The sequence below is a fragment of the Ideonella lacteola genome (assembly GCF_038066555.1).
Taxonomy (GTDB): Bacteria; Pseudomonadota; Gammaproteobacteria; order Burkholderiales; family Burkholderiaceae_C; genus Ideonella; species Ideonella lacteola.
In genome coordinates this window covers 1-57146 of the sequence record NZ_JBBUTG010000019.1, presented here as the reverse complement: position 1 = coordinate 57146, position 57146 = coordinate 1, and the positions used below count along the sequence as shown (strand labels likewise).

Annotated in this window: 52 protein-coding genes and 2 tRNA genes (1 of these 54 running past the window's edge); 32 read left to right on the top strand and 22 right to left on the bottom strand. The window is 67.3% G+C overall.

The features are described 5' to 3' along the window. The 3 genes in view from folD to AACH06_RS22975 are tightly spaced (at most 46 nt apart) and all read left to right on the top strand, a layout consistent with a single transcriptional unit that may run on beyond the window. On the top strand, positions 1-446 hold the 3' portion of the coding sequence (gene folD / locus AACH06_RS22985) for a bifunctional methylenetetrahydrofolate dehydrogenase/methenyltetrahydrofolate cyclohydrolase FolD (protein WP_341428120.1). Its footprint begins 409 nt before the window's first position; the window shows 446 of its 855 coding nt (coding positions 410-855); the start codon falls outside the window, past its left edge; it ends in the stop codon at positions 444-446. Between the two features lie 31 nt (positions 447-477). Next, complete coding sequence (locus AACH06_RS22980) at positions 478-2520, top strand: M3 family metallopeptidase (protein WP_341428119.1); 2043 nt, start codon at positions 478-480, stop codon at positions 2518-2520. A 46-nt stretch (positions 2521-2566) separates the two neighbouring features. Continuing rightward, positions 2567-3211 (top strand): glutaredoxin domain-containing protein, encoded by a 645-nt coding sequence (locus tag AACH06_RS22975; protein ID WP_341428118.1) that lies wholly within the window; start codon positions 2567-2569, stop codon positions 3209-3211. 115 nt (positions 3212-3326) lie between these two features. Here AACH06_RS22975 and AACH06_RS22970 read toward each other — a convergent pair whose 3' ends face one another. The 3 genes from AACH06_RS22970 to AACH06_RS22960 all read right to left on the bottom strand — a co-directional run bounded on the left by AACH06_RS22970 (position 3327) and on the right by AACH06_RS22960 (position 7531). Further along, complete coding sequence (locus tag AACH06_RS22970) at positions 3327-4520, bottom strand: MFS transporter (RefSeq protein WP_341428117.1); 1194 nt, start codon at positions 4518-4520, stop codon at positions 3327-3329. Then, positions 4517-5878 carry a DNA recombination protein RmuC gene (locus AACH06_RS22965; protein WP_341428116.1) on the bottom strand — a complete coding sequence of 454 codons (1362 nt, stop codon included), beginning with the start codon at positions 5876-5878 and terminating at the stop codon, positions 4517-4519. The genes AACH06_RS22970 and AACH06_RS22965 overlap by 4 nt, the downstream gene beginning before the upstream one ends. Before the next feature lie 72 nt (positions 5879-5950). Next, positions 5951-7531 (bottom strand): GDSL-type esterase/lipase family protein, encoded by a 1581-nt coding sequence (locus AACH06_RS22960; protein ID WP_341428115.1) that lies wholly within the window; start codon positions 7529-7531, stop codon positions 5951-5953. A gap of 201 nt (positions 7532-7732) precedes the next feature. On the opposite strand from AACH06_RS22960, the gene AACH06_RS22955 reads away from it, so the two are divergent. Continuing rightward, positions 7733-8647: a helix-turn-helix domain-containing protein gene (locus AACH06_RS22955; protein ID WP_341428114.1), complete on the top strand. Its 915-nt coding sequence runs from the start codon at positions 7733-7735 to the stop codon at positions 8645-8647. Here AACH06_RS22955 and AACH06_RS22950 read toward each other — a convergent pair. From AACH06_RS22950 to AACH06_RS22935, 4 genes are read right to left on the bottom strand one after another with little or no spacing between them, the layout of a single operon-like run. Further along, on the bottom strand, positions 8599-9603 hold the full coding sequence (locus AACH06_RS22950) for a 2-hydroxyacid dehydrogenase (RefSeq protein WP_341428113.1): 1005 nt from the start codon (positions 9601-9603) through the stop codon (positions 8599-8601). The two genes, AACH06_RS22955 and AACH06_RS22950, sit on opposite strands and share 49 nt — an antisense overlap. Positions 9604-9616: 13 nt before the next feature. Beyond that, entirely contained in the window at positions 9617-10318 is a 702-nt protein-coding gene (locus AACH06_RS22945) for a nitroreductase (protein WP_341428112.1), read from the bottom strand. Positions 10319-10339: 21 nt separating this feature from the next. Further along, a complete protein-coding gene (locus AACH06_RS22940) occupies positions 10340-10798 on the bottom strand; it encodes an acyl-CoA thioesterase (protein WP_341428111.1) in 459 nt (152 codons plus the stop codon). Continuing rightward, positions 10795-11799 (bottom strand): histone deacetylase family protein, encoded by a 1005-nt coding sequence (locus tag AACH06_RS22935; RefSeq protein ID WP_341428162.1) that lies wholly within the window; start codon positions 11797-11799, stop codon positions 10795-10797. Before AACH06_RS22935 ends, AACH06_RS22940 begins: the two co-directional genes overlap by 4 nt. A gap of 245 nt (positions 11800-12044) precedes the next feature. Here AACH06_RS22935 and AACH06_RS22930 point away from each other — a divergent pair, with 245 nt between their 5' ends. Then, positions 12045-12605 carry a phasin family protein gene (locus AACH06_RS22930; protein WP_341428110.1) on the top strand — a complete coding sequence of 187 codons (561 nt, stop codon included), beginning with the start codon at positions 12045-12047 and terminating at the stop codon, positions 12603-12605. A 286-nt stretch (positions 12606-12891) separates the two neighbouring features. Here AACH06_RS22930 and AACH06_RS22925 read toward each other — a convergent pair whose 3' ends face one another. After that, complete coding sequence (locus AACH06_RS22925) at positions 12892-13800, bottom strand: patatin-like phospholipase family protein (RefSeq protein ID WP_423222074.1); 909 nt, start codon at positions 13798-13800, stop codon at positions 12892-12894. 162 nt (positions 13801-13962) lie between these two features. On the opposite strand from AACH06_RS22925, the gene AACH06_RS22920 reads away from it, so the two are divergent. From AACH06_RS22920 to AACH06_RS22885, 8 genes are all read left to right on the top strand, one after another. Next, positions 13963-15711 (top strand): nitrite/sulfite reductase, encoded by a 1749-nt coding sequence (locus AACH06_RS22920; protein WP_341428108.1) that lies wholly within the window; start codon positions 13963-13965, stop codon positions 15709-15711. Then, the gene (locus AACH06_RS22915; protein ID WP_341428107.1) at positions 15711-16217 is read left to right on the top strand and encodes a DUF934 domain-containing protein; all 507 of its coding nucleotides are present in this window, start codon (positions 15711-15713) and stop codon (positions 16215-16217) included. The genes AACH06_RS22920 and AACH06_RS22915 overlap by 1 nt, the downstream gene beginning before the upstream one ends. Further along, positions 16214-17020, top strand: coding sequence for a phosphoadenylyl-sulfate reductase (locus AACH06_RS22910; protein WP_341428106.1), 807 nt, complete (start codon positions 16214-16216; stop codon positions 17018-17020). The genes AACH06_RS22915 and AACH06_RS22910 overlap by 4 nt, the downstream gene beginning before the upstream one ends. A gap of 4 nt (positions 17021-17024) precedes the next feature. Further along, complete coding sequence (cobA, locus tag AACH06_RS22905) at positions 17025-17807, top strand: uroporphyrinogen-III C-methyltransferase (protein WP_341428105.1); 783 nt, start codon at positions 17025-17027, stop codon at positions 17805-17807. Between the two features lie 125 nt (positions 17808-17932). Further along, positions 17933-18256 (top strand): ferredoxin FdxA, encoded by a 324-nt coding sequence (gene fdxA, locus AACH06_RS22900; RefSeq protein WP_341428104.1) that lies wholly within the window; start codon positions 17933-17935, stop codon positions 18254-18256. Positions 18257-18639: 383 nt separating this feature from the next. After that, entirely contained in the window at positions 18640-20751 is a 2112-nt protein-coding gene (locus AACH06_RS22895; RefSeq protein ID WP_341428103.1) for a TonB-dependent siderophore receptor, read from the top strand. A gap of 37 nt (positions 20752-20788) precedes the next feature. Beyond that, positions 20789-20864 (top strand) — tRNA-Asn (locus tag AACH06_RS22890). 261 nt (positions 20865-21125) lie between these two features. Continuing rightward, a tRNA-Asn gene (locus AACH06_RS22885) sits at positions 21126-21201 on the top strand. A 102-nt stretch (positions 21202-21303) separates the two neighbouring features. Here the strand turns inward: AACH06_RS22885 and AACH06_RS22880 are convergent. From AACH06_RS22880 to AACH06_RS22860, 5 genes are all read right to left on the bottom strand, one after another. After that, complete coding sequence (locus AACH06_RS22880) at positions 21304-22608, bottom strand: sphingomyelin phosphodiesterase (protein WP_341428102.1); 1305 nt, start codon at positions 22606-22608, stop codon at positions 21304-21306. Positions 22609-22668: 60 nt separating this feature from the next. Further along, positions 22669-23649 (bottom strand): lipase secretion chaperone, encoded by a 981-nt coding sequence (locus AACH06_RS22875; RefSeq protein ID WP_341428101.1) that lies wholly within the window; start codon positions 23647-23649, stop codon positions 22669-22671. Between the two features lie 159 nt (positions 23650-23808). Next, positions 23809-24273, bottom strand: coding sequence for a hypothetical protein (locus AACH06_RS22870; RefSeq protein WP_341428100.1), 465 nt, complete (start codon positions 24271-24273; stop codon positions 23809-23811). 60 nt (positions 24274-24333) lie between these two features. Continuing rightward, on the bottom strand, positions 24334-24537 hold the full coding sequence (locus AACH06_RS22865; RefSeq protein ID WP_341428099.1) for a hypothetical protein: 204 nt from the start codon (positions 24535-24537) through the stop codon (positions 24334-24336). A gap of 145 nt (positions 24538-24682) precedes the next feature. Beyond that, a complete protein-coding gene (locus AACH06_RS22860) occupies positions 24683-25195 on the bottom strand; it encodes a hypothetical protein (protein ID WP_341428098.1) in 513 nt (170 codons plus the stop codon). A 233-nt stretch (positions 25196-25428) separates the two neighbouring features. Here AACH06_RS22860 and AACH06_RS22855 point away from each other — a divergent pair, with 233 nt between their 5' ends. The 8 genes from AACH06_RS22855 (at position 25429) to AACH06_RS22820 (ending at position 32559) form a co-directional block, all read left to right on the top strand. Then, the gene (locus AACH06_RS22855; protein ID WP_341428097.1) at positions 25429-25794 is read left to right on the top strand and encodes a PilZ domain-containing protein; all 366 of its coding nucleotides are present in this window, start codon (positions 25429-25431) and stop codon (positions 25792-25794) included. A 230-nt stretch (positions 25795-26024) separates the two neighbouring features. Further along, a complete protein-coding gene (locus tag AACH06_RS22850) occupies positions 26025-27080 on the top strand; it encodes a cytochrome-c peroxidase (protein WP_341428096.1) in 1056 nt (351 codons plus the stop codon). Beyond that, a complete protein-coding gene (locus AACH06_RS22845) occupies positions 27077-27457 on the top strand; it encodes a c-type cytochrome (protein WP_341428095.1) in 381 nt (126 codons plus the stop codon). The genes AACH06_RS22850 and AACH06_RS22845 overlap by 4 nt, the downstream gene beginning before the upstream one ends. A gap of 44 nt (positions 27458-27501) precedes the next feature. Then, entirely contained in the window at positions 27502-27834 is a 333-nt protein-coding gene (locus tag AACH06_RS22840) for a cupredoxin domain-containing protein (RefSeq protein WP_341428094.1), read from the top strand. Positions 27835-27900: 66 nt separating this feature from the next. Continuing rightward, positions 27901-28473 carry an SCO family protein gene (locus AACH06_RS22835; RefSeq protein WP_341428093.1) on the top strand — a complete coding sequence of 191 codons (573 nt, stop codon included), beginning with the start codon at positions 27901-27903 and terminating at the stop codon, positions 28471-28473. A gap of 10 nt (positions 28474-28483) precedes the next feature. Next, positions 28484-30091 (top strand): methyl-accepting chemotaxis protein, encoded by a 1608-nt coding sequence (locus AACH06_RS22830; protein WP_341428092.1) that lies wholly within the window; start codon positions 28484-28486, stop codon positions 30089-30091. A 133-nt stretch (positions 30092-30224) separates the two neighbouring features. Further along, a complete protein-coding gene (locus tag AACH06_RS22825) occupies positions 30225-30986 on the top strand; it encodes a helix-turn-helix transcriptional regulator (RefSeq protein ID WP_341428091.1) in 762 nt (253 codons plus the stop codon). 88 nt (positions 30987-31074) lie between these two features. After that, on the top strand, positions 31075-32559 hold the full coding sequence (locus AACH06_RS22820) for a S41 family peptidase (protein WP_341428090.1): 1485 nt from the start codon (positions 31075-31077) through the stop codon (positions 32557-32559). Positions 32560-32618: 59 nt separating this feature from the next. Here AACH06_RS22820 and AACH06_RS22815 read toward each other — a convergent pair whose 3' ends face one another. The 4 genes from AACH06_RS22815 to AACH06_RS22800 form a co-directional block, all read right to left on the bottom strand. Beyond that, a complete protein-coding gene (locus AACH06_RS22815) occupies positions 32619-33884 on the bottom strand; it encodes a hypothetical protein (RefSeq protein ID WP_341428089.1) in 1266 nt (421 codons plus the stop codon). A 442-nt stretch (positions 33885-34326) separates the two neighbouring features. Beyond that, the gene (locus AACH06_RS22810; RefSeq protein WP_341428088.1) at positions 34327-35745 is read right to left on the bottom strand and encodes an efflux transporter outer membrane subunit; all 1419 of its coding nucleotides are present in this window, start codon (positions 35743-35745) and stop codon (positions 34327-34329) included. A 1-nt stretch (position 35746) separates the two neighbouring features. After that, positions 35747-38887, bottom strand: a complete 3141-nt coding sequence (locus tag AACH06_RS22805; RefSeq protein WP_341428087.1) for an efflux RND transporter permease subunit — start codon at positions 38885-38887, stop codon at positions 35747-35749. A gap of 9 nt (positions 38888-38896) precedes the next feature. After that, positions 38897-40066: an efflux RND transporter periplasmic adaptor subunit gene (locus tag AACH06_RS22800; protein ID WP_341428086.1), complete on the bottom strand. Its 1170-nt coding sequence runs from the start codon at positions 40064-40066 to the stop codon at positions 38897-38899. A 99-nt stretch (positions 40067-40165) separates the two neighbouring features. Between AACH06_RS22800 and AACH06_RS22795 the strand changes: the two genes are divergently transcribed. From AACH06_RS22795 to AACH06_RS22785, 3 genes are all read left to right on the top strand, one after another. Further along, positions 40166-40855 (top strand): TetR/AcrR family transcriptional regulator, encoded by a 690-nt coding sequence (locus AACH06_RS22795; protein WP_341428085.1) that lies wholly within the window; start codon positions 40166-40168, stop codon positions 40853-40855. Between the two features lie 122 nt (positions 40856-40977). Next, complete coding sequence (locus AACH06_RS22790) at positions 40978-42546, top strand: FG-GAP-like repeat-containing protein (RefSeq protein WP_341428084.1); 1569 nt, start codon at positions 40978-40980, stop codon at positions 42544-42546. Between the two features lie 199 nt (positions 42547-42745). Beyond that, positions 42746-43864 (top strand): ABC transporter substrate-binding protein, encoded by a 1119-nt coding sequence (locus tag AACH06_RS22785; protein WP_341428083.1) that lies wholly within the window; start codon positions 42746-42748, stop codon positions 43862-43864. Between the two features lie 146 nt (positions 43865-44010). Here AACH06_RS22785 and AACH06_RS22780 read toward each other — a convergent pair whose 3' ends face one another. Together AACH06_RS22780 and pssA are read right to left on the bottom strand one after the other, a co-directional pair. After that, on the bottom strand, positions 44011-44262 hold the full coding sequence (locus AACH06_RS22780; protein ID WP_341428082.1) for a DUF1161 domain-containing protein: 252 nt from the start codon (positions 44260-44262) through the stop codon (positions 44011-44013). 342 nt (positions 44263-44604) lie between these two features. Continuing rightward, on the bottom strand, positions 44605-45222 hold the full coding sequence (gene pssA, locus AACH06_RS22775) for a CDP-diacylglycerol--serine O-phosphatidyltransferase (RefSeq protein WP_341428081.1): 618 nt from the start codon (positions 45220-45222) through the stop codon (positions 44605-44607). A 156-nt stretch (positions 45223-45378) separates the two neighbouring features. On the opposite strand from pssA, the gene AACH06_RS22770 reads away from it, so the two are divergent. Beyond that, positions 45379-45981, top strand: coding sequence for a DUF938 domain-containing protein (locus AACH06_RS22770; RefSeq protein ID WP_341428080.1), 603 nt, complete (start codon positions 45379-45381; stop codon positions 45979-45981). Positions 45982-45986: 5 nt separating this feature from the next. Further along, a complete protein-coding gene (locus AACH06_RS22765) occupies positions 45987-46922 on the top strand; it encodes a pseudouridine-5'-phosphate glycosidase (protein ID WP_341428079.1) in 936 nt (311 codons plus the stop codon). Here AACH06_RS22765 and gloA2 read toward each other — a convergent pair. Next, complete coding sequence (gloA2, locus tag AACH06_RS22760; RefSeq protein ID WP_423222073.1) at positions 46892-47293, bottom strand: SMU1112c/YaeR family gloxylase I-like metalloprotein; 402 nt, start codon at positions 47291-47293, stop codon at positions 46892-46894. The two genes, AACH06_RS22765 and gloA2, sit on opposite strands and share 31 nt — an antisense overlap. Before the next feature lie 170 nt (positions 47294-47463). Here gloA2 and AACH06_RS22755 point away from each other — a divergent pair, with 170 nt between their 5' ends. The 4 genes from AACH06_RS22755 to AACH06_RS22740 all read left to right on the top strand — a co-directional run bounded on the left by AACH06_RS22755 (position 47464) and on the right by AACH06_RS22740 (position 52346). Next, positions 47464-47865, top strand: coding sequence for a hypothetical protein (locus AACH06_RS22755; RefSeq protein WP_341428078.1), 402 nt, complete (start codon positions 47464-47466; stop codon positions 47863-47865). A 469-nt stretch (positions 47866-48334) separates the two neighbouring features. Further along, positions 48335-48889 carry a pyridoxamine 5'-phosphate oxidase family protein gene (locus AACH06_RS22750; RefSeq protein WP_341428077.1) on the top strand — a complete coding sequence of 185 codons (555 nt, stop codon included), beginning with the start codon at positions 48335-48337 and terminating at the stop codon, positions 48887-48889. 77 nt (positions 48890-48966) lie between these two features. Next, on the top strand, positions 48967-51366 hold the full coding sequence (locus AACH06_RS22745) for an ATP-dependent DNA helicase (RefSeq protein WP_341428076.1): 2400 nt from the start codon (positions 48967-48969) through the stop codon (positions 51364-51366). Next, on the top strand, positions 51363-52346 hold the full coding sequence (locus AACH06_RS22740) for an amino acid ABC transporter substrate-binding protein (RefSeq protein WP_341428075.1): 984 nt from the start codon (positions 51363-51365) through the stop codon (positions 52344-52346). The genes AACH06_RS22745 and AACH06_RS22740 overlap by 4 nt, the downstream gene beginning before the upstream one ends. Before the next feature lie 28 nt (positions 52347-52374). On the opposite strand, the gene AACH06_RS22735 is transcribed toward AACH06_RS22740, so the two are convergent. Further along, on the bottom strand, positions 52375-53709 hold the full coding sequence (locus tag AACH06_RS22735) for a sigma-54-dependent transcriptional regulator (RefSeq protein ID WP_341428074.1): 1335 nt from the start codon (positions 53707-53709) through the stop codon (positions 52375-52377). Continuing rightward, entirely contained in the window at positions 53702-55555 is a 1854-nt protein-coding gene (locus tag AACH06_RS22730) for a sensor histidine kinase (protein WP_341428073.1), read from the bottom strand. The genes AACH06_RS22735 and AACH06_RS22730 overlap by 8 nt, the downstream gene beginning before the upstream one ends. A gap of 351 nt (positions 55556-55906) precedes the next feature. On the opposite strand from AACH06_RS22730, the gene AACH06_RS22725 reads away from it, so the two are divergent. Then, positions 55907-56836, top strand: a complete 930-nt coding sequence (locus tag AACH06_RS22725) for a branched-chain amino acid ABC transporter permease (protein WP_341428072.1) — start codon at positions 55907-55909, stop codon at positions 56834-56836. An 80-nt stretch (positions 56837-56916) separates the two neighbouring features. Continuing rightward, a partial coding sequence (locus AACH06_RS22720) for an ABC transporter permease subunit (RefSeq protein WP_423222072.1) occupies positions 56917-57146 on the top strand: 230 nt, incomplete at its 3' end.

Genomic DNA, 57146 nt, shown 5'->3' with positions numbered 1-57146 from the left:
TCAAGCCCTGCACCCCCTATGGGTGCATGAAGATGCTCGAATCCATCGGCGTGAACCCTCGTGGCAAGCACGCGGTGGTGATTGGCCGTTCAAACATCGTCGGCAAGCCCATGGCGATGCTGCTGCTCGCCGCCAATGCCACCGTGACCGTGTGCCACAGCGCCACGCCCGATCTCGCGCACCACACCCGCCAGGCCGACATCGTGGTGGCCGCTGTCGGCAAGCGCAACGTGCTGACGGCCGACATGGTCAAGCCGGGCGCCGTGGTCATCGACGTCGGCATGAACCGCAACGACGAAGGCAAGCTCTGCGGCGACGTCGACTTCGCCGGTGTCAGCGACGTGGCGGGCTGGATCACCCCTGTGCCCGGTGGGGTCGGGCCGATGACCATCACCATGCTGCTGGTCAATACCATCGAGGCTGCGGAACGCCGCGCCGGAATCTGACTCCGAACCGGGATACGCCGAGGAAGACGCCATGCACGCCAACCCCCTGCTGAATTTTGACGGCCCGATCGCCTTCGACGCGATCCGTCCCGAACATGTGACGCCGGCCATCGACGAGTTGCTCGCCGACGCCAATGCCGCGCTCGACAAGGTCGTCGGCCCGGACGTGCCGGCAGATTTCGACGCCATGTCGGCCGTGCTGGCCGTCGCCACCGAGCGGTTGGCCCGGGCGTGGGGCGCCGTGGGGCATCTGAGCCATGTGGCGGACACGCCCGAGTTGCGTGCCGCCCACGCCGAGAACCTCGCGCGCATCACCGAGTTCTACACCCGCCAGGGAAGCGATGAGCGCCTGTATGCCAAGTACAAGGCCGTGGCTGCCAGCCCGGCCGCCGCAGCGCTCAGTGCGCCACGCCGGCAGGCCCTCGGCCACTGGCTGCGCGATTTCAAGCTTGGCGGGGCCGACCTGAAAGGCGACGACAAGGCGCGCTTCGCCGCGATCCAGGACCGGATGGCCGAGCTGTCCCAGGCCTACTCGAACCACGTGCTCGACGCCACCGACGCGTTCGCCTACTACGCGACCGCCGAAGAGCTGGCCGGCGTGCCGGCCGACGTCGTCGAGGGCATGCGCGCCGCCGCCGAGAAGGATGGACAGGCGGGCCACAAGATCACGCTGCATTTCCCGAGCTACTTCCCGGTGCTGCAGTACGGCAGCCATCGCCCCTTGCGCGAGAAGCTCTACACCGCCTACGTGACGCGCGCGTCAGAGCTGGGCCCGGCGGAGCTGGACAACTCGCCGGTGATGGCCGAGTTGCTCACCTTGCGACAGGAAGAGGCCCGATTGCTGGGCTACGCCAACTACGCCGAGGTGTCGCTGGCCAGCAAGATGGCGCGCACGCCGGCTGAGGTGATGGCCTTCCTGCGCGACCTCGCTGCCAAGGCACGCGCGAGCGCCGAGCACGACCTGAAGGAACTGCGCGAGTTCGCGGCACGCGAGCTGCAACTGGCCGAGCTTCAGTCCTGGGACATCGCCTACGCCAGCGAGAAGCTCAAGGAAGCCCGCTATGCGTTCAGCGACCAGGAGGTCAAGGCCTACTTCCCGCTGCCGAAGGTGCTGCAAGGGCTGTTCGGGATCATCGAGACGCTGTTCGAAGTGGCCATCCGCCCGGCCGAGGCGCCGGTATGGAATGACACGGTGCGCTTCTACCGCATCGAGCGCGCAGGGCAACTGGTGGGCGAGTTCTACCTCGACCCGCACGCTCGCCCCGGCAAGCGCCCCGGCGCCTGGATGGATGACGCCCGCGAACGCTGGCTGCGCCCGGACGACGGCCGGCTGCAGACCCCGGTGGCGCACCTGGTGTGCAACTTCGCGGCGCCCGTGGGCCAGATCAATGGTCAGGACCGGCCAGCCCTGCTGACGCACGACGACGTGATCACCCTGTTCCACGAGTTCGGTCATGGCCTGCATCACTTGCTCACGCGGGTGGACGACCTCGGTGTGTCCGGCATTTCCGGTGTGGAGTGGGACGCGGTCGAACTGCCCAGCCAGTTCATGGAGAACTTCTGCTGGGAATGGGAGGTGGCGCGGCACCTGACGGCGCACGTCGAGACCGGCGAGCCGATGCCGCGCGCGTTGTTCGACAAGATGCTGGCCGCCAAGAACTTCCAGAGCGGCCTGCAGACCTTGCGGCAGGTCGAGTTCGGCCTGTTCGACATGCGGCTGCACACCGAGGCCGATGCGCCGCAGCGGGTGCTGGCCATCGCGGGCGAGGTGCGCGACGAGGTGGCGGTGATCAAGCCGCCGGCCTTCTCCCGCACCGCGCACACCTTCTCGCACATCTTCGCGGGGGGGTATTCCGCTGGCTACTACTCGTACAAGTGGGCCGAGGTGTTGTCGGCCGATGCGTTCAGCGCGTTCGAGGAAGAAGGCGTGCTGCGCCCCGAGACGGGCCGCCGCTACCGCACGGAAATTCTCGAAGTCGGGGGCAGCCGCCCGGCACTGGAGAGTTTCAAGGCGTTCCGCGGCCGGGAGCCGACCATTGACGCTTTGTTGCGTCATCAAGGCATCGCGGCCTGAGTTCTCCGCTAGATTCCTGCCCACTGTTCAAAAGGGTTCCAAAGCCATGATCACCCACCGCACCTCGCTCGCCCGTACCTTGGGGCTGGTCGCCGCCACGGTGACCCTGGCCTCGCTCGCCCTGCCCGCCTTCGCGGTCTACAAGATCGTGGGCCCCGATGGCAAGGTGACCTACTCCGACACGCCGCCACCGTCTGGCGCCGGCAAGGTGCAGGCCGTCAGCGTCGCCGCGGGCGGTGCGGGCGCGCCGAACCTCAGCGGCCTGCCCGCCGACCTTCGCCAGGCGGCCACCAAGTTTCCGGTCACGCTCTACACCTCGGCCAGCTGCCGCCCGTGCGACAACGCGCGCCAACTGCTGCAGCAACGCGGCATCCCCTTCGCCGAACGGACGGTCGGCAACACCTCGGTGGACACCAACGCGCTGCAAAGTCTGACCGGCTCGACCACCTTGCCCGTGCTGAGCATCGGTCAGCAGCAGCTCAAAGGCGTGACGCCCAGCGAGTGGAACAGCTACCTGGACGCCGCAGGCTACCCCGCCCAGTCCAAGCTGCCGGCGAGCTACCGTGCGCCGGCAGCGACCCCGCTGGTGCCCCCGGCGCCCACAGCCGCTCCGGCAGATGCCGCCGCCCCCAACGCCGCCGGCACTGCACCGCCGGCCGCCGAGGCCAGCGGCCCCAACATCCGCTTCTGACCGCCCCCTCACTGGGGGCAGCCAGCACCCTGCCCGCCCCGCAGGGGTTCAAGGTGCCGGGCGGAGCCGATTCGACCTGACTGCAAACCCCCGCGCCCGATGGCGCCTGCGCCCGTCAGTCCTGTGGCCGCGTGATGCGCGCCGCGGGAATCTGTGCCGCCAGCACCAGCGACCCCATCAACCACAGCGGGGCCGCGGGCATCGTTGCCGCGGCCAGCGCACCGAACCCGGTCGGCATGACGATGGTGGCAGCATTCGTGGCGAGCATCCGCAATCCCAGCGCCTGGCCGTGGCGGTCGGCTGGCGTCACCTGGTGCAGCATCGCCAGGATCATCGGCTGCACCGAGCCCAGCGCCAGGCCGAGCAGCGCCGAGCCCAACATCATCCCGGCCACGCCCGGCAGCCAGTAGTAGACGACGCACACGGCCGTGGCGAGCGTCATCGCCGCCCGCAGAGCTCGCTTCTCGTCCAGGTGATCTGCCCAGCGAGAGATGGCCAGGCGCACCACGGTGGCAGCCGCCGCGAACGAACCGAGAATCAGGCCGATGGCCGACGCGGTGAGGTCGCGCGCATGGCCCAGCACCGGCACCGCAAAGCTGTGCGCATCCCAGCATGACGACAGTGCCAGGTTCACCAAAAGCAGACGCCGCATCGGCGCCACCCGCAACAGGCTCAGCGCGCCGCGCGGCCGGCCCTGGCTGTCTTCTTCGGCAGCACGATGGCGATGGGGCAGCGATCGCGGCACGCGCTGCCCCAGCCACCAGGCTACCAGCGGCAGCAAGGCAGCAAAGACGAACCCGGACCGGTAGCCCACATGGTCGATCAACAGCCCCACCACCACCGGCGCCAGCGCATTTGAAAGCGCCGGCCCCAGCGCGATCCAGCTGAAGACCCGCTTCAGGTCGCTGGCATCGCGCGCCATCAGCCCGGCCTCCCGCTGGATGCCCACCGCGGCCACCGAGATGGCCCCACCGGTGGCGAGCGCGGCCAGCGCCAACGCCACCGGATGCTGGGTGATGGCGGCCACCAAGGCGCCCGAGAAGCCCATGGCCGCGCCAATGTTCAGCGGGCGATGCAGGCCGTGCCGATCAGCCAGCCGCCCAGCCCAGAGCGACAGCCCGATCGGTGCCACCGCGAACAGCGACAGCAGCACGCCCACGGTCCATTCCGGATAGCCGCGCTTGAGCACCAGCAGGCTGGCGGTCACTCGCGTGGCCGCCATCGCGGCGTGGACGCACACCAGCGCGCCAATCACCGCCGGCAGCGCAGCGCGCAGGTCTGAAGCCGGGCGCCCGGCCGGGGCGCTCAAGCGTCGCCCTCGGCGCCTTCGTCGAACAAATCGGGGCTGCTGCGCCCACCCAGCAGCGCCTTCGCGTGGGCTTCAGGCAGCGTTTCCACACTCTTGAGCTTGCGGGCCATCTGCCGCGTGCGAACCTCGGCATCGTCGATCGTACGGCTGGCCTCGTCGAGCTTCTTCTTGGTCTTGGCCAGCACATCGCCAAACTTCTGGAACTCGCTCTTCACCGCCCCCAGCACCTCCCACACCTCGGCGCTGCGGCGCTCCAGCGCCAAGGTGCGAAAGCCCATCTGCAGGCTGTTCAGGGTGGCCAGCAGCGTGGTGGGGCCGGCCAGGGTGATGCGGTGCTCGCGCTGCAGGCTCTCCACCAGGCCCGGGCGGCGCAGCGCCTCGGCGTACAAGCCTTCGGTCGGCACGAAGAGAATGCCGAAGTCGGTGGTGTGGGGCGCGGCGATGTACTTCTCGCGGATCGTCTTGGCTTCGAGCCGCAGACGACTCTCGATCGCCTTGGCCGCTGATTCGGCCGCCACCGGATCGACCCGGTCCTGTGCATCAAGCAGCCGCTCGTAATCCTCGCGCGGGAACTTCGCGTCAATCGGCAGCCACAGCGGCGCGCCGTCGTCGCGCCGGCCCGGCAATCGAATGGCGAATTCCACCCTGGCACCGCTACCGGGCACCGTCTCGACGTTGGCCCCGTACTGCTCAGGCGTGAACACCTGCTCCAGCAAGCCGCCCAACTGGTACTCACCGATGAGACCGCGGGTCTTCACGTTGGTCAGCACGCGGTTGAGCGAGCCCACGTCGCGCGCCATGTTGCGCATGTCGCCCAGGCCCTGGTGAACAGCCTCCAGCCGTTCGGCCACCTGTTTGAAACTCTCGCCCAAGCGCTGCTCAAGCGTGGCGTGCAGCTTCTCGTCGACCGTGGCGCGCATCTGCTCGAGCTTGCGCTCGTTGCCCTCTTGCAACTGCGCCAGTTGCGTTTGCACCGTGCCCCGCACCTCCGCCAGCCGGTTGGCGTTGGCCTCGCCCAGCATGCGCAGCTGATCGGCGATCAGTTGCTGCGTCGCCCCCAACTGGGCTCGGAAGGAATCGATCTGCTCGTTCTGCGTGCGCGCCACGTCACCCGACTGGTTCAGCAGCATCTGCTGAAAGGTCGCCAGATCTGAGCGGGCCGCCTGGGCGTGGCGCAGCAACTCGTCTCGCAGGCCCCGCTCCACCCGATCGCTGTCGGCGCGCGCCGCTTCCCGCAGCGTGTTGACCAGCGCCTGGGCCTCTTGTTCGCCATCGCCGCGCTGCCGCAGGCTCAGGCCGATGAAAATCAAAACCAGCAAATTCAGCGCGGCCAGCGCCAGCAGGATCCAGTCGGTCATGCGCCGATTGTCTCAGCCCATGATCAGCGCAGTGCTTCGCTGCGACGCTGCCGCACCCAGACCGACCCAGCTTCAACGCCAGTCGAGGTTCACATCATCCACTTCGACATCCAGCTGGCGGCCGCTGGCTTGCACTACCACGTTCACGCTCCACGCGCCGGGTGGCGCCTTGGCACGCACCTGAACGGCTTGCCAGTCCTGGCGCAAGGTCACGACGCCGGGCGAACGCGAGATGATCTTTTGGCCCTGGTCCTTGAAGACCAGTTGCACATGTGCGCGGCGTCCTGGCGTCCCGCGCACTTGGGCGTTCAAAGTGAAGTGGGCCCCGTCGACATTCGGCATCGCCTGCCACAGCCGTGCCATGCCAGGCCGGCTCGCCGTGCCACCTGTGCGCAAGTGAGCGTGCCGATCTGCCGGCATGGCGCCGTCGACCATGCGCACCTCCGCCTCGCCCCGCGTGAGCACACGCCAGCCCGAGGCGTCGAACCGTCGCAAGGGGTTCGACGGCCGGATGTCGAACCCACCGTTGAACAGCACCCCCGGCCCGCGCAGGCTGGACAGCGGGCTCTCAGGCGGCGTGGGCCAGCGCAGGCGCTGGGCGATGTGGGCCGCCAGAAGGTTGGCGAAACCAGCATGCTCTTCCTCCACCGCATGGGTCTGGCCCCAGAGCCAGGGCCAGGCGAGCGAGGACACATTCGTGTCGCCCTCCGCGGCCAGGCGTCGGACCATGTCCTGCAGATAGTTGGCGGGCTCGTCGAATGACCAGCCATACGAATCGGCCAGCACGATGTGAGCATGGGGATGCACCGGCCGTATGCGCTCGGTGATCAGCTCATGCCAGCCGGCCATGACGCCGTCGCGGTTGTCGCCGTCGTAGCTGTCGTTCGACCCGACGTTGATGACGACCACGTCGGCGTCGTACTCGCTGAAGTCGAAACGTCGCGAGGGGTCGAGTGGCAGCACCCGATCCCAAAAGCCCTGCACCGGCAGCCCACTTCCGGGGGCGATGGTGGCACCGCTCCAGCACATGCAGTGGTACTGGCCGCCGAGCAGCCGGGTGGTGATGGCCGGATAGGCCGCATCGTTGTCGTCGTCTCGCGGCAGGCCGGAATCATGGATGCTCTGGCTGGAGTAGCCGGCGGAGTTCGAGTCGCCGTAGAACTCCAGCCGAGGCCCAGTGGCCGGCGGCCATGCCATCAAGCGGGCTTTGGGGCTGAGGGCCAGCCCGTGCAGGCGCACCGCGCCGAAGTAGCCCTCGGTCCGCTTGATCAGCTCGATCTCGTGCACACCGGGTGGCAAACCGTCGGCGATGACCTGATCATGCACACCGCGCGGCAGACGCAGGTCCCGCGGCGAGCCGCCATCCACCCGGATCCGCACCCAGTTCTGCCCACGTTCATCTTCCAGCCGTGCGACCACCCGTGAGGCGTCGGTGCGAACCCGAAAGGCCGTACCGGGCCAGCCGAACGCTGGAGCCAACGGGCGGCGGCGATCGATGCGCCCCGTCCATCGGATGGAAGGGTCATCCGGCCGAACCGCCGCATCTGCCGGGCCCATCGAGGCGGGCTCCGTCGTCGCTGCCGAAGCGACCCCCGTCAGAACCAGGGCTGTCGCAGCAATCCACCGCGACAAGGGATACATCCAGACCTTCATGACTCACACCGAACACCAACGAAAGCTCGATGCTAGACAGCGCTGTCACGCCGGTCTTGAATCGTTCGGCCATCCGCGGCCCTGTGGCCCCCCTAGGGTGGTTGGCCGGGCATCGGCGCGCGAAGCGGACAATTCACCGCTGTTGAAGACGTGTCGGCGTGCGCCATGCTTTGCGGAGTTGTTGAAGATCCTTGCCGGCGGATGGCGCCCTGCCACCTGATGCCCGTGCCCGGCACCTTGGCCGGCACGATCCGGGCCCTGCTGGTGCACGACACCCGCGGCCTGACACCCCCGCCGATGCCCGCCCTCGAGCGCTGGCCCGCCCTGCCCACCTTCATGCTGCGCTGGGTCTGGGCCGCCCCCGATGGGGCCGCGTCGCGCTCGAGCTTGGCGGCCGAGCTGGTGTCGGCGGAACTGTGGGGCCCACAGACCCAGCCTCTCGTCGAACCGCTGCGGTGGCCCGCGTTGCAGCTGTGCGTGATGCTGTGGCCCGACGCACTCAGACCCCACCTGCGCGCACCGGTGGCGGATTGGGTCGATCAGCGCGGCCCCGCCGCGGCCGCGCTCAACATGCCCTTGCCGGCTTGGCCCGCCTTCATGGCCAGCGGCCCCGATGGACGCTCTGGCCTGCAGCACCTGATCGACTGGACCCGCACCTGGGCCGATCCCCACCGCCCGCCGCGGCCGCTGCCACTGGGCCCCTGGCTCGATGAGCTCTCTGGCGACGGCCACACCGGCGGCGCCGCACGGAGCGAACGGCAGCGCAGGCGTCGCCTGATGGCGATCACTGGCCAACCCATGAGGCAACTGCGCGCCAGCGAGCGCGCCGAGCGGGCGTTTCATGCCGCCGTGTTGGGGCGGGCTTCAGGCGACTTGCGTTGGATGACGGTGGCGAACGACAGCGGCTTTTCCGACCAGGCTCATCTGTGCCGCGACACCCTGCGGCTGACGGGCCTCAGCCCCGACGCACTTCGCCGAAGCATGCTGCAAGATGAAGGCGCCTGGGTCTTTCGGCTCTGGGCTCGCGCTGGCGGCGTGGCCAGCAGTCCGGCCGCCCGACCTCGGGCTCACGCGGCCGGAGCCAGCACCTCGGGATTGAGGGCCGTGGGCGGCTGAGCACCGGTGAGCGCTGCCACCAGATTGGTCGCGGCCAACTCGGCCATCGCCCGCCGCGTTGGCAGGCTGGCACTCGCAATGTGGGGCGTCAGCACGACATTGGGCACCGTTAGCAGGTCTGGGTGCACCTGAGGCTCGCCCTCAAACACGTCCAGACCGGCGGCCGCGATGCGCCGCAGTTTCAAAGCCTCGGCCAGGGCGCGGTCGTCCACCACACCGCCTCGGGCGATGTTGGTCAGTGTCGCCGTCGGTTTCATCAACGCCAGCTCGGCGGCGCCGATCAGGTGATGGGTTTGGGGGGTATAGGGCACCACGATCACCAGATGGTCGGCGATGCGCAGCAGCTCTGGCAGATCGACATAACGCGCCGACACCGCGGCCTCATCCGCCGGGGGCAGACGGCTGCGGTTGTGGTACGCCACGCTCATGCCGAAACCCAGCGCACCCCGGCGCGCGATGGCCTGGCCGATGCGGCCCATGCCGAGAATGCCCAGCGTCGCGCCATGCACATCAGAGCCGGCAAACAGGTCGTAAGACCACTGCTTCCACTGCCCGGCGCGCAACCAATGCTCGCTTTCGGAGATGCGGCGGGCCGTGGCCATCATCAACGCAAAGCCGAAGTCGGCCGTGGTCTCGGTGAGCACACCGGGTGCGTTGCTGACCAGCACCCGCCGAGCGGTGCAAGCCGCCACGTCGATGTTGTTGTAGCCCACGGCCATGCTGCACACCGCCCGCAGCGCCGGACAGGCCTCCAGCAAGGCCGCGTCGATGCGCTCGGTGCCGGTGACCAGCACGCCAGCACAGCCCTGCAGGCGCGCCACCAGCTCACTGGGCGACAGGGGAGCCACGCCCGCATACGCATCCACCTCGAAGTGGGCCGACAAGCGCTCAGTGATCTCTGGAAAAAGGCGCCGCGCGACCAGAACGCGAGGGCGTGTCGAAGAGCTGGAGTTCACGGCCGATGGTCCTTCATGCCCCATGAAAGCGGGCAAAGCCAGCCACCGGCTCGCGCTCGGTGACGAGAGCGTTTTCAACCGCCTGCGGGTCGGCATGGCCCAACGACATGCCGCACACCACCATCTCTTCGGCGGCCAGGCCCAGCTCGTCGGCGATCACGCGGTGAAACTGGGTGAAGGCCGCCTGTGGGCAGGTGTCCAGGCCCCGAGCACGGGCGGCGATCATCACGTTCTGCAGGAACATGCCGTAGTCGAGCCAGCTGCCTTGCTGCATCACCCGCTCGATGGTGAAGATGAGCCCGACAGGCGCGTCAAAGAAGTCGTAGTTGCGGCCATGTTGCGCGTGCATCCGGGCCTTGTCGGCCTTGCCGATGCCCAGCAGGCCATACAGGTCCCAACCCACCTTGCGCCGGCGGTCGATGTAGGGGGCGCGCCATTCGGTGGGGTAGTAGGCGTACTCCTCGGTGTGTTGCCCGCGGGCTTCGGGGTCGTCGTAGACCGCCCGGATGCGCTGCGACAGCTTCTGGCGCGCTTCGCCCATCAGCACATGCACCCGCCAGGGTTGGGTGTTGGTGCCCGAAGGCGCGCGCGACGCCACCGCGAGGATCTCTTCCACCGTGGCCCGTGGCACCGGGGTGGGCAAATAGGCTCTGATGGAGCGGCGGGAGGTGATCGCCTCATCGACGGCGGCGATCGATGGAAGGTTGTTGGCCATGAAGAAACCTCGAATCCAGCGTCAAGAAACAGCAAGTGGCGCCAGCGCCGCGAGCAGCGCCTCCGGCAATGCGGTGGGGCGTCGCGTGTGGCGATCGACGTACACGTGCACGAAGTGGCCGGCGGCCGCGGTCATGGGATCGTCGCCACCAAACAGCCCCACCTCGTAGCGCACGCTGGATCGCCCGATGTGCGCCACACGCAGGCCCGCCTGCACCGGCTGCGGAAACGCCAGCGGTGCGAAGTAGTTGCATCGCGTCTCGATGACCAGGCCGATCACCGGGCTCGTCTCGATCTGCAAGGCGCCGGCATCGATCAGATAGCCGTTCACCGCGGTGTCGAAGAAGCTGTAGTAGACGACGTTGTTGATGTGCCCGTAGGCATCGTTGTCCATCCAGCGGGTGCTGATGGTGCGGTAGGCCCGGTAGGCATGGCGCGGTTCAGGCTGCCGGCGCTCGGCGGGCGGGAGTTCGGTGCTCATGCCAACGATTGTTCCACCGCCTCGCCGGCCGCCTGCGACCATGCGGCCCAGCTGTCGGCGGCCAGAGCCAGGGTGCGGGCCTGGATCGACACCGTCTCGTGGATGTCCTGCCCATAGCCGCCCGCCATGCTGAGCGCAACCGGAATGCGCCTTTCACGCAAGGCAGACAGCACGCGCCGATCGCGCTCGGCCATACCCGCCGCCGTGAGCTTGAGCCGTCCCAGTCGGTCGTTTTCATGGGGATCGGCACCGGCCAGGTAGAACGTCAACCCAGGCGGGTGCGCGGCATGACGCCGCCAGACCTCGTCCAGCGCGCGGTCGAGGGCGGCCAGGTAGGGCTCGTCGGTGCAACCGTCGGGCAGCTCCACATCCAGGTCGCCGGCCACCTTGCGAAACGGGAAGTTGCGCTCGCCATGCATTGAGAAGGTAAAGACGGTCGGGTCGTCGGCGAAGATCGACGCCGTGCCATTGCCCTGGTGCACGTCCAGGTCGATCACCAGCACCCGCAGCAAGGCCGGTTCAGGCCGGGCCCGCGTCGACGGCGACAGGCGCCGTGCGGTGTAGCGACGGTGCCATTCGGCCTGCATCAGGCGGGCCGCCACGGCGGTGTCATTGAAGACGCAGTAGCCCGAGCCCTTGTCGGCGCTGGCGTGGTGGGTACCCCCGGCCAAATTGGCCGACACCCCTTCCACGAGTGCGGTGCGCGCCGCCGCGATGGTCGCTCCCACCGAGCGACGGGCCCGCTCGGCCATCCGAGGCGACCACGGGAACCCGATCTCGCGTTGGGCGGCGGGGCTCAGCAGACCGTCGGCCACGGCCGTCACATAGACCGGATCGTGGGCCAGGGCGAGTTCGCCGTCGCTGGCCGCCGGCGCTTCTTCCAGGCGAATTTGGGGCAACTCGGCGGCCACACGGTCCCGAAGCAGCCGGTACTTGGGCATCGGGAACCGGTGCCCCTCAGGCAGCGGCAGCACGAAGTGATCAGAGGTGAAGGCCCGCATGTCGCCGGGCACTGTGCCACAGGGCGGCCGACCCGCCACGGCACGCAGTCTCATGTCACCTGGGTGACAAGACCACGGCTGAAGCAGGGGCGATAGGGGCTTGACCCTACATTTGCTGCACCGCAACAAAATCCGCTTGCCAATGCGTTGCTGCGCGCCCATACTTCGAGTCATGTTGCAGCGCACCATTGTTTGGAACGGCTGCAGTCTTGTCCCTCCCCACTGATTCAGATAGGAGAAAAGCCATGCTGACCGCCGAACAACTGCTCGCCGCCCAGAAAGCCAACGTCGAAACCCTGTTCGACCTCACCAACAAGGCCTTCGAAGGCGTCGAAAAGCTGGTTGAACTGAACCTGCAAGTCGCCAAGACCTCGCTGGGCGAAGTCGCCGAAACCGCCAAGGCCACCCTGTCGGTGAAGGACGCCCAAGAGCTGATGTCGCTGCAAGCCGGCCTGCTGCAACCGGCCGCCGAGAAGGCCGCCGCTTACAGCCGCCATCTTTACGATATCGCCGCCGCCACCAACGCCGAAGTGACCAAGGTCGCCGAAGCCCAGCTGGCTGACGTGCAGAAGAAGTTCATGGCCTCCGTCGACGGCGCGGTGAAGAACGCCCCGGCCGGCACGGAAAGCGCCGTGGCCCTGGTGAAGTCGGCCATCGCCGCCGCGAACAATGCCTACGAAAGCGCCCACAAGGCCGCCAAGCAGGCCGCCGAAGTCGCTGAAGCCAACTTTCAAGCCGTGGCCAACACCGCGGTGAAGGCCACCCAGTCGGCCCCGAAGGCCCGCCGCACCACCGCCGCGGCCTGATCGGAAGAGCCGACTTGACGAAAGCCATCGGGAAGGGGCACCGGGGAGCCGCACGACCTGCTGCGTGACGATCCCGGGACCGGAACGGAACTTCCGGTGCCCAACGGTTGTCTCTCCATTGGCCGCTGTCGTGCCTGAGCGACGCGGCCTTCATGGAAGGTTGTCTCCTCGGTACCTCTTGAAAGACTGGCTTTCCAGGTACCTTCCAGCCCGGCTGGTCCTCACGGACCGCCGGGTTTTTTATTGGCGGCCGCACCCAGGCGCCCGCCAAACACGTCATCCAGCCTCAGTGGGTCATGGCCACGATCTTCTGCCGCAGTTGCGGCAGCATGGCCAGCGCCGCCTCGCGGCCGGACTGGATGGCCTTCATGCGTGCGGTGAAATCGGCACTCGACACGCCTGACAACGTCGGCCGCACCACGACTTCGGCCTCTTTCAGCTCGAATCGGTTGATGCTTCGGCTCATGATGGCGAACGTCTGCAGCAGCATGCGCAGGGCATCTCCGGTGGCGTTGCCGTCAGGCGGCGACGAGATGTCGACCGCGATCACGAGATCGGCGCCCATCTGGCGGGCGAAGCGCACAGGCACCGGCGAGACGAGCCCGCCGTCGACATACTCCTTGCTGCCGATCTTCACCGGCTGAAAGACCGCAGGCACCGCGCTGGACGCCCGAACGGCGACCGCCGTGTCGCCGCGCTGGAACAAGATGGGCTGACCGTCGGCCAAATCGGTGGCCACGATGCCCAGCGGCATCTTCATCTGCTCGATCGTCAAGCCGCCCGTTTGCTGCCGCACGTAGCGGGCGAGCGCCTCGCCGCGGATCAGCCCGCGCCCGGGGAACGACCAGTCGGTCAAGCCTGACTCGTCCATCGATTGGGCCAGTGAGCCCATCTCGACCCCGCTCTTGCCCGAGGCGTACATGGCCGCCACCAAGCTACCGGCGGAGGTGCCCACGACCAGATCCGGCCGGATGCCCTGCTCTTCCAACACCTGGATGACGCCGATGTGGGCAAAGCCGCGCGCAGCGCCACCCCCCAGTGCCAAGCCAATGCGCGGAGGACGCGGCGGGGGTGGGGGCGCAGCGGGCGGTGGCGGTGGCGGTGGCGGCACCACCGGCAACTCGACCGCCCGGGAAGGCGGCGGAGCCATGGTCTGACACGCCGCCAGCGGCAAACCGGCCGCCGCAGCCCACATCAAGCGCCAACACAGCGCCCGACGCCCCTCGTTCGGCACGAAAGTGCCTTCTTTAGATTCAGAAGAAATATTCAAGTGAAATTTATGTTCTTTTCAAGCATATAACGGATCCGTAGAGTGCCTCCAAAGCCCATTTCCGCCTGGGCGCCCCCTATCAGAACCATGTACCAGTACACCTCGTTTGATCGCCAGTTCGTGCACCAGCGCGCCGCGCAGTTCCGCGACCAGCTGAACCGCAACCTGGCGGGGGAGCTGTCTGACGACGACTTCCGCCCGCTGCGCTTGCAAAACGGCTGGTACATCCAGCGCCACGCGCCGATGCTGCGCGTCGCGGTGCCCTACGGTGAATTGTCGTCGCGCCAGCTGCGGCAGTTGGCCCGCATCGGCCGTGAACTTGATCGCGGTTTCGGCCACTTCACGACGCGCCAGAACCTGCAGTTCAACTGGATCCCGCTGCCGAAGTCGGCTGACGCGATGGATTTGCTGGCCGAAGTCGACATGCACGGCATCCAGACTTCGGGCAATTGCATCCGCAACATCACCAGCGACGCCTTCGCCGGGATCGCCCCCGACGAAATCGTCGATCCGCGCCCTTACTGCGAGATCCTGCGTCAGTGGAGCACGCTGCACCCTGAGTTCGCCTTCCTGCCGCGCAAGTTCAAGATCGCGGTCAGCGGCTCGATCGAAGACCGCGCTGCGATCGCCTGGCACGACGTCGGCCTGCAGCTGCTGAAGAACGAAGCCGGCGACGTCGGGTTCAAGGTGCTGGTCGGTGGCGGCATGGGCCGCACCCCGATCGTGGGCACCGTCGTCAACGCCTTCGTGCCCTGGCAAGAGATCCTCGTCTATCTCGAAGCGATCGTTCGCGTCTACAACCGCTACGGTCGCCGCGACAACGCCTACAAGGCTCGCATCAAGATCCTCGTGAAGGCTGAAGGCCAGAAGTTCGTTGATGCGGTGAACGCCGAGTTCACGAAGATCCTCGAACAGGACGTGGACGGCCGCGAACACATCATCCCGGTGTCCGAGCTCGAGCGCGTGTCGCGCCACTTTCAGGACCCGGTGGGCCTTCATCCCGCCACGAACGGGTTCGACCCGCATCGCACCGGCCCCGCGCCCGCTGCCTTTCTGCGCTGGCTCGAACGCAACGTCCACGCGCACCGCGTGCCGGGCTACCGCGCCGTGACGCTGTCGCTCAAGCGCGCCGGCCAGGCCCCGGGCGATGCCACCTCCGAGCAGATGGAAGCCGCCGCCCAGCTGGCCGACCGCTATTCGTTGAGCGAGCTACGCGTCTCGCACGACCAGAACCTGGTGCTGCCCTGGGTGCGCGAAGCCGACCTTTTCTCGGTGTGGCATGCCGCGAAGGATGCGGGTTTCGCGACGCCGAACATCGGCCTGCTGACCGACATGATCGCCTGCCCCGGCGGCGACTTCTGCGCGCTGGCCAATGCGCGCTCGATCCCCGTGGCCGCCAGCATCACCGAGCGTTTCGACGACCTCGACGCGCTGTACGACATCGGCGACATCGACCTGCACATGAGCGGCTGCATGAATTCGTGCGGCCACCACCACACCGGCCACATCGGCATCCTCGGCGTCGACAAGGACGGCAGCGAGTGGTACCAGATCTCCATCGGGGGCTCGGATGGCTCCACGCTGAGCGGCGCTTCGGTGCCGGGCAAGGTGATCGGCCCGTCGTTCTCTGCCGACGAAGTGCCGGATGTGATTGAAGCCCTGATCGACGTGTACCTCAGCGAGCGCCAAGCGGGCGAGCGCTTTGTGCACACCGCTCGCCGTCTGGGTGTTGCGCCCTTCCGTGCGGCGGCCGACGCCGTGCGCCGCGACACCGCTGCGACAGCGGGTGGTGCCAAGCCGGCCGCGCCGGTGACCGAAACCGCGGAGGCCGTCTGATGAGCGCCCGTACCGACATGAAGTTCGTCCAGGCCGCCAACGACCCATGGCGCGCGTCCGTGGGCGAATACGGCCCCCTGCCGATTCCGCCCGTGGCGGCCCACAGCTTGTTGACGCTGGAGCAATGGCAGGCCGTGCGTAGCGACTGGCCGGAAGGTCTCCCAGTCGGCATCACGTTGGCCAACACGGTCGATGTGGAAACGCTGGCCGATGACCTGCCACGCTTCGCATTGGTGGCGCTGCAGTTCCCGAAATGGATCGACGGCCGCGCCTACAGCCAGGCCCGCGTGTTGCGCGCACGCCTGCGCTTTGCCGGCGAAGTACGCGCCACCGGCGACGTGGTGGTCGACATGCTGCCGCTGTTGCAGCGCACCGGCTTCGACGCTGTGCAACTGCGCGACGGCCAGAGTGAAGAGAGCGCCCGCCGCGCACTGTCCATCGTCACCGAGCACTACCAGGGCGACGTGCATGAAACGCGCCCGCTGTTTTCGAGGGTTCCCGCATGAGCGCCATTTCGTCCTTGCCCACCAGCTCTGCCCTGCCCGGCGCAGCCCCGGCGGCATCGAGCGCCATCGCGCTGTATGCCCGCCACACCGAAGGCTATGAAGAGCGCGTCCAGGCCACGATCGACCAGTTGCGCCAGGCCGCGATCGACCACCCCGGCAGCATCGTTCAGGCCACCAGCCTCGGCGCCGAAGATATGGTGCTCACCGACCTGATCGCCAAGCTCGGTCTGCCCATCGCGGTGGGCACGCTGCAGACCGGCAAGCTGCATGCACAGACCGTGGCGCTGATTCCGCAGATCGAATCGCGCTATGGCCTGCAGGTCGAGGTGTACAGCCCGCGCGAAGAGGCCGTCGTGCACTTTGTGCGCCGCCACGGCGAGAAGGCCATGTACGAAAGCATCGACCTTCGCAAGAACTGCTGCCAGATCCGCAAGCTCGAACCCCTGTCGCGCATGCTCGACAGCCGCGAAGCCTGGGTGACGGGCCTGCGCCGCGAACAAAGCGCCAACCGCGGTGCGGTGCCGCTGCGCGAGACCGAGGCCAACGGACGCGTCAAGTACAACCCGCTGGCCGACTGGACATGGAACGACATCTGGCACTACATCGCCACCCACAACGTGCCCTACAACGAGTTGCACGACCAGTTCATGCCCAGCATTGGCTGCGAGCCCTGCACCCGCGCGATCGCCGTGGGTGAAGAGTTCCGCGCGGGCCGCTGGTGGTGGGAAGACGAGAAGGCGAAGGAGTGCGGCCTGCACGCCGTGCAGGCCACGCCCAGCCGCGACGAAGCCGTGGCGGCCTGACGAGATGGCGCATCCTGGCCATGTCATCTTCATCGGCGCCGGCCCCGGCTCGGCCGACCTGATCACGCTGCGCGGCGCCGCGGCGCTCGCGCGGGCCGAAGTCGTGCTGCACGACGCCTTGACGGACCCGGCCCTGCATGAGCTCGCGCCACACGCCGAGTGGATCGATGTGGGCAAGCGTGGCTTCTCGACCGCCACCGCCCAGACCCGCATCAACGCCCTGCTGGTCCAACACGCCCAGGGCGGCGCGCTGGTCGCTCGGCTCAAGGGGGGCGACCCGAGCGTCTTCGGCCGGCTCGAAGAAGAGATCCATGCACTGGCCGAAGCAGGCCTCACCTTCGAGGTGGTCCCCGGCGTGACGGCGGCACTCGCCGCCGCCGCCGCCTCGGCCCGGCCGTTGACCCGCCGTGGCAATGGCCGCAGCGTGTCGCTGACCACCGCCATGACCCAGGATCGCGAGCTGCACGCCGGCCGGCGCGCCGACACCGAAGTCTTCTACATGGCCGGGCGCCAGCTCGCCATGCTGTCGCGCCGGCTGGTCGAGTCTGGCTGGCCGGTCAACACCCCGGTCTGCGTGGTCTCCCGGGCGGGTTGGCCCGACCAACTGATCAGCCAGCATGACGTGGCCAGCCTGCCGGCCGCCTGCGTGTTGCACGCCGGCCGCCCCTCGGTGGTCACGGTCGGGGTGGGCGCCACCGAAGTGGCGCCGGTGACGGCGGCCGCCCACGGCGGGACTGCCGAAGACATCACGGCCCATCGCCTGGTTGAGGGACATCCCACCGACTGAAGGCCCCTGGCCCTAAAATCCCATGCTTTGCTGCGCGGCGACATGCGCGGCGCAGTGCCAGGCTATCGATTGCCCACCGGGGCCGAGCCGCACGCCAAGCCCTACCTTTCACTTCTCACCGCATCATGACCCACGTCGTCACCGAAGCCTGCATCCGCTGCAAGTACACCGACTGCGTCGACGTCTGCCCTGTCGACTGCTTCCGCGAGGGCCCGAACTTCCTGACGATCGACCCCGACGAGTGCATCGACTGCGCGGTGTGCATCCCCGAGTGCCCGGTCAACGCGATCCTGCCGGAAGAAGACGTGCCGGCTGACCAGCAGAAGTTCATCGCAATCAACGCCGAGCTGGCCAAGGCCTGGCCCAGCATCACCAAGCGCAAGCCAGCCCTGCCTGACGCTGACGAGTGGAAAGATCGCACCGGCAAGCTCGACCAGCTCATTCGCTGAACCCGGCGCACGGCATCGATGATGCAGGCCCCCTGCACCTGATCGACGCCGCCGGCACATCCACACTGCCAGCCCGCCCGGCCCCGCCGCGGCGGGCTTTTTCACGCCCGGCCAGCCGGCACTGCCAAAGCGGCGATAATCCGCGCCGCTGACGGGCCGACTGGCTCGTGGGCATTCGCTAGGGGTGCTGGCCTGCGGGCCGGCTGAGAAAGTCCCTTTGAACCTGATCGGCGGCTTCGGCCGCCATGCAAGCTGATGGCTGCAGCCGTCGGTTTGCACGAGGTAATCCTCGCGCAGGGAAGCAGCTCAGATGGCGGCGCGCCTTCGCGTGCCGCACCCGCATCCAGAACCTGCCGCCCTGCGACCGCTTCGTCGAGTCACAGATGGCCCAGTCGCTTCGCTTCCGTTTTCCCCTCCACGCCTTGGCCCTCGCGGCCGCTCACGTCACCTGCCACGGCCAGGCGGCCGAGCAGATCACCATCACCGGCAAGACCGACACGCTGCCCGCCAGCATCGCCGGCTTTGGTGACACGGCGCTGGAACAGTCGCCGTTTCAGGCGCTGAGCCTCTCGCGCAGCCAGCTCGAAGACCGCGGCGCGACGGCCCTGTCGGCGCTCACTCGGCTGGACGCCAGCATCGCCGACGCCTACAACTCGCCCGGCTACTGGAGCGCGCTGACGGTGCGCGGCTTCGTGCTCGACAACCGCTACAACTACCGGCGCGACGGCCTGCCCATCAACGCCGAAACCGCCATCGCGCTCGAAAACAAGGAGCGGGTGGAGGTGCTCAAGGGCATCAGTGGCATCCAGGCGGGCACATCATCGCCGGGCGGTGTCGCCAACGTGGTGGTCAAGCGGCCACGGGGCCAGGATCTGTCGGCTGTGTCGCTTGCTTGGTCAGAGCGAGGCAGCTTCAAGGCCGCCACGGACCTGGAGCGGCGCTTCGGCGAAGGCGGCGGCTTCGGCCTGCGCCTGAATGCCGTGGCCGAAACCCTCGATCCGCAGGTGCGCGATTCGAAGGGCAATCGCCACCTGCTGGCGCTCGCCGGCAGCGCACAGTTCACGGCAGATCGGCGGCTCGATGCAGAGATCGAACTCAGCCACCAGTCGCAGCCCAGCATGGCCGCATTCAGCATGCTCGGCGGCCGGGTGCCTTCGGCGAGCAGCATCGATCCCCGTCTGAACCTGAACAACCAGGCCTGGTCGCAACCGGTGGTCTTCGAGGGCACCACCGCCAGCCTGCGCTGGACCGAGCGGCTTGGCGCCGACTGGCAGTTGCAGGCGCAGTGGATGAGCCAACGCCTGCGCACCGACGACCGCATCGCGTTCCCCTATGGCTGCAGCGCCGAATCGGCCTGGGACCGTTACTGCAGCGACGGCAGCTTCGACCTCTACGACTACCGCAGCGAAGACGAAAAGCGCGACACGACGGCCGGCTCGATCACGCTCAGCGGCCGTTTAGATGCCTGGGGCATGGCGCATCAGGTGTCCACCGGCGTGCTGTGGAGCGACTTCCGCCTGCATCCCAACGAACAGATCTACCAGTGGGCTGGCGTCGGCCAGATCGACGGCAGCGTGCAACTGCCCACCCCCGACCCCGAGCCCTACACCACCGCCGGCCGCCACGAGCGCAGCACTGAACTGCACCTGCGCGACCACATCGCGCTGACGCGCGACACCGGCCTGTGGCTCGGCCTGCGCCACAGCCGGCTGGAGCGATCCAGCGAAGCCACCGGCACCGACTATCGCCAGTCATTCACCACGCCATGGCTGGCCTTGAGCCACCAGTGGACCGATGCCCTGCTCACCTACGCCAGCTGGGGCCAGGGTGTGGAAAGCGACGTGGCACCCAACCTGCCTCAGTACACCAATGCGGGCCAGCCTCTGCCCGCCCTGAAGAGCGAGCAGGTCGAACTGGGCCTGAAAGTCGCCCAACGCGACTGGAACGCCAGCCTCACCGCCTTCGACATCCGCCGTCCTCTGGCGACAGACGAGTGCGACAGCGCGGGCGACACCTGCACCCGCCGCATCGACGGCAACGCCCGTCACCGCGGCATCGAAGCCGGCGGCGAGGTGAAGTGGGGCTCGCTCAGCCTCCAGGGTGGCGCCATGTGGCTGCGCGCACGCCGCGACGGCGCCAGCGAGGCGGCCCTCAACGGCCTCGTCCCGACCAACGTGCCACAGCGCAGCGTGCGCCTCGGCGCCGCGTGGCGCTTTCAAGACCTGCCGGGCCTGAGCGTCCAGGGCGACCTCAACCACCAAGGCTCGCGCTACGTGCTGCCCGACAACAGCGCCCAGATCCCCGCCTGGACGACGATGGACTTGGCGACCCGCTACAGCGCCCGCGCTTTCGGCCGCGAATGGACGCTGCGCGCCGGCATCGACAACCTCTTCGACCGCCGCGCCTGGCGCGAGAGCCCCTACCAGTTCAGCCACGCCTACCTCTACCCGTTGGAGCCGCGCACCGTCCGCCTGTCTTTTTCAGCCCTCTTGTGAACCGCTAAAAATTCTGTCTATAATCTAAGGCTTCACTTCCCCGATAGCTCAGTCGGTAGAGCGCCGGACTGTTAATCCGTAGGTCCCTGGTTCGAGCCCAGGTCGGGGAGCCAAATTTGAGAAGGCCAGCATCGCAAGGTGCTGGCCTTTTTCATTGGCGTTCGGGTGGCATTCGGGGGCATGCAGGCATCAACCCCAATCAACCCGACACGGGCGCTCGCACATTGGCTTTCGCTCAGAGCGCGTGAAGAGCGCGTGAGTCACCTGTCGCGTAAGCGTTGCGCGCGCCGATGTCGCACTTCATCCACAAGCGTGTCAGTGACACGCACTCGCCGAGTGCCCTCGCCGTTGCCCCTATAATCATTGGCTTCACTTCCCCGATAGCTCAGTCGGTAGAGCGCCGGACTGTTAATCCGTAGGTCCCTGGTTCGAGCCCAGGTCGGGGAGCCAAATTAGAAAAGGCCAGCATCGCAAGATGCTGGCCTTTTTGTTGGGCGAAACCGCTGCGCGGTGGCGCGACGCCGTGATGGGCGCCACCGCCAGCAGGTGGGGTCAGTACTGCAGCACGCCGGACACGGCGAAGTGGTCGGACAGGTCGTGGTCCATCCACAGCGGCGCGTTGAGGCTGCGGTAGATGCGCACGGTGTTGTCGTTGGCGCGCGGCGCACGGTGCTGACCATCGGCGAACACATAGTCCAGGTACTCGCGGCCACCGGAGCCCAAGGCATTGACGGTGGAGTCGTAGGTGTAGCCGTAGCCCAGATAGCGGGGCTCGCCGGTATGCAGCAGGCCGAGCATCTGCACGTAGTCGTCGGGGGTGGCGTAGCGGTCCACGTTGAGGTCGCCGGCGTAGATCACCGGCTCGCTCGTGGGCACGCCATGCGCGGCGGCGTAGCTGCCCATCTGGCCCAGTTGCACCAGTCGCACTCGGCGGTCGTCTGCGCCGTTGTAGGCGTTGGTGTGGGTGCCCAGCACGTGGTAAGGCTTGCCCTGCTTGATGACCTCGAAATAGATGAACCCCTTGTTCGAGAAGCAGTTGTCGCCGGTGCAATCGGGGTAGACGTAGACATCCTGCGCGGCAATCGGCCAGCGGCTCACCGCCACCACGCCGCCGTTCATGATGTTGCCGGGCTCGTCGACCAGGCGGGTCTGGTAGGGGTACTCGGCACGCAGGTCGTTGAGCAACTGCTCGCGGCAACCCTGATCGAACACTTCAGAGAGCACGATCACGTCGAAGCCGGTGGTGGCCTCGGGCATGGCGGCGTAGCGATCACAGATGTTGCGGGCCACGAAGATGCCCCAGGTGTTGTAGGCCAGCACCTTCAAGGTGTCGGGGTCGCTGGTGGGCGCCTCTTTGACATTGGCGTCGTGGACGATGTAGTAGATGTCGTCGTAGCCCCCGGTGAATTCGGCCTTGAACGACAGGTGCTCTTCGCGCACGACCTTGTTGGTGTGGATGGACCGATCGTTGTACCAGGGGGTCTCAAAGCTGTTGGCCTTGGCCCCATGCCAAATGGACGAACCCACCAGCTTGCCGCGGAGCTTCTGTTTCAGCACCTGGGGGCCGCCGCGCGCGCCATTGACAGTCGTGTCGAAGTAGAAGTTCTTGCCGCTGGTGATGCCTTGGTCTCGGTTCATCCAGGCGACCTTGCGGGTGGCATATGGGGGGATCACCGGGTCGTAGGTGCCCCACTCGCTCCCTTTCGCGAGCGTTTTGTCGCCGTACTGCACCGTCGACACGGTGAGCGGCTGCGCCGTGGTGTTGGTCACGTAGATGTATGTCTCTGCCTGGGCCGTGGTCGCGCCGCACAAGAGCACAGCGGCTGCCAGCCAGCGGCGTAGCGATGTCAGGTTCATGGTGTGGGGATCTCCTGCAGTTTTGAGTGGTGCGGTTCAGGGCGAATCTCAGTGAGGATTTCAGTGCGCCTGGAAGCTGTCGGGGAAGACTTGCTCGCGCAGCGCCGCCAATTCAGCGTCGCGCTGCTGCAGCGCCGTCACATCGGCCACGCCGGCGTATCTCGCCTGGATGGCCTGCTTCTGGCGGGCGTACTGCGCCATACGCTCGCGCTGTGCCGCATCGAAACGATCGCCCTGCTCCATCTGTCGCGCCAGATCGGCGGTGAAGAACTGGGCACGCACCTCGCGGGCCAGCCGTTGCCGGTCGGCGTCGTCTCTCGCGTCGAGCAAAGTGAGTTGCAAGGTCCGTTCGTAGCGGCGTGCACGCTCGGTGGCGTCGCCGAGCGGCCCAGCCTCGGGCGACCGCATCGACTCGGCGGCGGCCAAGCGTTCGGCCAGCGGCATGCGAGCCGCCTCGTTCGCCAGGAACTGGGCCCATCTCGCCTCGTCGCGGAACTGAGCTTCTTCACGGCCGAACAGCAGGCGCGCGTTGTCGGCACCCATCACGTCGGCTCGGACCTGGCTCACAGCCTCGATGCGCTCGAGCATCGGCTGCTGGCTGCTCATCACCAAGGCAGACAAGCGTGGCGCCAACCTCGGCAGCCGCTCCAGGATGTCGGACATGCGCGCGCGCTCAGCGTCGGGCAAGGCCGCAAGCACGCCGCTGAGACAGTGGCTGGGCATGAGCCCGCCGCACTCGCGGCCCAGCGCCTGAAGCTGGCTCCAGAGATCGCCGCTGCGCCCTTGCAGGCCTGGCGCCAGACGCGATGCCCAGCGACTCGCGCCGCCAGGATCGGCGTGGTCGCCTGAGACCGCATCGGCGCGCGCCTTCGTGTTCGTCGGCACGGCCAGGGTCGCCTCGACCAACGCCGCCGGCGGCTCGCCGCCGGTATCCGCCTGTGGCGCAGGGCCGGCACCCACGCCCACAGCGGCCCACAGCACGCCCAGGGCCGACAAGCCCGCGGCGGCGCGCCACACCAAGCGATGAACAACAGGTTTCATCCGCCCTTCCTCGATGAGTGGCCGGCGCTTCTTGAAGCCGCACCGGCGGGTTGCCGCGGGCCAGCAGGCGCGCGACAGGCTCGGGCGAGACTTTAGATAGTCATCGCTACCAAACCATCAGGGACTTCCCGGCCGGTGTCTGGCGAGGGAGCTGGGGGGTCACGGTGAAAGGGCGCGCCATTCGTCCAGGCAGTGCGCGGCAAGGGCCGTGACCCAGGGGGCCCCCACACCCAATGCGACACCCAATGCGTCACCCAATGCGTCACTCGGTGCGTCACTCGGTGCGTCGGCCAGTGCGTCTCCTGGCACAAATGCCAACCCGAACAGGGGGCTGACGAGGAAGCCCGCGCGCCGGAACGCACTGGCGTCATGCGCCAGCACATGGGCCTGCAGATCTGCCCAGGCCACAGCGTTTCCGTCAAGTTCGATTTCGTCGGCCCAGACCGTGATCTCTTCGAGCCGGCCGTTGCTCTGAAACCGGAACACCACACCGCCGTAGTCGAACTCGGTCAGCCCGACGAGGTTGAAGCCCTCTTCGGCGGGCCGGCCATGACGCCGCAGAACGTCGTCCGGGCTGGCCGTGAAGGGCGTGTCGTCAACGCTGACGAACGGGATCAGCTTCATCGCGCTGAATCAGCACCAGACGCCCGCCGGCGGCGGCGCCCACATGTTGCGTGGCGAACCTCAGCCGCGGTAGCCCAGCACCCGCGCCGGGAGAAAGATCAGCGCACGGATCAGCGCAAACACCCCTTCCAGCGCGATGCCGAGCAGCCGGAACGGCAGGCTGATCAGCCACACCAAGGGGAACAGCAGCAGCGCCAGCAAGGCCAACGGCCATGCCAGCACGAACAGAATGCACCAGCCGACAAACAGGATCAGTGCGTTCAACTCGTTCTCCTCGACAGTCACCTCGCGCGGAACGACCCGCCGATGAATCCATTCTGCGCCAGTCGCCCTTCCCGGGTGTCCGCATGCGACAGCCTGCATCCTGGGGCGCCTGAGCCGCCGCGTCGCGAGGGCCAATGGCGTAGCGCTACGGTGCGCTGTCCCAGATCGACTCCACCAGTTCGCCCACCTCGCGCGCCGGTCCGCTGGCGCCGGCCTGCTTCCACTCGGGCGGCGTCGGCACCGAGCGGCGAGACTCCTTGCCGCCCCACAGCGCCACCTTCAGCGCAAACACCACCGGCCCTTCCCGAACCGTCATGGCCGGCACACCTTGCACCGCGTCGCGCAGGCGCTTGCGCACGTCCAGGTCGAGCAGGGTGTCGAAATCCAGCCAAGCCTTGGACTGGCCACCCGGCCGTACCGCCACCACCACAAAGCCGCCGGTGGATTGGCGAGACGCCGCAGCCGCCACCGCATCCGACGCAGCCCGCTCGATTGCACGGATGTAGTCGGCCATCGCATCGACGCTGGTGCGCGCCTCCAGCACCGCGCTGGGCTGCAGCAGCACGACATTGAGGCGGGTGAATGGCTCGGCGGCGTGGCTGTCGATGGCGGCGAACGCCGCCAGGGCCATCATCCATCGACGGCGTGAAAGCTTCAATCGAATCCCCTGGGGCCTGAAGATGCGGCCCATTGATCCCCGGATTGTCCTGCGAGCGACGGTGTTGCCCCGCCTCCCTCGGCCCGACCCACCGCCCGACCCCACCGCCCTCTCAGATGGCACGCTGATTGCTGAATCGAAACCGGGAAGGCAACGTGTCCCTGCCGCACGGGCCCCGGCCGCACGACCCGGTGCGGCCGACGTCCGTCGACATCAATTCAGAGGCCCTGCACATGAACGTCGATCCCGTGAGCGCCACTCATCGCCTCCCAGTCACGCGCGAACTGCGCGCCGAGCCCAGGCGTGCCCTCAGCACCCAGGCCACGGTGTTCATCGTCGACGGACCGACCGTCGATGCAGACACGACGAACATCAGCGCACACGGGGTCGACCTGTGCAGTTGCGTCGAGCTGCCCCCGGCCACGCGCTGCGAGCTTGCCTTCAATCTCCCCATCGATGGCGAGCCACGCTCGGTGCACGTGCAGGCCTGCGTGGTCCGCAGCGAAGCACGTGGTGGCGCATTCAGCGCCGGCCTGGTGTTTTTCGGCATGCCCGACCGCACCCGCGAACTGCTGGAGCTGTTCGTCTGCAGCACCTGAAGCCGCGTTCACTGCGCTGCGAGTTCCCGCCTATCCGGCCGAGCCGTGGTGGCCTCGTGATGAACTGCACGAGAAAAGTTCGTCATTTCTGCGAGAAGACATCAACGCCGATGAGGAAACTGACGATGTGTTACCTGTGATGGGTTGACTGCAGGTGGGGGGTCGGCGGCGCGGTGCTGCCCGGCCCGGCCCGGCACCAACTGAGTGGGCCCAACGGAGGGATTGGGCCCGTGAAAAAGTGGAACCAGGTCGTTCGCCCCTGGGCGAAGCATGTGGCGCTCGTCGGCCTCGCCGCCGCCGGTTTGAACGTGGTGATAGAAGCGGCTGAACTGGCCCCGCCCGCCACGACCGACGACAAAGTCTGGCTGCTCGGCGAGCCGCCGCAGCCGGCCGACAACGTGGCCACCCCGGCGCGCGTCGCGCTCGGCAAGGCGCTGTTCTTCGACCCCCGCATTTCCGGCAACGGCACGGTGTCGTGCGCCACCTGCCACAACCCATCCCTGGGCTGGTCCGACGGCTTGCGCACCGGCGTGGGCATCGACGGCAGCCGCCTGGGCCGTGCGACGCCCACGGTGATCAACACCGCCTACAACACCCAGTTCATGTGGGACGGTCGCAAGAAGAGCCTGGAAGACCAGGCCCTGGGCCCGATGAAGACGCCTGAGGAGATGAAGACCGACTTCACCGCCGCGCTGGCCATGCTCCAAGGCATACCGGGCTACCGGGCCATGTTCGAGGCCGCCTACCCCGGTGAAAGCGTGTCGGAGGAAACCCTGGCCAAGGCGATTGCAGCCTACGAGCGCACGGTGGTCTCCAAGAACTCTCGCTTCGACCAATGGGCCGCCGGCGATCGCGGCGCCATCTCGGCACAGGAATGGCGCGGCTACAAGCTCTTCACCAATCCGGCCAAGGGCAACTGTGCCGCCTGCCACAAGCCGCCCAACTTCACCGACAACGGGTTCCACAACATCGGCATCTCCCACCCGGCGGGCAAAGAAGACGAGGGGCGATTCAAGATCCGCCCGGTCGCTGTGCTGAAGGGGGCGTTCAAGACGCCGACGCTGCGTGACATCGAATTGACGGCGCCCTACTTCCACAACGGCGCCGCGAAAACGCTCGAAGAGGTGGTGGATCACTACGCCCGCGGCGGCGACGACCGCAGCAACCTCTCGAAGGACATGAAGCCGCTGAACCTCAGTGCCCAGGACAAGGCCGACATCGTCGCTTTCATGCGCACCCTCACCTCTCCGATCCAGACGGCCAGCCTGCCGGCGTTGCCGCAATGAGGGCCGCCCTCCTCGCATGCCTGGCCGCCCTGGCCCTGGGCCAGGCGGTGGCCGCGGAAGTCCGGTCGGACGGTGCCCTGCTGCCGCGAGACAGCAATGACGCCGCAGTCTTCCGTGGCGGCCTGGTCTACAGCAACTACTGCGTCACCTGCCATGGCATCAACGCCGACGGCAATGGGCGCGCCGCCCGGCTGCACAACCCCCGCCCGGCCAACCTGCGCATGAGCGACAAGAACGACGCCTACATCCGCCTCATCGTCACGCGCGGTGGCGAGGCCCTGGGCCGATCGCCCGGCATGCCACCGTGGGGCGAAGAACTCACCGACGAACAGATCACCGATGTGACCGCTTTCGTCCGCTCGGTGAACATGCGCTGACACACGCCCAGCACCGACGAACCCCACTCTCAGAGCCCTTCCCGATGAAGCTACTCCCGTCCCCCCTTCACTGCCTGGCGATCGGCGCCGCGTTGTTCTGCCCCGTCATGGCCCAAGCCGCCGAGCATCTGGTCGTCCAGAAAGACAAGGCCTTCTCGGTCAAGACGCTGTCCGTCAAGGCTGGCGACAAGATCGTCTTTCGCAACGACGATAGCTTCTCTCACAACATCTTCAGCCTGACCGACGCACAGCCGTTTGACCTCGGCACCTACGGCAACGGCCAGAGCAAGTCGGTGACCTACGCCAAGCCGGGCAAGTACGAAGTCGAGTGTGCCATCCACCCGGACATGCGCCTGGTGGTCACGGTCACGCCCTGAGCCCTCTGAGCCCCCTCAGCCCCCTCAGCCCCACTGCGCACCCGCTTGCCAGGCCCCATGCCCACCATGCGCCACCCCCTCCGATCCTGGGCCCTTGCGCTGGCAGGCTTGGCGTGGGCCGGTCCAGGCTGGCCACTGGGAGAACCGCTGAGCGGCCAGCCGCCGGCAGTGGGCATCGGCGGCGAGCTGGATCTCGTCGACCAACTCGGCCGACCGTTTTCTCTGGCGCGGCTGTCTGGACGCCCCGCGCTCGTGTTCTTCGGGTTCACACGCTGCGGCAGCACCTGCCCGGTGGCCCTGCTGTCTGCACGGCAGGTTCTCGCCGAATTCGGCAGCCGCCCCGCACCCGGCATCGTCTTCGTCACGCTGGACCCGGTCAGCGACGGCCCGGCCCAACTGCGTGAGTACCTTGGCCATGTCGACGGCCGCCTGATCGGGCTGACCGGCAGCCCCGCGCAGGTGTCACGCGTGGCCGACCGTTACGGCGTCGGCACCCGCCAGGCGGCCTCAGGCGCCGGCGTCGAGCACAGCAGCCTGTGGTACCTGCTGGATGCCCGAGGGCGCGTCAGCCGCGTCTATCCCCACAACGAAACTCCGCAGCACCTGCTGGCCGATCTGCGCCGGCTGGAAGAACACTGATCGCTTCGCCATGACCTCGCCCTCCGGATCCTCTGCCTTGCTGCGCCTGCTCACCGCCCCCCGACGCCGGCTCGGCGCACGCCTGGGTGTGAGCTTTGGCCTGATGTGTCTGCCCTTGCTGTTTGTGGGCGCGCTGGCCATCGTGCAATCGCGCAACCTGCAGGCGCGCTTCGTGGGCGCGCTGGAAGGCAGCGTGCCGGCCCTGGTGCGGCTGCAATCGCTCGATCATGAAGTGCAGATGGTCAACATGGCGGCTCGCGACGCGCTGCTCGCACCCGACGACGAGGCCGCCGCCGCGGCGCTGTCGCGCATCGAATCGGGCCGCACCAAGATCGGCGAAGCGATCGAGGCCCTGCAAGCCGCTCTGGCGGACGAGACCGACCCCTTCAAACCGGTGGTGGAAGAGCTGGCCGGGCACAGCAGCGGGGTGCTCGTCCACCTGATGAAGTTCTCGCGGCAGCGCAAGGCGGGCCAGGTCGACGAAGCCCGCACGGGCCTGTACGGGGTGCTGATCCCGAAGATGAACGCGTTTGCCAGCGCCATCGGCAAAGCCCAGAGTGTGCAGCTCAAAGAGCTGGAACAGGTGCAGTCCGGTTCGGCGCAAACAGCGCGAATCGGGCAGTCGATCATCGCCGCCGCGCTGGTGGCTGCCGTCTTGGGGTCAGCGTTGCTGGCCTGGCGCATCACCCGCGGCATCACCCGCCCGATCGCCGCCACCGTGCGGGCCGCCGAGCGCATCGCCGGTGGTGACCTGAGCGCCGAGCGGCTCGACACCGACCGGCAAGACGAACTGGGCAGCCTGCAGGTGGCGATGACCATCATGCAGGCTCAGCTGAGCGATCTGGTCACCGGCATCCGGCGCTCCGCGAGCAACATCGCTCACGCCAGCCAGGAAATCGCGGGCGGCAACCTGCACCTCAGCCAGCGCACCGAAGAGGCGGCGACCTCGCTGCAGCGCACCGCCACCGCCATGCACCAGCTGACGCACACGGTGACGCAAAGCGCCGAATCAGCCCGGTCGGCCGGCGAGATGATGTCATCGGCCAATCAGGCGGCCGAGCGCGGGGGCGCGGTGGTGTCCGAAGTGATCGACCGCATGGGCGAGATCGCCGCGGCCAGCAGCCGCATCGCCGACATCACCGGGGTCATCGACGGCATCGCATTCCAGACCAACATCCTGGCGCTCAATGCCGCCGTCGAGGCAGCGCGCGCAGGCGACCACGGCAAGGGCTTCGCGGTCGTGGCCTCGGAGGTGCGGGCCCTGGCCCAACGCTCGGCCACCGCCTCGCGCGAGATCAAGTCACTGATCGGCGACAGCGTCGCCAAGGTCGAATCCGGCAGCAAGCTGGTCGAAGGCGCCGGCGCCACGATGCGGGTGATCGTCGACGACGTGACCCGCGTCTCCGGCGTGGTGCGAGAGCTTTGCAGCGCCGCCGAGAACCAGGCGCAAGGCCTGGGCGAGGTCAATGGCGCGGTACGCCAACTCGACGACGCCACCCAGCAGAACGCCGCGCTCGTCGTCGAAAGCACCACCGCCGCCGAGAGCCTGCGCTCGCAGTCGGCCGACCTGCTCGAACTCGTCAACCGGTTCCGCCTCGACGAATCCCAGACCGCCTGACCTGGCCGCAGCCCGAGCTGCGCTTTCCGAGGGCATCGGCCATACTCAGCCTTGCCCGCGCCGTCGTTCGTCGGCGCGCCAATGGCGCTGGTGCTGCCGAGCATCCAGCGCAAGCGAGAGGCGCCCCGAGCTCATGAACACACTCTTCTCGGACATCCAAGTCCGGCGGTACGCGCCCGGATCCGACATGCCGCCGCACACGCACCGCCGCGCAACGCTGTCGCTGGTGCTGGGAGGCAGCTATGAGGAGTTCATCCGCGGGCGGCGTCACGAGGGCGCCTGGGGCTCGCTGCTGCTCTGCCCGGCCGGCGAAGCCCACTCTCAACGATTCGGCGCCGAGGGCGTGCGCAAACTCCAGATGGCCCCGACTGCAGAAGCCATCGAACGCCTGCGCGGGGCCCTGCCCGTCGACCAAGCCCCGGCCGTGCGCTCGCTGTCGCTGGCCGACGTGGGCCGCCGCATCGCGCAAGAGCTGCAAGTGCCCGACGACTTCTCGTCGTTGGTGATCGACGGCCTCTTGCACGAGCTGCTGGGGCTGATGGCCCGAGAGCACGCACGCCAGCGTGGCACTGCGCCGGCTGCCCTGCAACGCGCCCTGGCGCTGCTGCGCGAACAATCGCACCGCAACCTCGCATTGGACGAGATCGCGCGAGACGTCGGTTGCGACGCCGCCGAACTCGCGCGCCTGTTTCGTACCCATCTTGGCGAATCGCCCGGTGAGGCGCTGCGCCGCTTTCGCCTGGAGCGCGCCGCCGCATTGCTGAGCCAATCCAGGCAGCCCTTGGCCGACATCGCCGCCCTCTGCGGTTTCAGCGATCAGGCCCACATGACGCGGACCTTCAAGACGCGGCTGGGAACCACACCCAGTGCCTATCGCCGAAAAACGAGCGGCTGACCTTCAAAAACTGGCACGGTCGTTCAAGACAGGCCTGGGGCCTCCACGCGATAAACGCTCCCTTCTGTCGGAAAGAAGAAGGAGCCCCATGGCCGCAGCATGTCGATTCTTGGCGTTGACCACCCTGGTGTTTGCCACGGCGAACACCCAGGCCCAGCCCTACGATGCCTCTGCATGGCAACGCGACTACGCGCAGTTGAAGCAAACACTGGAGCGCGACTACGCCAACCTGGCCTGGTTCGCTTCACCGGAAGGCGGCGTGAACCTGCCGCGTCTGGATCGCCTGACTCGGCAGAGCCTCAGGGCGGCACGCAACGACGGCGAGGCCCGCCAGGCCATCGAGAGCTTCGTGCGTGCCTTCAAGGACGGGCACCTGTCCGTCCTGCCGGATCTGGCCCCCTCCCACCAGGCGGCCACTGCTGTGACCGCGAAGCCATTCGAGGCGGATGATGCCGCCGGCGCGTGCGCGACGTTGGGCTTTCTGCCGACCGCACGCATGGCCTTTTCGCTGCCGCTGGAGAGCTTGCCGGGCTTTCATCTGATGGGTGATGGCCTGGCCACGGTGTACCGCACCGGCCTGGCCACCCGCACCGATGGCCCGACGATCGGCGTCATCCGAATCCAGAACTTCACCAACCGCGCCTTTCCGGCGAGTTGCACGCAAGGCTACGCCGCGCTGAAGGCCCAAGGTGCCCCCATCACCGAGAAGGCCCTGAGAAACGCCGCGGACGACCGCTGGTCCTCCGCACTGGCGGAACAACTCTCAGCGCTGAAGGCTGCCGGCATGACGGCGCTGCTGGTCGACGTGGGCAACAACAATGGCGGCGACGACAGCGGCGACCGGTTCGCACGGCTGTTGACCGATCTGCCCGTGCGATCGGCACGGCTTCGCATGGTGGCCTCACCAGCAGCCGTGGCCTACGCCGACCAGCAATTGCAGAGTCTGGATGCCGGATTGAAGTCCAATCCGACCATCGAGGCGGCGAATGCCCTCACCCACGCCCGCGACTTCTTCGTGACGGCCAAGTCGCGGGCCTCCATGCCTTGTGACATGGCCTGGGTGTGGTCGAGACAGCAGCCTTGGGGTGGCACAGGCTGCACACGCTTGGTGGATGTGGGCTATGCGGGGGGCTATGAGCCCTCGCTGCCCCGCGGGGCGTTTGGCGACCAGAACATCGCCTACCGGCTATCGCTCCCGTCCAGTGCCGATGACCTCTGGGCGATGTGGACCGGGCCGCTCTATGTGATGACCGACAGGCGGACGTTTTCGTCGGCCGAGATGTTTGCTGCCGTCGTACAGGACAACCACCTGGGCAAGACCGTGGGCACCCTCACCGGGGGCGCCGGATGCGGGTTCATGAATGGCGAGCAAGTGCAGGTGCTGACGCATTCACGGATGCGCGTGCGCATGCCCGATTGCATGCGATGGCGCGCCGATGGCCGCAACGAAACAGCCGGCATCGCGCCCGACCTGCCGGTCGCGCCGACCGAAGGCGAGGACAGCCGCCAGCTGGCGCAGCGGTTGCTGGACGCCGTGGCGGCCGACCAGCGCCCAGCCGCCGCGACGAATTGATCGGCGCGCGGCCCGTCGCGTCGGCGTGTCGGATGCGGCGGGGCGGCCCGCCAGGCTGCTCAGCGCGCCAGCGAGCAGGCCGCCACCCGGTTGACCAGCACGTTGCTGCCGCCGCTGCTGTAGGCCCACAGCACATCGCCATTCGGGGCAGTGGCCATGTCCTGGAAGCTGTCGATCTTCAGCGTGGTGCTGATCGGGCCTTCGATCAGCTCGCCGGTGCCCGCATCGGCCACTGCGAGCTTGAGCTGGCCCGAGGCCTTCCAGCCCAGCAGCAGCTTGCCCTGGCCATAGGCCGCCATGTACGGGCGAAATGGGTAGGTGGCGTCCAACGCCGTGCCGGCCGCGATGGTCGACACCTTCTTGAGCGCCCCGCCGGTGGCGGGCACCTTGGCGAGCTTCAGCTCCAGCCCATTGGCCGCTGGCTGCAGGTAGTCGATCCAGAAGCCGCCGCCAGACGGCACCAGCCCGCCCAGCGCGCGCCGAGCGGGATCGGTGCCGGACAACCACTGCAAGTCATCCGGCGTCGACGTGGGCGTGGCCAATCTCGACACCCGCATCGCGTTCGGGTACGCGTCACCATGGCAGGCCGCACCCCAACGCTTGCTGCTGTGCGCCAGCCGCACCGACCAGCTGTGGCTGCAGCCCCATTCCCAGCCGCCTTTCAGCAGCGCGCCGTTGGCGGCATCGACGAACTTGAGGGTGTCGCCGGCGTGGATATCCACCTCACCCGGCGCGCCCGGCCGCGGGGTGGACATGGCCGATCGGAAGTACACGCCGATGCGCGAGCCGTCGGTGGCGAGCCGCGCGGTGTGGCCGTACCACCAGATGAACTGCGCGCCATCGCTGTCGACGTTGCCCTTCTCGGTGAGCGTGGTGCGCGACAGCGGCTGGCCCGCGGTGTCGAGCCTCACCAAGTCCATCTTGCCGCACACCGCCTTGTCGGGCGTATCGGCGCGCCAGCAGTACTTGGGCGAGTAGATGTCGGGGTCGTTGGCCATCACCGCCAAAGCCGTCCCATCGGCCAGCGGCAGAGCCGCATGCACCTCCAGCCCGGCCAGCGGCGGCAGGCTGGTCTTCAACGCGTCGGCTGGCGTCAGCTTGGCCAGCTGGATGCGGCTGGCGGAACGATCGGTCCACGCCAGCACGCTGGTGCCGTCACCCCTTGGCGCGATCACCACCGGCGTGTATTCGTCGCTGGGCGACACGCTACCTCCCACGGGAACGGTGGAGGCACGCACACGCTGGTCGAGCGTGTCACAGGCGGCAGCGGCACGGCCCGCCGAGAAGGCGGCGCAGAGGGCGACGCCGGTGGTTGCAACCGCCATGGTGTGGCGGACAAACGGAGACAAGGGCCGATGTGTTGCAGGCATGTCGAACGGCCCGGGCCGGGCAGAGTGGGACAAATGTGGAAGGGCGCGGGCAGGCTAGGGCGTGTTCACACTACGCAGCCCCGTGCGAACGGGTTGTCCAGGGATGCAGGGCAAGGCGCCCGACGCCGCCCAGGCTGGTGCCTGGGCAAGTTGGGCAACGCCGCCATGCGCCCTGAACGGACCGTTCCCGAAGGGTTGCCACCAGAACCAGCCGCCCGCGGCGTTGCAAAGCATCGCCGGGGCCGCACCCCGGCTTCGTTTTGCGCCTTGCGCTCGACCGGTTCTGGTGGCAACGCATCGTGGCTCCGCAGTGTGCACACGCCCTAACCCGACCACGCCTGCCCGCCGCGTGTCGTTGTGCAACCAGCTGAAAGCGCGTGGGGCCGGCCGCGGCCTGTCACGCCACGCCGCCCCCCAGCACCTTGTACAGCGTGATCAAGTTGTCGGCCTGCTGTTCCCGCAGGTCCACCAGGCCTTGCCGGGCCGTGTCGTGGGTGCGCTGGGCATCGAGCACCTGCAACCAGCTGTCCGCCCCGCGCTGGTAGCGGGCCTGCGCCAGCTCGAGCGCCTGCCGGCTGGCCTGCACCAGCGCCTGCTGGGCGTCCAGCCTGTCGAGCAAGGTGCGGCGGGCCGTCAACGCATCGGCGACTTCACGAAATGCGACCTGGATGGACTTCTCGTAACGAGCCAGTGCCATGTCACGCTCGGCGGTGGCCGAATCGAGGTTGGCCTGATTGGCGCCCCCATCGAAGACCGGCAGCGACAGCTGCGGCGCGAACGTCCAGGTGCCTGACCCGCCCTTGAACAGACCCGCAAGTTCGTTGCTGGTGGTGCCGGCGGACGCGGTGAGGGCGATGCGGGGATAGAAGGCTGCGCGTGCCACACCGATGTTGGCGCGGGCCGCCTTCAAGGTCTGTTCGCTCTGCAACAGGTCGGGCCGCCGCAACAGCAACTCCGATGGCAGGCCGGCCGACACCGGTGCCATGGGCAGCGAAGCCGCGGGGTCGAGCGCATCGGGCACCGCCTCATCGGGCACCGGGCCGCCGATCAGCACCGCGAGGGCCTGGCGACGCTGCTCGACTTGCCCGCGCCAACGCGCCACCTCGCCACGTGCACTCTCATGGCTCGATTGCTGCTGGCGCAGTGTCAAGGCCGAATCGGCACCCGCAGCCATGCGCCGCTCAGTGAGCGCCACACTCTGACGGTGGCTCTCCAGCGTCTGTTCAGCCAGTTGCAGGCGCTGCAGATCAGCGGCCCAACCCATCCACGATTGCGCCACCTCGGAGACGACCGTGATCTGGGTCGCGCGCCGGGCTTCCTGGGTGGCCAGGAACTGCGCCAGGGCCTGCTCGTTCAGCAGGCGCACACGGCCGAACAGGTCCAGCTCGTAGGCGCTGGCACCCACCGTGGCGCTGTAGTTGCGCGAAATGCTCGCCCGCCCGGATGGCGACAGATCGGCCGGCGAACGCGACAGCGTGCTGCCCGCGCTGGCGCTCACGCCGGGCCAGCGCGCCGCCTCCTGGATGCGATAGAGCGCCCTCGCCTGCTCGATGTTGAGCGCGGCGACGCGCAGGTCGCGGTTCTGCGCCAGCGCCAGCTCGATCAGCTGTACCAGACGCGGGTCTCGAAACTGCTCGCGCCACGGCCGCTCGGCAGAGGCCGTATCGCCGGCGGTGGCCGCCGGATAGTGATCCGGCAACGACACATCGGGGTGCACCTCACCGGGCTCCAGGTGCGCACAAGCCGCCAGCGCGGCGATGGCCGCCGCCGTGAAGGCGCGCCGAGCGCCGCGAACGATGGGTTGTGAAGCAAGCATCTCAGTGAGCCTCCAGAACGGCCGGGGTGGACGGGGTGGTTGGCGAGGGGCGGCGCCCCATCAACCGCGAGACCACGACGAAGAACAAGGGAACGAAGACGATGGCGAGAACCGTGCCGCTGACCATGCCCCCCACCACGGCCGTGCCGAGCGCGTTCTGCGCACCGGCACCTGCACCGGTGGCCAGCATCAAGGGCAGCACACCCAGGATGAAGGCCAGCGAGGTCATCACGATCGGCCGCAGACGAAGGCGCGCGGCTTCCAAGGCGGCATCCACCAGACCAAGGCCTTGCGCATGCAGGTCTCGCGCGAACTCGACGATCAGGATGGCGTTCTTCGCCGCCAACCCGATGGTGGCCAGCAGCCCGACCTGGAAGTACACGTCGTTCATCTTCCAGGTCAGCACGGCCGCCACCAGCGTGCCCAACACGCCCAGCGGCACCACCAGCAGCACCGCCAGCGGCACGCTCCAGCTTTCGTACAGCGCCGCCAGGCAGAGGAACACCACCAGGATCGAAACGGCGTACAACAGGCCGGCGCGGCCCCCCGCCTCGCGTTCTTGCCGAGAGATCCCTGTCCACTCGTAGCCGATGCCCGCTGGCAGCGTTGAAGCGTGCCGCTCGACCAGCGCCATCGCCTCACCGCTGGACATGGCCCCGGGCATCGCCATGCCGAGAATCTCCATCGACGGCACCCCGTTGTAGCGTTCGAGGCGGGGTGAGCCCTGTGCCCAGGTGGTCCGCGCGAAGGCACTGAAGGGCACCATCACACCGCTGGCGTTGCGCACCTGCCAGCGCTCGAGATCGCCCGGCAGCATGCGATCGGCGGCCTCGCCTTGCAGCATCACCTTCTTCACGCGGCCACGGTCCATGAAGTCGTTGACATAGCGGCCGCCCCAGGCGATGCCCAAGGTGTCGTTGACATCCGACGCCGAGAGCCCCAGCGAGCCCAGCTTGTGCTCGTCGATCTCCAGGCGGAACTCCGGCGTGTCTTCCATGCCATTGGGGCGCACCGCCACCAGCCCGGGCTCCTTCATCAGCGCAGCCAGCAGTTGGTTGCGCGCGGCCAACAGGGCCTCATGGCCCAGGTTGGCGCGGTCTTGCAGCATCAGGTCGAAGCCGCTCGCGTTGCCCAGCTCGGCCACCGCCGGCGGCGCCACGGTGAAGACGCTGGCGTCCTTGATCGCCGCCAGCTTCAAGATGGCGCGGCGGCTGATCGCGCCGACGCTCTGGTCTGCCCGCTGGCGCTCGGACCAGGGCTTGAGCTTGATGAAGCCCATGCCCATGTTCTGGCCCGAGCCCGCGAAGCTGAAGCCGGCCACGGTGAAGACCGAATCGACCGAGTCCTTCTCGTCTTCGAGAAAATGGCGCTCGACCTGGGCCATCACCTGCAGCGTGCGCGCCTGCGTGGCACCCGGCGGCAATTGCACCAGCGTGAAAGCAAAGCCCTGGTCTTCTTCAGGCAGGAAGCCCGCCGGCACCTTGGTGAACGCCACGCCCACCATCAGGGCCAACACCAGGTAGACGCCCATGGCCCAAGGGCTGCGGGCGATCACGCCACGTACCAGGCCCTGATAGCGGCGGTTGCCCCGATCGAACCCGCGGTTGAACAGGCCGAAGAAGCCGGTGGTACGCGGGCCATGCGCGGGCTTGAGCAAGGTGGCGCAAAGGGCCGGCGTGAGAATCATTGCCACCAGCACCGACAGGCTCATGGCCGACACGATGGTCACGGTGAACTGCCGGTAGATCACGCCACTGGAGCCGCCGAAGAACGCCATCGGCACGAACACGGCGGCCAGCACCAGCGCCACGCCAACCAGCGCGCCGCTGATCTGCCCCATGGACTTGCGAGTGGCCTCCTTGGGCGGCAGCCCCTCCTCCTGCATCACGCGCTCGACGTTCTCGACCACGACGATGGCATCGTCGACCAACAGGCCAATGGCCAGCACCATCGCCAACATGGTCAGCGTGTTGATGGTGAAGCCGAAGGCGGCCATCACGCCGAACGTGCCCAGCAGCACCACCGGCACCGCGATCGTCGGGATCAGCGTGGCTCGCAGGTTCTGCATGAACAACCACATCACCAGAAAGACCAGCGCAATGGCCTCGACCAGCGTGCGCACCACCTCTTCGATGGACAGGCGCACGAAGGGCGTGGTGTCGTAGGGCTTCACGGCCTCGACGCCGGGCGGGAAGAAGGCTTGCAGCCGGTCGATTTCGGCATCGATCGCGCGGATGGTGTCGAGCGCGTTTTCCCCCGGGGCCAGCTTCACCGCCAGCCCGGCCGCCGGCTTGCCGTTGTAGCGCGCATTCCAGCCATAGCTTTCGCTGCCCAATTCGATGCGGGCCACATCACGCAGGCGCACGGCGCTGCCGTCGCTGCGCGTGCGCAGCAGGATGTTCTCGAATTCCTCGGCTGTCTTCAGCCGCGTGCGTGCGGTGATCGTGGCATTGAGCTGTTGGCCCTGCACCGCGGGCAAGCCACCCAGTTGACCGGCGGACACTTGAACGTTCTGCGCCTGCACGGCCTGGCGCACATCCAGGGGCGTGAGCGCGAGGCCGTTCAGCCGATCGGCATCGAGCCAGATGCGCATCGCGCGCTGCGCACCGAACAGCTGTGTCTCGCCGACCCCAGGCACCCGAGACATCGGGTCTTGCACATTCGAGGCCACATAGTCGGCGAGCGCACCGGCGTCCGTGCGGCCGTCCTTCGAGACGAAGGCGATCACGGCCAGGAAGTTCGCCGCCGACTTGGCCACCTGCAGACCCTGCTGCTGCACCTCTTGCGGCAGCAGTGGCGTGGCCAGCGAGAGCTTGTTCTGCACCTGCACCTGAGCGGTGTCGGGGTTGGTGCCGGTCTCGAAGGTGAGCGTGATGGTGACGTTGCCGGAAGAGTCGCTCACCGCCTGCATGTACTGCAGACGATCGAGGCCCTTCATCTTCTGCTCGATCACCTGGGTGACGGTGTCTTCCAGGGTTTTGGCGGAAGCGCCGGGGTAGACGGCGGTGATGCTGATGGCAGGTGGTGCGATCACCGGGTACTGCGCGATCGGCAGCATGCGAATCGCGAACACCCCCGCCAGCATGGTGACGATGGCCAGCACCCACGCGAAGATGGGGCGATCAATGAAGAAGCGTGCCATGGCCGACTCCTAGCGCTGCGCGACGGTGGCATCCACCGGGCGGGCCTTGACGACCGCGCCAGGCGCCGCCTTCTGCTGCCCTTCGACGGCGATGCGGTCTCCTGCCTTCAGGCCGCCAGTGAGCAGCCACTGGTCGCCCATCTCGCGGCCCAGAGTCACCGGCCGGGGGTTGAGCTTGCCGTCGTCACCCAGCACCGAGACCATCGCCTGGCCGGACGCGTCGCGCGCGACGGCGCGCTGCGGCACCAGCAGCGCCTGCTCCAGCACGCCCTGCTCGATCACCGCGCGGACATACATGCCCGGCAGCAGGTCACCGCGCGGATTGGGGACACGCACGCGCAGGGTCACCGAACCCGTCGTCGTGTCGACCTGCGATTCGCTGAATTCGAGCCTGCCGGCTTCCGGATACGCGCTGCCATCCTCCAGCTGCAGCGCCACCTTGGTCGCGCCTTGCTTCAGGTCGCCCGCCGCCAGTGAGCGCTTGAGGGCCAACATGTCCGCGCTGGTCTGGGTGACGTCGACGAAGATCGGATCCAGTTGCTGAATGGTGGCCAGTGCGGTCGCCTGGTTGGCGGTGACCAGCGCACCCGGCGTGACGCTGGAGCGCCCGACACGCCCCGACACCGGCGCGGTGATGCGGGTGTAGTCGAGGTTGATCCGCTGTGTCTGCAGCGCGGCGCGGGCCGACGCCACATCGGCCTCGGCCTGCTGCCAACTGGCCTCGGCGTCTTCCGCGTCCTGGCGGCTCACAGCCTGCACCTGAACGAGCTCTCGTTGGCGCTGCGCACGCAGCCGGGCGCTGTCACGGCTGGCCTCGGCCTTGGCCAAGGCGGCCTCGGCGTTGGCCACGGCTGCGCGGTAGCTGGCCGAATCGATCTGGTAGAGCAACTCACCCGCCTTGACGTGTGAGCCTTCCACAAACACCCGTTGCTTGACCACGCCGGTGATCTGCGGGCGCACCTCCGCGCTCACGACGGCAGACACCCGGCCCGGCAACGCCGTGGTCAGGGCCGCGCGCTGCGGCTGCAGCGTCATCACGCTCACCTCGGTAGGGCCCGAGGGCACAGGCGACGCGCCGCCGGGCGGCTCGCCACAGGCCACCAGCGCGGCCGCCACCGCCAGCACGCTGACGACCCACCAAACGCGCCCCGATCGGGGAAAAGTCGGAAAAGCAGACATGAGAACCTCTTTAACTGAACCGTACGGTTTAGTTTAAGGTTGACCGGCACGGAAGGTCAAGCGAAAATGAACCCATCGGTACTGTTAAGAGGCAGACACATGAAAGTTCGCACCGAGGCCAAGCGCGAGGTGATCGTGCAAGAGGCCCGGCGGCTGTTCCTGGAGATGGGCTACGAGCGCGCCACGATGGGCGAGCTGAGTCGCCGCATCGGCGGCTCCAAAGCCACGCTCTATGGCTACTTCCGCTCGAAGGAAGAGCTGTTCGTCGCGGTGATCGAGCAATTGGCCGAGACCCACCTGGAAGACGCCGTGACGGAACTTGGCCACCTGGGCCGGGACAACCTCGCCACGGGCTTGACCCGCTTCGCGTTCCAGCTGATGCGGCTGATGACGGAGCCGGACGCGTTGGCCATGCAGCGGGTGGTGGTGGGCGAATCCAGCCGCACCGATGTGGGCGAGATGTTCAGCGAACTGGGCCCGGGTCGCGTTCAGACCGCCCTGACTGCGGCATTGCGCGCCGCCATGGACCGCGGGGACTTGCAACCCGGCCCTGCCGACGTGCTGGCCATGCAGTTCATGGGGTTGGTGCGTGCCGAGATCGATCTGCGCAGCTTCATGCGTTCGCCGGCACCGCTGGCGGCCTCTCAATTGCAGGTGATGGCGCGGCGCGCGGTGCAAATGTTCCTGGGCGGCTATGCGGCCGTGGGCGCCACCGCTCTGCCCGAAGAACAAGCGCCGGGGCCGGCGGCGCCCGCCGACGGACACGACCCCGCACCCAAGGCCGCCTGAGCGCCGTTGACGGTTATTGAAGGTTTCATTGGGCCGTGCCAACGGAGCGACGGGCACTCACCGGCGGTCATGCGGCCGCAACGCCGACCGCTGCCCTCCCTTCAACCCCCTGAAATCCGCTGATGAAACCTGTCCTGTCTTCCTGGCACGCCCTGATGGCGGCGTGCGTGGCCGCACTGTCCACGGCGTCACACGCCGACGTGGCCGTGACCGCCGTCAACGCCCAGGCGCCCAGAACCGGCGCGACACCGCTTAGCTTCGTCGTCGAGCGCAGCGGCGATACCAGTGCTGCGGTCAGCTTCCGCTACAAGACGGTGGACGGCAGCGCCCGCGCCGGGCGCGACTACGTGGCCGCCGAGGGCACCGCCACCATCCCCGCCGGGCAAACGCGCACCACCGTCGCCGTCACCGTGCAGCCCCGCACGTCGGGCGGCACCAAGGCGCTGCAGATGTCGCTGCAGCTGGCAAGCCCCAGCGTCGATGGCGCCAACCCCTCTGGCCACGTGTACGCCGAATCCGGCAGCGTGAAGCTGGAGCGAGGCATCGAGAACGCCGCCGTGGCCGACTTCAACGGCGATGGCCTACTCGATGTGGCCGCGTCGGGACCGGGCCGCGTCTACGTGCTGGGCAATGGCACACCGGCGGGCAGCAGCACCGCGCGATTTGCCCAGGTGGCCAGCTATGAGGTGGGCTTCGGCCGCGTGCGCGTGGCCGACATCAACCGCGACGGTCGTCCGGACATGGTGGTGTCCGTCTCGGACCGCAACCAGCTGCATGTGTTGATCAACACCACGGCCACCGGAAGCTTCAGCTTCGTGCCGACCACGCTGACGACCACCGATTGGGGATGGACCGCCGATGTGGCCTTTGCCGACTTCGACGGCGACGGCATTGTCGACATCGCCGCCTCGAACCCGGGCAGCTCGAACGCGCCGGGGACCAGCCGTGCGCTGGTGTGGCGCAACACCACCCCGGTGGGGTCGACCACCCCCGTCTTGACCCTCGTGGCCATGCCGCGGGCCTCGAAAGACTCTGATCCGCTGCCGCAAGGTATCGCCGCGGGCGATCTCAACGGCGACGGCAAACCCGATCTGGTCATCGACAACCAGGGCGTCAGCGTCTTGCTGAACACCACCGCGCCCGGTGGACCCGTGAGCTTCGCCGAGCCCGTGTGGTTCCCGGGCTTCACCATGGCCAACCAGATCGGCCTGGCGGACACCAACCGCGATGGCCGGCTCGACATCGTCACGTCGAACTCCAATGGCTGGGTCGGCTCGACGTGGAGCGTGCTCCGCAACGCCACGACGAAGGGCGCGACGACCCCGAAGTTCAAGCGCACCGAGTTCTTGAGCGGTGCGCCGTTCGGCCTGGACTTGGCCGACATGGACCAGGACGGCTTCACTGACGTGCTGCTGAGCAACCTGGCCGCCGATGCGTCCAACGGCGGGGCGATCGAGGTGCATCGCAACCTGGGCGTGACGGATGGCGCGCCAAGCTTCCAGACCGTGGCCAAGTTGACCCTGGGTGACGAGCCGCACACGGTGGCTGCCGGAGACTTCAACCGCGATGGCTGGCCGGACTTGATCGGCATCGACAACGTGGGCAGCAACCTGGTGTTTCGGTTTCAGCAACCGGCCGCTCTTTCGCCGCGCCTGACCACCCCGCAGGTGATCGGGACGATCACCCCCTGATCGTCGTCTGAACGACAGCTGAACGACAGCCGAGGGCCCGGCCGCCCTCAGCTGTCAGCCAGCTGTCATCGAGGCAGAAAAACGCTTCCACCACTCGACAAACTATTGCACGCAACGGGCCGCGGCAAGGCGCCACAAGCCTTGCGGCAGCACCGGCCGACGCCCACACTAATTGGGTTTTCGTTGCCGCATTCACACTGTGTTACGTCGTACCCTGCTTAAGCAATCGCTCGCCAGCACCGCTGCCCTGGCGTTTCCCGCCATCGCCCAAAGCCGCCCGCTGGTCATTGGCCAGTCAGCCGCCTTTACCGGACCCGCCGCCCAGTTGGGCGTGCAGATGAATGCGGGCGCCAAGCTGTGGTTCGACCAGGTCAATGCCAACGGCGGCATCAACGGCCAGCAGATCGAGTTGCGCACGGCCGACGACGGCTACGAGCCCGACCGCTGCAAGGCCAACACCGAGAAGTTCATCAAGGACGACGTCTTTGCGCTCTTCGGCTATGTCGGCACCCCGACCTGCGCCGCGGCCCTGCCGCTGATCAACCAGGCCCGCATGCCCCTGTTCGCACCGTTCACCGGCGCCGAGATCCTGCGCGATCCCTCGCTGCGGTCCGTGTTCCATGTACGCGCTTCGTACTACGACGAAACCGAGTTGATCATCAAGCAGCTGGCCTCGCTGGGCCTGACGAAGATCGCGGTCTTCTACCAGAACGATGCCTACGGCAAGGCTGGCCTGGAGGGCACCTTGCGCGCCCTGCGCCGGCGCAGCCTGGAGCCGGTTGCCACCGCCACCGTCGAGCGCAACAGCGTGGACGTGGCCAAGGCCGTGGCCGAGATCATGCCCAAGCAGCCGAACGCGGTGGTGCAGATCAGCGCCTACAAGTCGTGCGCGGCCTTCATCCGCGAATCACGCAAGGCCGGGTTCGGGGGCAGCTTCTTCAACGTGTCGTTCGTCGGCACCCAAGCGCTGGCCGACGAGCTGAAGGCCGACGGTGCAGGCGTGATGATCAGCCAGGTGATGCCGTTCCCATACACGGCTTCCCTGCCGGTCACCCGCGAGTTCCAGGCCGCCGCGGCCAAGACGGGCGTTCAGGTGAACTACTCGAGCCTCGAAGGCTATCTGGCCGCCAAGGTGTTCACCGAGGGACTTCGCCGCACCCAACGCAGCGCCTCTCGAGACCAGTTCATCGAATCGCTCGAATCAATTCAGCGCCAAGACTTCGGCGGCTTCGTCGTTGACTTTGGCCCCCGCGACCACGTCGCTTCATCGTTCGTCGATCTGTCGATGCTCACCGGCGACGGCAAAGTCCGCCGCTGAGGCCCGGCGTCGCGCGCAGACACCCACGCCGCAAAGCAGCTGGCCCCCCGGCCAGCGCCAACTTGCGCAAGGTGCCTGGCGGCCCCATAGGGGCCTGTGAGCGCGGCCCGCCGCGGTGAAGCAGCGCGGCGCATGTCACCCGCCCATCAGGTCTTGGGCTTCGATTCCTTCGAGTAGATGATCTTCTTCGAGCCACCTTCACAGGTGCCGACGACGCGCTTGTCGCCGGCATCCTGGTCGGCTGGAACAACCTCGAGCACGTAGCCCGAAACGCCTTTGCCATCGAGCTTGGTGGCGATCGCACTCTTCAGCTCATCGCAGGATTTGCCCTGGGCAAGAGCCGCGGGACTGATCAGGGCGGCGGCCAGCATCGACACCAGGAACGGAACCAGTTTCATGCTTGATCTCCCGAGGAATGGGTGCGCCGCGGCGGGCGCCGGGAGATGGTAGTCGAGCGGTTCCTGCTTGGAAAAGGCCCTCAGACCCGAGACGCAGAAAAAAGACAGCCCCGGCATCCGCCGGGGCTGAGAAGCCCTGTGCGCTGTCGTCGCAAGGGCCCTGCTCAGGGAGGAAAAGCAGGGGGCGGTTTGGGTCGCCCGGCGCCACTGTAGCCTCGTCTACATGCCCGCGTCATCCCTACTGACCTCAATAGGGTGTTCCATGCAAAGCCCCGTGCATTTGTGCGCAACGGCATCCCAATCACGCCGTCAGCCTGCTGTCAGGGTCGCGATCAGGGCACGTCAAAGCTTGGGAATGCGAATGCGGCTGATCATGAGAGAGCCCGAAATGGCAAACAGCAATACCAGGGGATGCAGTGTGAAGCCGCCGATCTGCGTCGAGCCGAACCAGAGCTGGTCGCCAATCGCCCCCTGAGAGGCGGCCAAGGCCAATGTCAGCACCAGCACCAGCGATGTCGGGATCGGCGTGCCCTCGAAGTACTTGACCTTGCCCGCGTCGTCGGACAGCGATTCGGCCGTCACGTTGTAGCGCGCCAGGCGGGAGACGCCGCACGCGACGAAAAACCCAAGCACGATGCGGTCGTACATGCCCTGCATGCCGCAACCGTAGGCGATGGCCGCAGGCGCCACGCCAAAGGAGATCACGTCGGCCAGCGAATCGAGCTCGCGGCCCATCGCCGAACTGCGCTGCCGCCAGCGGGCCACACGGCCATCGAGCACATCGAACACCAGCGCCGCCGTGATCAAGGCACAGGCAAAGTAGATGTGGAAGACGCCGCGTGACTGGAGGTACGACATCACTGAAAACAGCGCGCCCACGCCACAGATGGCATTGGCGAGCGTGAACCAGTCAGCGAGGTGAAACTCGCGGATCATGGAAAAAGGTTTGGGGCGGTTCATGCGCCAAGCTTAGTGCAATCCGCGTGCCCCACTCGGCGGGCGCATGATGGTGGCGGGACCTGCGGCCCTGCAACCGACCCTACACCCGGCCGTACAACCGGTCGTACAACCCGCCGTACAGTCAGTGCCTCCAAGTCCAGCGAGACCTCTCACAGCGTGTACACCGAACTGCGCGTCAGCCCTGCGGCCGAACGCAACAAGGCCCCGATCCTGGAAGTGCTCAGGCGCCTGCTGCCGGCTCAGGCGCGGGTGCTCGAGATCGCCTCGGGCACCGGCCAGCATGCCGCCTACTTCGCCCAACAAGAGCCTGGCTGGCGCTGGCAGCCCACCGACGTGGACGCCTCCGCCCTGCCCGGCATCGCCGCCCATGCAGACAAGCTGCCACAGGCCCTGCCGCCGAGGCACCTGGATGTGATGTCGTCTTGGCCCGACGATCTCGGGGTGTTCGACGCGGTGTACTGCGCCAACATGCTGCACATCGCCCCCTGGGCCGCCTGCCCGGCCTTGATGCGGGGGGCCGCCGCCCACCTCGCCGCGCGGGGCCTGCTGGTGGTGTATGGCCCATTCATCGTGGACGGTGAACCCACCGCGCCCAGCAACCTGGCCTTCGATGCCGACCTTCGCGAGCGTGATCCCCAATGGGGCCTGCGCGATCTGGCTGCCGTCGAATCGGTGGCACGAGGCGCCGGGCTGGCCTTGGTTGAACGCGTGGCGATGCCAGCGAACAACCTGATCCTGGTCTTTCGCCGCCCAGGCTGACGCCCATGCCTAATCGCCCGCTGCTCGACACCACGCCCGAGGTGGCCAACGCCCTGGCCCGAGGCCGCGCCGTGGTGGCGCTGGAATCCACCATCATTTCGCATGGCATGCCGTGGCCACAGAACGCCGAGACGGCGCTGCGGGTCGAGGCCGAGGTGCGGGCCCACGGCGCGGTGCCCGCGACCATCGCCATCATCGACGGCCGGCTGAAGGCTGGGCTCAGCACGGCGCAGATCGAGCGGCTGGGGCAAGAGGGGCCCGCGGTCGCCAAGGTCAGCCGCCGCGACATGGCGCTGCTGGTGGCACGCCAGGGCACCGGCGCCACGACAGTGGCCGCCACGATGATCGTGGCGGCAATGGCCGGCATCCGCGTGTTCGCCACCGGGGGCATCGGCGGCGTGCACCGCGGTGCCGAAACCAGTTTCGACATTTCTGCAGACCTGCAGGAACTGGCCCGCACACCGGTGGCGGTGGTGTGCGCGGGCGCCAAATCCATTCTCGATCTGAGACTCACGCTGGAATACCTGGAGACGCACGGTGTGCCGGTGCTGGGCTATCGCACTCCAAGGCTGCCGGCGTTTTTCACCCAAGACAGTGGCCTGGATCTCGACGCGCGCTTGGACGACGCGGATTCGCTGGCCCGGGTGATGAAAGCCCAGTGGGACCTCGGTTTCAGCGGCGGCATGGTGATCGCGAACCCGATTCCCGCCGAATACTCGTTGCCGCTGGACACGGTGAACCGGGCCATTGATCAGGCCCTCGCTGAGGCGAAGGCGCAGGGTTGCACCGGCAAGTCCGTCACGCCGTTCCTGCTCGCGCGCGTGAACGCGCTCACCGGCGGCGACAGCCTCGCCGGCAACATCCAACTGGTGCTCAACAACGCGCGGCTGGCCGCTGAGGTGGCGGTGGCCTATGCCGCGCTGGCGGGCGCCGCTTCGTAGAGCTCGAGCGGCAGGCCATCGGGATCGGCAAAGAAGGTGTATCGGCGGCCGGTGTATTCGTCCACCCGGATCGGCTCGACCTCCACCCCACGCGCTTCGAGCCACTGCTTGGCTTGCGCGACATCATCCACCTCGAAGGCAAGATGGCGCAGGCCCTGCGCCTCAGGACGGGACGGGCGAGGCGGCGCCGCCGGAAACGAAAACAGCTCGACCTGCGAGCCATCGGGGAGCCTCAAATCGAGCTTGTACGACTGACGGGCGGCACGGTAGTTCTCCGCCAACACCGACAGCCCCAGCGTCTCGACATAGAAACGCCTGGACGCCGCGTAGTCGGAGCAAATGATGGCGGCGTGATGAATGCGGCGCAGCAGCAACGGCACGTTTTGATCAATGTGGGTTGACCACCGCGAGGCACTCCAGCCGATCCGCGGACGAGAGCGGATTGTCGGACAAGCCCCACACCACTTGCCGCCATAGCCCGACTCCCCCGGCTCGGCTCGTGCCAGACCATGACCTGATTTACACCATCCGGAGCACGGTCATGTCGCACCTCACCTTGGAAGCGGTTCCCACCTCATTCGGCAATTTGAAACCGGTGGGCCACGTGCTGATCGCCCTTCCGGACGCCGCGTCTGAAGAGGCATTCGTCGCGGCCTTGCAGGAAGCCGGCATCAGCGCCGAGCAAATCAGCCGCATCACGCCGCGAGAACCGGTGGAAGAGTTGGGCGAGCAGATCGACAAGGCCAGTGGCGCCTCCGGCTTCGGCTACGAAATCGTGCTGATGAAGCGCTACCTGAAGCTGGCCCGGCAGGGTTGCAGCTGGCTGCTGGTGAAGGTAGACGCGGCGGAAGACGCTCAACGAATTGGAGAGCTGGCTCGGCGCCATGAGGCGGCCAGCGCGGTGCACTACCGCACGTTCGTCGAGGAAGACTTGTTGCCCTGAAAGCGGGCGCCCCGCGGCACAGCAACGTGCACCACGGGGCCCGAAACTGGCGGGCCGCATGGCCGCCCGGCGATCGACGCGCCGGGTCTGAACCATGCGGCTCGGACAGACCCTCCACAACCGAAAACCCTGCTGGGGCCACTGGCGCGTTGCGCCAGGCGGCTCGATTGCGTATCGCGGTTGGGCCCTGGGGGCCCGTGTTCGTTGGAGTGCAACCGCGATGGACGTCATCTTGGCCGGCCATCGCCTTGGCGGGGATCACCCATTCGGGGGAGATTTGCGCCAAAACCACGGATTGAAGAGACATATTGCCGCCTGCGGAGCGGGCCCGCGGAAATACGGCTGCGCACGCCGAGGGAATGCCTGGCCGCGGAGCTGCCCGACGATGGATTGGGGCGTCGGCCTACAGCGGGCCCAGCTACCGGGCATCACGCTTGAGGGATAGGAACCCTTTTCAGGAGCTTGTGACATGCACCGATCCGAATCCCCCGCCCTGCACCCTGCCGCGACCACGACGGAGACCCCGCTCGCGGCCAGCGGCCCCATGGCCAAGCTCTGGGAGCTCATCTGCGACATCCGCTTTGCGATGTTCACCACCCACCACCGCAATGGCCACTTGCATTCGCGGCCGATGACCACGCAGAACTCCCGAGACGACCAAGACACGCGGCTGTGGTTTTTCATGTCGCGTCAAGGCGAACCGCTGGAAGAGCTGACCGCCGACCCGAGTGTGAACATCGCCTACGCGCACCCCGGCAAAGATCGCTACGTGTCCATCTCGGGCACCGCCGTGGTGGTCGAAGATCTGGCACGGAAAAAGGCCCTCTGGTCGAAGATGGCGGAAGCCTGGTTCCCCGGCGGCCCCACCGACCCCGACCTCGCGCTCGTGCGAGTCGACATCAGCCACGCCGATTTCTGGGACGTGCAGGAGAACAAGCTCGTGCAACTGTTCGAGATGGGCAAAGCGGCTCTGACCGGCACCACGCCCCGTCTGGGTGAGCACGGCGAGGTGCACGTGAACTGACGTCGGCACGCCGTGCGGGCATGGTGCGGGATACTGTATGAAAATACAGAACCCACACCACGCCCCACGACGTGCCCATGCCTGAGGCCACCGAAGCGCCCGCCGCCTTGTCGCACTCAGCGGCCGAGCGGCCATGGGTGGCGGCGGTGCGCACGTTGTGCGAATTCGCGGCCAGGCGCGGAGACCTGGACGCCCGGTTCACGCCCTCACCCACCGCTGAGCAGGGGATGGCGGGGCACCGCAGCGTGGCGCAGTCGCGCGGACCGGGCTACCAGGCCGAGGTCAGCCTGCAAGGGATGCACCGCGGCCTGACGGTGCGCGGACGCGCTGATGGGGTCGACGTCTCGCGACAGTGGGTCGAGGAGGTCAAGACCTACCGCGGCGCACTCGACCGAATGCCCGCCAACCAGCGCGAGCTGCATTGGGCGCAGGCCAAGGTGTATGGCTGGCTGCTGTGCCAACTGCACCAAGCCACCGAATGGAACGTGGCACTGGTCTACTTTCATGCCGATCGGCAGGAGCAAGCGCCACCGCTGGTCCAACGCCTGACGGCCGCCGAGCTTCAGGCCTTCTTCGAGGGCTTGTGCGACCAATACCTGTCGTGGGCACAGCAAGAGTCGGCCCATCGCAGCACGCGAGACATCTGCCTCACAGCACTGAAGTTTGTCCACGGCGAGTTCCGACCTGGGCAGCGCACGCTGGCCGAGGCCGTGTTCCGCGCCGCCCGCCGCGGCCACTGTCTGGCCGCGCAGGCGCCCACGGGTATCGGCAAGACGCTGGGCACGGTGTTCCCCCTGCTCAAGGCGATGCCCGAGCAAGCGCTGGACAAGATCTTCTTCCTCAGCGCCAAGGGGCCGGGCCGCCAAGTGGGCATGCAGGCGCTGCAGACTCTGCGGGCCTCTGGGGCCTGCCGGCTGCGCATCGTCGAATTGGTGGCGCGCGACAAGGCTTGCGTTCACCCCGACAAGGAGTGCCACCCCGACTCTTGCCCGCTGGCCCGGGGCTTCTACGATCGCCTGCCTGCCGCGCGCAGCGATGCTGTCGATGGCCCGCCATTGTCCCAACAGGCCCTGCAAGAAGTGGCCGAGCGGCACGCGATCTGCCCCTACTACCTGGGGCAGGAGATGGCGCGCTGGGCCGATGTCGCGGTGGGTGACTACAACCACTTCTTCGATGTGAGCGCCTCATGGCATGCGTCCACCCTCATCCACGGCTGGCGGGTGGCGGTGCTGGTGGACGAGGCACACAACCTGCTCGATCGTGCGCGCAGCTGCTACTCCGCTGAACTCGACTGGCAGGCTTTCGCCGCGGCCCGGGACAGCGCGCCCCCCACCCTGAAGAAGCCTCTGGATCGCGTGGCCCGCGCGTGGCAAGCCCTGGCGCGCAGTCACGCCGAGCCCTATCAGTTGGTGGATGCCCCACCGACGCGGCTGGGGCAGGTGCTGACCGAGGCCACCCAGGCCATAGGCGAATGGATGGCCGAAGGCGAGCAAGGCCCGCACGGCCTGCCCACAGCCCTGGTCGAGTTTCACTGGTCTGCCCTGCACTACCTGCGGCTGTGCGAGAGCTTCGATGCCAGCCACTCGATGGTCGATGTGAGCACCCGGCCGGCTGGTCGTGGCCATGGCCGGGGCCGCGTTGAAGCACGGGTGAGCCTGCGCAATGTCACGCCAGCCGAGTTCCTTGCCCCCCGCTTTGCGGCAACCCGCACCACGGTGCTGTTCTCGGCCACGCTGGCGCCGGAACAGTTCTATGCCGACACCCTGGGCTTGCCCGTCGACACCGCGTGGGTCGATATCCAATCCAGCTTCTCGTCGGATCAGTTGGCAGTGCACGTGGTGCCGGATGTGTCGACCCGGTTCGCCCGCCGCGCCGACAGTGTCGCGCCCATCTGCCGAGTGATTGCCGATCAATGGGCTACGGCGCCGGGCAACTACCTCGCCTTTTTCAGCAGCTTCGACTACCTGGAGCAGGTGGCATCGGCCATCGAGGCACGGCATCCCGACATCCCCTGCTGGCGGCAGCGGCGCCACATGGACGAGACCGCGCGCCAGGCCTTTCTCGATCGGTTTGTGCCGCAAGGCCAAGGCATCGGCTTCGCCGTACTGGGCGGCGCCTTCGCCGAAGGCATTGACCTGCCTGGATCGCGGCTGATCGGCGCCTTCATCGCGACCTTGGGCCTGCCCCAAGTCAACCCGGTGAACGAAGCGCTGCGCGAACGGCTGCAGCAGCGATTCGGCGCGGGCTTCGAGTACGCCTACCTGTACCCGGGGCTTCGCAAGGTGGTGCAGGCGGCTGGCCGCGTCTTGCGCACCCCCTCCGACCGGGGCAGCGTCCACCTCATCGACGAGCGATTCCGGCGGATCGACGTGCGCCGCTTGTTGCCCGCCTGGTGGCGCCTGCAGATGCAGTTCGCCTCCACCCCGAATGCGGGATGCGAGCCGGCGGAGGCTGCCACTATCATTGCCGGCCGATGACGCTCCTGGCCCGCAGTACCCTCAGCGCAGCGCTTGCCACCACGGCGGCGCTCTGTGGCGGCCTGGGCCCGGCCCTCTGCCATGCGGCCGCGTCAACCACCAGCGCTCCCACGTCGGCCTGGTCGCCTTCTGCCGCGCTGGCCGAATCGGCTGTGCTGCGCAAGATCCGCGACACCGGGGTGATCGTGATCGGGCATCGGCTCACCTCCTCGCCTTTTTCGTACCTCGATGCCAAGCTGCGACCCGTCGGCTACTCGGTCGACCTGTGCCAGAGGGTGGTCGAAGCCGTTCGGCAGAAGCTGGACCTGCGCGATCTCGAAGTGAAGATGGTGGCCGTCAGCTCGGCCACGCGCATGCCGCTGGTGGCCAACGGCACGGTGGATCTCGAATGCGGGGTGACCACCAACACGGTGGAACGCCAGAAAACCCAGTCGTTCTCGATCACCACCTATGTTGCAGCCAGCAGGCTGCTGGCCAAGCGGGAAAGCGAGATCCACAAGCTGGACGACCTGCGCGGCAAGGTGGTGGCATCGACCATCGCCACCACCAGCATCCGCTACCTGAACAGCGTCAACGAAGCCCTCAAGCTCGACATGAAAATCGTCGCGGGCCAAGACGACACCGACGCCTTCCAGATGGTGCAGAACGACCGTGCGGTCGCCTTCGCCATGGACGACGTGCTGCTTCGCAGCCTGATGGCCAGCGCGTCGAACCCCACCGACTACACCATCTCGGACGACATGCTGTCGATCGAGCCCTACGGCATCGGCCTGCCCAAAGACGACCCCGTCTTCAAGCAATTGGTCGACAGCACGCTCACGGCCATCTACCGCAGCGGCGAGATCTACTCGATCTACAGCAAGTGGTTCATGGCGCCGATCCCGCCACGCGGCATCAAGCTGCGCATGCCCATGAGCGAGCCGCTGCTGCGCGCCATCCGCCAACCGACCGACTCACCCGATCCGCAGGATTACCGCTGAAGCGGGTAACGAACCCTCGGCGTAGCCGTCAGCGGAACCGATCCACATCGATGTCGTGGCGGTGCAGCTTGTCGTAGAGGGTCTTTTTCGCGATGCCCAGCGACTCCATCACCTTGGGCATGCGGCCCTGGTGTTGGCGCAGCGCCTGCTCGATCAGCGCCTTTTCCACCTTGTCCATGTGCTGGGCGAGCGACAGCGGCGCGACACCCGGCGTGGCGGTGGTGAGGTCACCGATTTCCAGCACGAAACGGTCGGCGGCATTGCGAATCTCTCGGACGTTGCCGGGCCAGTCGTGCGCCATCAGCTCGCGCAGCTTCTCTGGCGTCATCTCCGGCGGAGGCAGGCCGTAACGGGCGCTGGCCTGCGCGGCGAAGTGCTCGAACAAAAGGGGCACGTCTTCGCGGCGCTCACGCAACGGGGGCAGTTCGAGCACGGCCACGTTGAGCCGGTAGTACAGATCTCCTCGGAACTTGCCCTCGTCGCTGAGCGCCCGCAGATCGCACTTGGTGGCCGCCACGACCCGCAAGTTGACGGGCACCTCTTCGTTGGACCCTAGTCGCTCGATCTTTCGCTCTTGCAGGATGCGCAGCAGCTTGATCTGCATCTGCATCGGCATCGTTTCGATCTCGTCGAGCAGCAAGGTGCCACCGTTGGCATGCTCGATCTTGCCGATACGGCGTTTGGCGGCCGACGTGAACGCCCCTGGTTCGTGGCCGATCAGCTCGCTTTCAAACAGAGTCTCTGGCAAACCACCGCAGTTGATGGCCACGAAGTTGCGGTCACGCCGGTTGCTGTGGTCATGCAGGCAGCGCGCCACCAGCTCTTTGCCGGTGCCTGTTTCGCCCAGGATCATCACATCGGCCGAGGTGTCGGCCAGCCGCACGATCTTGCGCCGCAGCTCCTGCATCACCGCGGAATTGCCCAACAGCACCGATTCGATGCCGCTGCGCTTTTGCAGCTGCGCGCGCATGTCGTCGAGCGCCACCCGCATCACACGCTTGTCGAGCGCACGCACCGCGGTGTCGACGAAGCGCTCGGGCGCAAACGGCTTCTCGATGAAGTCATAGGCGCCGGCCCGCATCGCGCGCACCGCCATCGACACATCGCCGTGCGCGGTGATCAGCACCACCGGGATGCCCGCGTCCGTGGCCACCACATGGTCAAGCAGAGCCAAGCCATCCATGCCGGGCAGGCGCACGTCGGTGATGACGATCAGCTGAGCGCCGGCCGCGATGTGCGGCAAAGCCTCTTCGGCAGACCCGCAGGGCAGCACCTCGAGCCCGGCCAGTTCCAGCGTTTGCGCCAGGCTGGTTCGCACCGGCGGATCGTCCTCCACGAAGAGAACCTTGAATCCCTCAAACATAAGCCTCCTTGTCGGGGTCGGTCGAGCGCTGCGGCGCCGCCCCTTCCAGTTCCAGGTCGAACTCGAACACCATGCCGTGTTCACCTCGCTCGGCTCGCAACGTGCCGCCGAATTCGCGCACGATCTTCGATGAAATCACGAGCCCCAGGCCCAGGCCCTGACCGGCCGGCTTGGTGGTGAAAAAGGGCTCGAACAGACGATCCAGGTGTTCCGCCGGCATGCCCTCGCCGGAATCGGCAACGCGCACCACGACGCGGCCGCCCTCATGGCGCGCATCGATCTCCAGCCGTTTGTCAGGCGTGTTCGCCATGGCATCGAGGGCATTGGTGAACAAGTTCAGCAGCACCTGCTCCAAGCGGTTGATATCGGCCAGCACCTGCCAGTCGCCAGGAACCGCCTTGCTCACCTCGATGCGCTCAGCGCGAAGGCGGTGTTCCAGCAGCACCAGCACGTTCTCGACGGCAGACGCCAGCCGCACGGGCTGGGCCAGGCTGCCGCCCTTGCGCGCGAACGACTTGAGCTGCAAGGTGATCCGGCCCATTCGCTCGGCCATGTCGTCGATCAGCTTCAGGTTGTCGGCCACGGTCTGGGTGCGGCCGCTTTGCAGCAACAGCATGGTGTTGCGCGACAAGGCTCGCAATGCCGTGAGGGGCTGGTTGATTTCATGCGAGATGCCGGCCGACATCTGGCCCAATGCCGCCAGCTTGCCGGCCTGCATCAGCTCGTCTTCAGCCTGCAGGCGCTGAGCGATCTGCCGCTTCAATTCATCGTTGGTGTTGCGCAGCTCGCGTGTTCGTTCGTCGACCTGGCGTTCCAGCTGGTCATGCGCCTGTTGCAGAGCGTTGCGCGCCTTGAACAGCTGCCGGATCGCTCGGCGACGATGCAGCCAATAGAGCGCCAACAGGCCGAGAACGCCGCCCGCCGCGCCCCCGCCCCAAGCGGCGTAGCGCGCCTGGCGCCACACATCGGCCGGATCTGACAAGGTCACGAGCCGCACGGCCAACGGCACCACGGGCCGCTCCTGCGCGAGGTGCAGGCTGTGACCGGCACTCTGAACGTCGGCCAATCGGACCACCGTCGAACCCGATCCGGACTCACCCTCCACCGACATGCCCAGTGGTGCCAGCGTCGCGCCCACGTACCGCCCCGAGCTCTGAAGCGCTTCGACGTTCACCGAGCCCAGCATGCGGTACTTCCAGGCCGGCACCGACGACATGATGACCACGTCGTTCTGGTCAACCACCAGCAGTTTCTCGCTCTGCGAGCGCAGACCCAGATCGACCCAGGTGGCCTCCAGCGGGGCCAGGCTGACCTTGACCACGATGTGCCCGCGGTAGGTGCCGGACCGTCGCACCGGGTGGACGAAGTAGTAGTCGGTGGTGCCATCGGCCTCGTTCGAGGCAAAGAAGTCGGCCGCATCTTCAGGCAGGTTGCGTGCTGCTTCCGGCAGAGGCGTGCGCCCACCGGGGACGTTTCCACCATGGCGTTGATAGCCATTGCTGGCCGCCAGGGCCTCGCCATCGGCCGCCGTCACGAAGATGAGGATGGAGCCAGCCCGGACATTCACCCGTGCCAGCTTCAGGCGTGCACGCTGCTGAACTTGCGCGTTGTGCGGGTCATCGAGCAGGGCCTGCACGTCCTCGTCGATCGCGATCAGGCTGGGCAGGTAGGCATAGCGGGCCAGCTCGGTTTCCAGGTTCGACGCATAGAGCTCCAGCCGTTCGCTGGCCACCGCCGCCAAATCAGACAGGCCGCTTCGTTCGCTGATCCGATAGCCCATGACCATGCCGACCGCGACGAGCGCCACGGTCAGCAGGGCAATCAGTTGAGGAGCGGCTCGCTGCAACGCGGGCGCAAATGAAGCAGGCAACGGCATCAGGCACCGTAGTGTGCCCAACTCGCGCCCGGGAGTGGGTCAATTCCCGTGCGCACGGTGCATGCGCGACACCCTCTCGGCGCGTCCGAAAGTCATCGCCTCCACCCCGATGACTGGGGTGTGCGGAATTCCACACCGCCATTTTCGGGGCCAGTGTGGATTTCCGCCCTGCGGGATCGGGCTGGATGCGCGACAAGGGCCGAATTGGGGTCCCAGGGGCCTTTTTTCTTCGGGCTAACCCGAGGAAAAAACATGTTGGCACAAGCTGTGCTCTATAGCCCCCCGGTGGCCGACCGGTGCGGCCGAAGCGAAAGCAACTCAATGGACATCTTCGTACAACAGATCATCAATGGACTGGTATTGGGGAGCATGTATGCCCTGGTCGCCCTGGGCTACACCATGGTGTACGGCATCATCTCCCTGATCAACTTTGCGCACGGCGAGATCCTGATGGTGGGCGCGCTCACCAGCTGGACCGTCGTTCAAGCGTTCGCGGGCTCTGGATTGCCGGGCTGGGTGCTGCTGCTGATCTCGCTGATCGCCGCCATCGTCGTCTGCTCGGCCTTGAACTTCGCGATCGAGAAGATCGCGTACCGGCCGTTGCGCAACGCGCCGCGCCTGGCGCCGCTGATCACCGCCATGGGCATGAGCCTGCTGCTGCAGACGCTCGCCATGATCGTGTGGAAGCCGAACCCCAAGCCCTATCCGCCGCTGCTGCCGCAAGACCCGATCTTCCTGTGGGAAGCCGGCCCGGTGATCACGCCGACGCAGTTGCTGATCCTGGTGACCACGGTGGTGGTCCTGGCCGCGCTGTTGTGGCTGGTCAACAAGACCAAGCTCGGCCGAGCGATGCGCGCCACCGCCGAGAACCCGCGAGTGGCCGGCCTGATGGGCGTGCGGCCCGATCACATCATCTCGGCCACCTTCATCATCGGTGCCACGCTGGCGGCGATCGCCGGGATCATGTGGGCGATGAACTACGGCACGGTGCAGCATTCGATGGGCTTCCTGCCGGGCTTGAAGGCCTTCACCGCCGCGGTGTTCGGTGGCATCGGCAACCTCACCGGCGCGATGGTCGGCGGTGTGCTGCTGGGCCTGATCGAAGCCATTGGTGCTGGCTACCTGGGTGAACTCACGGGTGGCGTCTTCGGCAGCCAGTACGTCGAAATCTTTGCCTTCCTCGTCTTGATTCTCGTGCTCACGCTGCGCCCCTCGGGCCTGATGGGCGAACGTGTGGCAGATCGCGCATGAACACCTCTACTCAATCCATGGCGCAGCTGGCGCCGAAGCTCTCGGTGGTGGCCCCTGGCTCGGCCAAACCTTCATCGGACATGAACAAACAGAAGATCGTCATCTTCCTGATCGCTGCGGTGGCGCTGCTGGCGCTGCCGCTGGTGGCGGCGCAGTTTGGCCAAGGCTGGGTGCGCATCATGGCGCTGGCTTTGCTGTACGTGATGCTGGCGCTGGGCCTGAACATCGTGGTGGGCTATGCGGGCCTGCTGGACCTGGGCTACGTGGCCTTCTACGCGGTGGGCGCCTACATGTTCGCGCTGCTGGCTTC

Bases quoted from the DNA above. Each gene is read 5' to 3' on its own strand.
- AACH06_RS22765 (WP_341428079.1), top strand. From the start codon at position 45,987: ATGCCTAATCGCCCGCTGCTCGACACCACGCCCGAGGTGGCCAACGCC.
- AACH06_RS22960 (WP_341428115.1), bottom strand. From the start codon at position 7,531: ATGAAGGTCTGGATGTATCCCTTGTCGCGGTGGATTGCTGCGACAGCC.
- AACH06_RS22755 (WP_341428078.1), top strand. From the start codon at position 47,464: ATGTCGCACCTCACCTTGGAAGCGGTTCCCACCTCATTCGGCAATTTG.
- AACH06_RS22740 (WP_341428075.1), top strand. From the start codon at position 51,363: ATGACGCTCCTGGCCCGCAGTACCCTCAGCGCAGCGCTTGCCACCACG.
- pssA (WP_341428081.1), bottom strand. From the start codon at position 45,222: ATGAACCGCCCCAAACCTTTTTCCATGATCCGCGAGTTTCACCTCGCT.
- AACH06_RS22735 (WP_341428074.1), bottom strand. From the start codon at position 53,709: ATGTTTGAGGGATTCAAGGTTCTCTTCGTGGAGGACGATCCGCCGGTG.
- AACH06_RS22795 (WP_341428085.1), top strand. From the start codon at position 40,166: ATGAAAGTTCGCACCGAGGCCAAGCGCGAGGTGATCGTGCAAGAGGCC.
- AACH06_RS22880 (WP_341428102.1), bottom strand. From the start codon at position 22,608: ATGAACCTGACATCGCTACGCCGCTGGCTGGCAGCCGCTGTGCTCTTG.
- AACH06_RS22810 (WP_341428088.1), bottom strand. From the start codon at position 35,745: ATGCTTGCTTCACAACCCATCGTTCGCGGCGCTCGGCGCGCCTTCACG.
- AACH06_RS22790 (WP_341428084.1), top strand. From the start codon at position 40,978: ATGAAACCTGTCCTGTCTTCCTGGCACGCCCTGATGGCGGCGTGCGTG.
- AACH06_RS22915 (WP_341428107.1), top strand. From the start codon at position 15,711: ATGAGCGCCCGTACCGACATGAAGTTCGTCCAGGCCGCCAACGACCCA.
- AACH06_RS22930 (WP_341428110.1), top strand. From the start codon at position 12,045: ATGCTGACCGCCGAACAACTGCTCGCCGCCCAGAAAGCCAACGTCGAA.
- AACH06_RS22965 (WP_341428116.1), bottom strand. From the start codon at position 5,878: ATGACCGACTGGATCCTGCTGGCGCTGGCCGCGCTGAATTTGCTGGTT.
- AACH06_RS22935 (WP_341428162.1), bottom strand. From the start codon at position 11,799: ATGCGGGCCTTCACCTCTGATCACTTCGTGCTGCCGCTGCCTGAGGGG.
- AACH06_RS22955 (WP_341428114.1), top strand. From the start codon at position 7,733: ATGGCGCCCTGCCACCTGATGCCCGTGCCCGGCACCTTGGCCGGCACG.
- AACH06_RS22780 (WP_341428082.1), bottom strand. From the start codon at position 44,262: ATGAAACTGGTTCCGTTCCTGGTGTCGATGCTGGCCGCCGCCCTGATC.
- AACH06_RS22920 (WP_341428108.1), top strand. From the start codon at position 13,963: ATGTACCAGTACACCTCGTTTGATCGCCAGTTCGTGCACCAGCGCGCC.
- AACH06_RS22975 (WP_341428118.1), top strand. From the start codon at position 2,567: ATGATCACCCACCGCACCTCGCTCGCCCGTACCTTGGGGCTGGTCGCC.
- AACH06_RS22945 (WP_341428112.1), bottom strand. From the start codon at position 10,318: ATGGCCAACAACCTTCCATCGATCGCCGCCGTCGATGAGGCGATCACC.
- AACH06_RS22820 (WP_341428090.1), top strand. From the start codon at position 31,075: ATGGCCGCAGCATGTCGATTCTTGGCGTTGACCACCCTGGTGTTTGCC.
- AACH06_RS22925 (WP_423222074.1), bottom strand. From the start codon at position 13,800: ATGTGGGCTGCGGCGGCCGGTTTGCCGCTGGCGGCGTGTCAGACCATG.
- AACH06_RS22940 (WP_341428111.1), bottom strand. From the start codon at position 10,798: ATGAGCACCGAACTCCCGCCCGCCGAGCGCCGGCAGCCTGAACCGCGC.
- AACH06_RS22875 (WP_341428101.1), bottom strand. From the start codon at position 23,649: ATGAAACCTGTTGTTCATCGCTTGGTGTGGCGCGCCGCCGCGGGCTTG.
- AACH06_RS22980 (WP_341428119.1), top strand. From the start codon at position 478: ATGCACGCCAACCCCCTGCTGAATTTTGACGGCCCGATCGCCTTCGAC.
- AACH06_RS22825 (WP_341428091.1), top strand. From the start codon at position 30,225: ATGAACACACTCTTCTCGGACATCCAAGTCCGGCGGTACGCGCCCGGA.
- AACH06_RS22845 (WP_341428095.1), top strand. From the start codon at position 27,077: ATGAGGGCCGCCCTCCTCGCATGCCTGGCCGCCCTGGCCCTGGGCCAG.
- AACH06_RS22750 (WP_341428077.1), top strand. From the start codon at position 48,335: ATGCACCGATCCGAATCCCCCGCCCTGCACCCTGCCGCGACCACGACG.
- AACH06_RS22830 (WP_341428092.1), top strand. From the start codon at position 28,484: ATGACCTCGCCCTCCGGATCCTCTGCCTTGCTGCGCCTGCTCACCGCC.
- AACH06_RS22745 (WP_341428076.1), top strand. From the start codon at position 48,967: ATGCCTGAGGCCACCGAAGCGCCCGCCGCCTTGTCGCACTCAGCGGCC.
- AACH06_RS22805 (WP_341428087.1), bottom strand. From the start codon at position 38,887: ATGGCACGCTTCTTCATTGATCGCCCCATCTTCGCGTGGGTGCTGGCC.
- AACH06_RS22815 (WP_341428089.1), bottom strand. From the start codon at position 33,884: ATGGCGGTTGCAACCACCGGCGTCGCCCTCTGCGCCGCCTTCTCGGCG.
- AACH06_RS22835 (WP_341428093.1), top strand. From the start codon at position 27,901: ATGCGCCACCCCCTCCGATCCTGGGCCCTTGCGCTGGCAGGCTTGGCG.
- AACH06_RS22855 (WP_341428097.1), top strand. From the start codon at position 25,429: ATGAACGTCGATCCCGTGAGCGCCACTCATCGCCTCCCAGTCACGCGC.
- AACH06_RS22725 (WP_341428072.1), top strand. From the start codon at position 55,907: ATGGACATCTTCGTACAACAGATCATCAATGGACTGGTATTGGGGAGC.
- cobA (WP_341428105.1), top strand. From the start codon at position 17,025: ATGGCGCATCCTGGCCATGTCATCTTCATCGGCGCCGGCCCCGGCTCG.
- AACH06_RS22895 (WP_341428103.1), top strand. From the start codon at position 18,640: ATGGCCCAGTCGCTTCGCTTCCGTTTTCCCCTCCACGCCTTGGCCCTC.
- AACH06_RS22800 (WP_341428086.1), bottom strand. From the start codon at position 40,066: ATGTCTGCTTTTCCGACTTTTCCCCGATCGGGGCGCGTTTGGTGGGTC.
- fdxA (WP_341428104.1), top strand. From the start codon at position 17,933: ATGACCCACGTCGTCACCGAAGCCTGCATCCGCTGCAAGTACACCGAC.
- AACH06_RS22840 (WP_341428094.1), top strand. From the start codon at position 27,502: ATGAAGCTACTCCCGTCCCCCCTTCACTGCCTGGCGATCGGCGCCGCG.
- AACH06_RS22870 (WP_341428100.1), bottom strand. From the start codon at position 24,273: ATGAAGCTGATCCCGTTCGTCAGCGTTGACGACACGCCCTTCACGGCC.
- AACH06_RS22910 (WP_341428106.1), top strand. From the start codon at position 16,214: ATGAGCGCCATTTCGTCCTTGCCCACCAGCTCTGCCCTGCCCGGCGCA.